Below are 54957 nucleotides of genomic sequence, written 5' to 3'. Positions count from 1 at the left end.
GTCACTGCGGCCCGTCACCTTGGCCATCCGGCGGAACGCGGGCCGCGCGGTGCCGGGCAGCAGCCGGGTGAGGTCGCGGGTGCGGTAACGGATCACCGGCAACGCCTCCTTGGTGAGTGAGGTGAAGACGAGTTCGCCGCTCTCGCCGCCCGGCAGCACTTCGTCGGTCAGCGGGTCGACGACCTCCGGGTAGAAGTGGTCCTCCCAGATGTGCAGACCGTCCTTGGTCTCCACGCACTCCTGCGCGACACCCGGCCCCATTACCTCGGAGAGTCCGTAGATGTCCACGGCGTGGAGGTCCATCCGCCGCTCGATCTCCGCGCGCATCTCCTCCGTCCAGGGTTCGGCGCCGAAGATTCCGATCCGCAGCGAGGTGCCGCGCGGGTCGACCCCCTGTCGCTCGAACTCGTCCAGCAGGGTGAGCAGGTAGGACGGGGTGACCATGATGACCTCGGGCCGGAGGTCCTGGATGAGCCGGACCTGGCGGGCCGTCATACCGCCGGAGGCCGGGACCACGGTGCAGCCGGCACGCTCGGCACCCGCGTGCGCGCCCAGTCCACCGGTGAACAGGCCGTAGCCGTACGCGATGTGGACCGTCTGGCCGGGCCGCCCGCCCGCCGCGCGGATCGAGCGGGCCACCACGTCCGCCCAGACGTCCAGGTCGTGCTCGGTGTAGCCGACCACGGTCGGCAGGCCGGTCGTCCCGCTCGAGGCGTGGATCCGGCGGACCTTCTCCTTCGGGACGGCGAACATGCCGAACGGGTACGTGTCGCGCAGGTCGGCCTTGGTGGTGAAGGGGAAGCGGGCGAGGTCGGCGAGGGCACGGCAGTCCTCGGGCGTGACGCCGGCCGCGTCGAACTTCCGCCGGTACAGTTCGACGTTGTCGTAGGCGTGGCGCAGCGTGGCCCGCAGGTGCTTGAGCTGGTGCGCCCGCAGCTCGTCGGCGGTCATCCGCTCACCGGCGTCCAGGAGTTCCGCCGACGGCGCCTCGCCGAGACGCGCCGGCGCCCGCACCGCTCCTCCCTGACCCGAGGGCGTACCCGGATCCGTCGCTCCGCCGCTCATCGTGCCTCCTTCAGAACTCACTACCGACCATTCGGTCGGCCCTGGCCGGAGCCAAGTAACCCAGTGCCCGAACCACCTGTCAAGGCTCGGCACGCCGGCGCCCCGGCAGGTCGGCGTCCATCGCCTCGCTCAGAACTTTGCCCCCGCCCCTGGGCGCCAACCTGTGCCGATCGGCAGGTTCTCGCTCCGGAAAAAGGCACCGGATCCCTGCCGATCGGCAGATGGCAGGGATCGGCCGAGCGGGAAAGCTGGTCGTCGTCACCACCCCCACCCCCACCCACGACCAGGTGAGCGGAGCAGGAGCACATGAACCGATCCGATGTCACACACCGCCTCGAACCGACCGGCGCCGGGCCGCGGCGCGGAGCCGTCCGTCGCCCCGCCGGCCGGACCTGTCTCCGCACCCCGCACGCACCACCGGCCCTGCTCCCGCCTCGGTTCCACTACCGCCGGCCACTGCCCGGCAAGACGCGGCCCCAGCTCGCCGACGGCTCGCGCCGGTGGTGGCTCGCGGCGGCCGCCCTCGTCCTGGTCCGCCTCGCCGTGCCGCCGGACCTCGGCGTCGGCGCGGTGCCGCCCGCCGCCCGGGTCTGGCCGATGCTGGTCACCGCCTTGGTCGGTGCGGGTGTGCTCGTCCGTCCCGCCGCGGCCCGCGACAGAGCCGTCGTGCGCTCCGCGACCGCCCTGAGGGCGAGTGCCGTCCCGGACCGAGTCGGTTGCCGTTCATCGGACACAGGAGCCCCGCCGTCCAGCGACCGGACACTGGAACGGGCACCGCCGATGCAAATCTCCGCCCGACGTGCGCGGGCCCCGGCCCGGGCGGCAGATGGTCGGACGCAGGAAGGCGTGGAGCCACCGACCGGTGATGCGGAGCGAGCATCCAGCCGTCCACGCACGCGTGATCAGCTGGCAGTACGGGTGAAACGCATCGAGCAGCGACGGTAGGCCCCGTCGTCGCTGAAGGCCCGCTCCGTCAGGCACCAGCCCGCCGCCTCGATCCGCCGAACATAGAGCGCAAGGTTCCGTTCGGGGTGGACCGGGTGGAGGCGAATGCTCCGATGATGCTCTGCGTCTCCCCGTTCCCGGCACCGAACGGCATGGCCGTCCAAGGGGCTGAGACCGCCGGACTCATGGTGGCTCAGGCTCATGCCGACGATCGTAGGGAGCACCGGAAGCTCACGCACCTGACTTTGTGCAGGCTCCGCTCGCAGCCACCACAACACGAGGAAGGCTGGGGCTCTGTGCGCTCCACCGTCACGGCCACACCACCAAGCGGCCGCGCCCGGATGTTGGACGGGAGGTATCAGGATCTCCGCTACCGCAAGCCCTTTCGACCGGGCCGCAGCGATCGGGGCCGCTTCGCAACCCCGTGGACGGCGCCGGAACCGACTTGCTGAAATGGGACACGACCACTACCGCAGTCGTACGAGTCACCGGGAGGCGGCGATGGCCGGGATCGAGTTGCACCTGTCAGTACGCGACCTCACCGACGCGGACCTTCCGTCCTGCAGTTGGGCCGGCTCCCCCAAGCACGTGCGCGAGTTGGTCCACCAGATCCGCCGTGCCGAAGCGGGCGAGGTCGACTACCTGGCTGTCTGCACGCCGGTCGGGATCCCGGTGGCGGTCGGCGGCATCGACTACACGGTCAGGCCCGGCGCCGGCACGCTCCGGCAGCTCGGCGTCCATCCGGCGCTCCAGTCCTGCGGGATCGGCACGCTGCTGGTCCACTCCGCCGAGCAGCGGATCAGCACCAGGGGCCTGACCCGCGCCGAGCTCGGCGTCGAGGAGAGCAACCCGCGCGCCCGCGCGCTCTACGAACGGCTGGGCTACCGCGCCTTCGGCCGCGAGCTCGACTCGTGGGACGTGGAGGCCGAGGACGGCTCACTCCGACGGTACGAAACGATGTGCACGCTGATGGGCAAGAACCTTACCTAGCAGTCGATTTCGCGCCGCATCACACGGTCCGCCAGCTCGAGCGCGACAGCTGAGGCAGAGCAACGCGCCCTACGACTCTCCTTCCGGGAGCCGCAGGAGGTCGCCCGATCCTGTGCGCGGCGATCGGGCCACGCCGAAAAGCCGCGGTTCGGCCGGTCGGCCATGTTCGTCCCGCTGCCCCGTCCGAACCAGAGCCTCCGTCCGCGCCTTCCGCGCGAGCTCCCGGCCACCGTTGAGCACGGTCGCTCGCAACGGACCGGACGAACCGACCTTGGTGTCCGACCAGGCCTGGACCACCACCGTCCCGCTCGGTGCGGTCGGCACCGAGTACGCGGGTACCGGCCCGAGCGACATGCGAAACGGCCGACCCTCCCGTCGACCGGGCCGCCTGCGCACCGACACAACATGCCGGCCCACCCCGCTCTCCCGCCCGCGCCGGAGCACCCCAGGGGGGTGTCCAGGCACTGGCACCATTCGACGATGGTGCTACTCTCACTAGCACCATGTTGCTGAAGCTGGAGACCGGGGACTCCCGGCCGTTGCACGAGCAGGTCGCGGGAGCGATCCGGCGGGCCGTCGGTGAGGGCGAGTGCGCACCCGGGGAGCGGTTGCCGCCGGCGCGCGATCTGGCGCGGGCGCTCGGGGTGAACGCGAACACGGTCCTGCGGGCGCTGCGCGCATTGCGGGACGAAGGAGTGCTGGAGTTCCGCCGGGGGCGCGGCATCACCGTCGCCCTCGGCGCCGACCGCCGTGCCGAACTGCTGGACGCGGCGCGTCGGCTGGTCGCGGACGCGGCGCACGCAGGCTTCAGCCGGGAGGAGCTCATCGAGATGATCAGGGGGCTGGAGTGACCGAGGTTTCGCAGGAGAAGGGGCCCGACGCCCGCAGGGACGCGGTGGCGCGGGCGATCGGATTGCTCGCGTCGGGGGCGCTCGTCCTCGGGGTGCTGGCACTGCTGCTCGGACTGCCGTGGATGGCGCACGGCCGGTTGCCGGAACCCGTGGCCACCCACTGGAACGGGACGCGTCCGGACGGTTCGATGTCGCTGGCGGCGGCGGCGGGCTTCCCGGCCGCGGTGTGGGTGGCCTCGGTCGCGGCGGCCGCCGTCGCGACGTGGCGCGGCGGGGAGCAGGCGAGGGGCTGGTCCGCGGCCGGCCTCGGCTTCGGGGGCGCGCTGCTGACGGGCGCGCAGGCCGCGATCGTCTCGGCCAACCTGGACCGCCCGACCTGGCAGGAGGCCCGTCCGCTGGGCGCCGAGGTGCTGCTGGTCCTGGTGGCAGCGGCCGCGGCCGGCGCACTGGCATGGTGGCTCGCCCGGCCGCAGGGGCCGGGGCCGCTCTCCGCGACCGTCCCCGACGGCCCGCGCCTGGACCTGCCGGACGGCCAGCGCGCCGTCTGGCTGTCCCGGGCGGTCAATCCCTGGCTGGGACTGCTGGCCGCGGTGACCGGGCTGGGCGCGGCCGGCGCGGCCCTGGCCGGGTTCGCCGGGCTGGGCGGGGTGGCCTGGGCCACGGCCGCGCCGCTGGCGGTCGCCGCGCTGGCGGGGCTCGGCTGTTCGTCGGTGCAGGCCCGGGTGACCGAGCGCGGCCTGGATGTGGCGTTCGGCCCGCTCGGCCGGCCGTCCCGACACTGGGATCCGGAGGAGATCGCCGCCGCCCGGGCCGAGACCCGCACCCCGGCCCAGGTGGGCGGCTGGGGCTACCGGCTGAACGGCCTGGGCACCACGGTCATGCTGCGCCGCGGCGAGTGCCTGGTGATCCGGCCCCGACAGGGCGCGGAGTTCGCGGTGAGCGTGGACGACGCCGAGCGGGGCGCCGCCCTGCTGAACACCCTGGCCGCGCGCCGGGGCGCGTGACCGGCCGAGGGGCACCCGGCCCAGGGCACAGATCCGGCCGAGGGCTCACGGCGCAGGGGCACACGGCCGGCCGGGTCACCAGCCCGGCACGGCCTGCGGAGGAACGTCAGCCGCGCCGCTTCGGGCGGCCGCGCCGAGCGGCCGCCGCGCCACCGGACGACGATCCGGAGCCGCCCCTCGCCCGCCCGCCGGCGGTGGCGCGGCCTCCGGCCGCCGGCTTGCCCGAGCCCTTGGGAGCACCGCCCTTGGCTGCACCGCCCTTGACCGCACCGCCCTTGCCGGTGCCACCCTTGGCACCGCCCGCGCGGCCCGGGGCGGACTTCGCCGCCGGGGCCTCGGCCGAGGCCGTGGCCGCCTGGCCCCGGCCGCGCGAGCTGTTGACCGTACGACCCCGGACGATGCCGATGAACTCCTCCACCAGGTCCGTGGTCTGCTCCTCCGGCCAGGACAGCGCGATCCGGGACTGCGGGGCATCCGCCATCGTCCGGTAGGTGAGGTCGCGCCGGTGGTGCAGCCGCGCCAGCGACTGCGGCACGAGCAGCACCCCGACCCCGGCCGCGACCAGTTCGACGGCGTCGGCCGTGGTCGCCGGTCGCTCGATGGCGGGCCGCCCGGGCAGCTGCTCCCATTCGAGGGTGTCGTCGAGCGGGTGGAAGACGACGTCGTCGGCGAGATCGGCGACGGTGACCTCCTCGGCCGCCGCCAGCCAGTGGTCCTTCGGGAACACCACCACCGTCGTCTCGGTGTACAGCGGGATCGCGCTCAGACCGGTCCGGTCGACCGGCAGCCGCAACAGCCCCGCGTCCGCGTCGCCCGCGCGCAGCGTCGGCTCACCGTCGGCGGCTTCGACCGCGACCAGGGCGAGCGGAACGTCCGGGAGCCGCTCCGACCAGACGCGCGCCCACTTGCCGGGGGTCACGCCCGGGACGTAGGCCAGCCGGAACGAGGGTGTCACCTGCATCTCTGTCACCCGACCAAGGCTACCGACCGTGACAGCGGGCGTCGGCCGCTCGCTTACCCTGGTGACCATGACATCGCTCAAGCAGAAGACCACGCAGACCATGAAGCCGGCGACGGCGGCGAAGAAGCTCGGGGTCTACCTCGGCGCCACCCCTGCCGACTTCCAGTCGGGCGTGATCTCCCGCGAGGAGCTCACCGCCCTGCAGACCGAGCCGCCGCAGTGGCTCCAGGACCTTCGCCGCAACGGCCCGCACCCGCGTTCCGTGGTGGCCACCCGGCTCGGTGTCTCGGCGTCCGGCCTGGCCCGCGGCGGCATCACCGAGGCGCTCACCACCGCGCAGATCGAGGAGCTCCGCGAGGAGAACCCGGAGTGGCTCCGGCGCGAGCGGACGATCCAGGAAGAGGTCCGCAAGGAGTCCGTGCGCGTCAAGGAGAAGCACGAGAAGGAGGAGAAGCAGCGCCAGCAGGCCGCTGCGGCGGCCGAGCGCGAGAAGCGCCGCTGACCTGCGGTTTTCCACTGCTCCACGCTGCTCCACCCTGCTCCTCCCCGGCCCCCGGCGCTCGCGCCGGGGGCCGTCGTCCGTCCGGCGACAGGGCACACGGACGCGGGCCGCGAACGACGACCGGCACAGTACCCCGAACGGCGTCCGGCCAGGTGTCCGGCAAGGCGCCCGGAACGCCGTCCGGCGGGGACCTCCGGCCCGTCGGCAACGGCACCGGCGCCGGCACCGGCGACGCGCACCGGCACCCGAGTCAAGGGCCCCGGATCCGGTCGAATCTCCACCCGAATGCCGCACACGCACTCGAAAGGGTTCGCACACGTTCGACCCTGTGGGCGCCGTCACCGGACCGGACGGGCCGGTCGGACATCCCGGCGGGCCCGCCCGACCGGCGGGGCGAGAGCCGGTCGGGTGGCGGCGCGGAGCCGGGCGGGTGACCCGCTCGACGTGTCGGCGGGGATCCGGCATGCCCGGCGTGCGTCGGTGGGAACGCGCCGCTTCCGAGCGGCGCACGCCCCTGCCCCCGGACCTGAGAGCCGCCGATGCCCCCCATTGCGCACCTGCGCCGCCTGCTCCCCACCGCCGTGTGCACCCTGGCCGCCGTCCTCGCCGCCCCCGCCGCGGCGCACGCCGCGCCACCGGGCTCGGGAGGCGGAGCGGGCATCGATCGGGGGACCGTGATCGACTGGGAGCGGGTCGCCGCCTGCGAAAGCAGTGGGGACTGGCACATCAACACCGGCAACGGCTACTTCGGCGGCCTCCAGTTCGACGAGCCGACCTGGGAGGAGACCGGCGGCCTCCGCTACGCCCCCCGCGCCGACCTGGCCAGCCGCGACGAGCAGATCGCCGTCGCGAACGCCCTCGCCGAACAGCGCGGGCTCACCCCGTGGCCGGTCTGCGGCGCCCGCGCCGACCGGGACCGTGAGCGCCCCCCGGTCGAGTCGGACACCGAAGCGGAGGCCGCGACCAGCCTCGGCACCAGCACCAGCACCAGCACCAGCACCAGCACCGGCACCCCCGCGGCCCCTCCCCCGGCGGACGGCCCCAGCACCTGGACGGTGCGCGACGACGACACCCTCGACAGCATCGCCGAGCAGCTCCGGATCCCCGGCGGCTGGCAGGCGCTGTACGAGCGGAACCGCGCGGCCCTCGGCGAGGACCCCGACCTCATCCAGCCGGGCCAGGAGCTGACCCTCCCCGACTGACCCGGGCCGCTGGTCCCGGCCTCGAATCCCGGACCCCGGACCCCGGATCCCGGACCTCAGGCCTCGGACCACTAACCCCCACCGTCCCCGACGCAGCCACCGGCCGGTGCCCCGTTCCCCGGAGCACCGGCCGCGGCCGTCCGCCTCAGCCGACCGTGGGCGGCCAGGGACCGTCCTCGGGTCGGGCCTCGGTGGTCGAGCCGTCCGGCCAGGGCGGCATGGTGACCGCGACGATGCGCAGCGGGCCCGGGCTGTCCGGATCGGCACGGAACTGGAACGCCGTTCCCAGGGGCACCGAGACGGACGTGCCCACCCGCAGCACGTCCACGGACTCCCGACCGGACTGCCGCCGCCAGATCCGGCCCCGGCCGGCGGTCACGTACCAGAGCTCCTGCACGGTGGCGTGCGAGACGGCATGCGTGACGGCGCCCGGCGAGAGTTCGAACACGGCCTGGCTGCCGAGGCCGTCCAGACTCAGCAACGGCCGGACGGTGGCACCGTCCGGGGCGACGACGACCGGGGCGTTCTCGGCCTCGGCGGTGCGGAACGGCTGCTCGTCCATACGATCCCGGCCCCTTTCGACCCGGGCGCCCCCACGCGCCCACTCGCCGATGGGACCACGCCGGGAACCGTCCCGCCAGACCGCCCCGCCGGCCGCCCGGGACCGGTGCCCGGTCACCCCGCTCCGGGAGGGCGCACCCACGGGGCCAGGCGATCACCCGGCACCGGATCCCCGGGCCAGTACCGGAGGACGGTTCCCCGGACGAGTTCGAGCCCGCCGGCGGCGATCAGCCCGGAAGCGGGTTCCGGGCCACCGGCGGCGGCCTCGAACGCGACCACCACGTCCGGTGTCTCCCCGGTCTGCCGGGAAAGGGCCCGCATCTCCTCCGGCGTCGGCTCGCGGAAGACCGGGTCCTGGAAGGCGGCCGGGCACGAGACGAGGAACGGGTCGCTGAAGACCAGCTCCAGACCGTGGTGGTACGACAGGTCGGAGCCCGCGCCCAGCCGCAACCGGCCGGCGTTCCATTCGACGACGTCCCAGTCCCACCACGGCCCTTCGGGAAGTTGGATCACGAACCCGCCCCCATCTCGATGATCAGGCAGGCTACCCCTGGGCCCGGGCAGCAAGCCGGGGATCCGGCCGCAGTCGTCCCCGGCGGGCCATCGGCAGTGGTCCTGCCCGGCCCCGACACTCCCCGGAATGACGCCCTCGTGCTACACCCCGACACACCCCCCGACCGGGACCGGGCGCCTGTGCCTGGCCGCTGCGCGGGCGGGGTCAGCGCGGGAAGGGCTGGCCGTCCGGCGTCCAGGGGCGGACGAAGGGGCGGTTGAGGTGGGCGGTGCCGAGCACCGCGCCGGTGCGGCGGGCCTCGCCGAGGAGTTGCTCCCGGCTGCGGCGGGCCGTGTCGGGATCGGCCTCGAAGAGGTAGCGCACGCCGGGGGTGGCCAGTTGGACGGCGTGGACCAGCACGTCCCCGGTGACCAGCAGCCGGTCACCGCCGCCGTCGACCAGGACCGACTGGTGCCCGGGCGTGTGCCCGGGTGTCGGCAGCAGGGTGATCGCGCCCCCTCCGGGCCGGGACCGGCCGGCGAGCACCGTGTGGCCGTCGACCTCGTGCAACTGTCCGGCGCGCAGCAGTGGTTCGACGACGTAGGTGCGCGCCGTCCGGGTCGGTCCGAGCGCCGCGACCTCCGCGTGCTGCACCACGTAGCGGGCGTTCGGGAACACCGGTACGCCGTCCGGGGTGACCGACCAGCCGTAGTGGTCCTCGTGGAGGTGGGTCATGACCACCGTCTCGACGTCCGCCGGGGCGATCCCGGCCCGGGCCAGGACGGCGGGCAGCCGACCGGGCACGGGTGCCCAGCCGGATGCCGGGCTGCCGACCGGGCCGATGCCGGTGTCCACCAGGGTGACCCGGCCGCCGGGGCGGCGGACGGCGTAGCAGCGGAAGTCCAGCTCCCAGGTGCCGCCCGGGCCGAAGGCGGCCGGGTCGAGGCGGCGGGCGCGTTCCCAGTCCTCCGCCGTCGCCTCCGGGAAGGCCGCCTGCGCGGTGCCGGGGAAGGGGCCGTGCGCGTCGAGCAGCGCCAGCACCTCGTACCGGCCGAAGCGCCGCACCACGACGGCACCGGCCGCACCGGCCGCACCGGCGGAGGCAGCAGAACCGGGGGAACCGCCGGGCCCGACGGGCTCGGCGGAGGCGGGCGTCGCCGCGACGAGCGGGCGCAGCACCGTCGCGCCCGCGACGGCCAGGGCGCCGCCCAGCAGGCGACGACGGCCGGGCAGGCCGGGCACGGCCTCGGTGCCGGAGCCGATTCCGGCCTCGGAACCGGGATCCTCGGGGACAGGGACGGCGGGAACGGTCCGATCGTTCAACGGGACTCCTCGGGCAGGACACGAACCGGCTGGGGGCCGAAGGACGATGCTGGGTCGGCGCCCCGACCCCCGTACGGGGCGCCGACCGGTTCCACTGTCCCGCCGTGCCCGCCGCGGCGGCTTGTCGTTTCTTGTGCAGTCCGTTCGCACCTGTGCAATCCGTCGGCGCCGGACAATCCGTTCGCGCCCGGTCGGACACCGTGCGAGCATCGCCGGATGATCGACGAGGACGAGGAACATGTGACGACCGCCGACCTGGTCGGCGCCCGGCTGACCCGGGTGACCACGGCCCGCCGGCACCGGCAGTCCGCCACCGCGTCGCAGCTGTCGCACCTGTGGCTCCACCTGGAGGACCTCGGGCCCGTACTCTTCCGTACCTCCGACAGCGGTCTGTCGTTCCGGGCGGACCCGACCGGGACCACCGACGCACCCGGCCCGACCAGGGCCGGCAACACGCCCGGCCCGACCGGGACCGCCAACACACTGGACCCGACCGGTGATCCGGCGGATCCGGCCGATCCGCCGCTGACGCGCTTCGTCGGACAGTCGATCCGGTCCGTGCACGCGATCGAGTACCGAGGCGACCAGGACGGCCGGCGCGGTCAGGACGACCAGGACCGCCAGGACGACCGGACCGCCTTCACCGCCGGGCTCGCGCTCGGCTTCGAGGGCGGACGCGTCCGGCTGCTCGGTCTGGACGGCGCCCTGCTGACCGTCGGCCCGGAGGAGCACCTGGGTGGCGTCGAGGACCGGCTGCACGAGGACACCGTGCTCGCTCGCGTGGTGCGGACCTGCAGCAGCCACCCGTCACAGTGGGACGCCTGGACCACCGGCGGCCGCTACCTGTACTTCCGGTACCGGCACGGCGAGGGCAGCGTCGAGCACTTCCCCGGCGGCCCGGACCCGGACACCTGGGACGAGGAGGGCTCCGGCCTGCTCGCCCGGTGGCAGGACGGGAGCCGTGGCGGCGCGATCGATCTGGCGGACTTCCTCGCCCCGGCCGGACTCCGGCTCGCGCCGAACTCCGAAGTGCTGGACGGCCGGTGACGGGCGGCGACAGCGGGCGGCCCCGCGAGTAGGGTGCGGGCATGGCGGTCGAACGTGCGTCCCTGTTGAGCGGGGACGACCTGTGTGTCTCCGACGTGTCGTGCCAGGACCCGCCGGACGGCTGGACGGAGTTGCGGCCGGCCCCGGTGTTCGGGTTGGTGATGCTGCGGCGCGGGATGTTCCGGGGGCGGATCGACGGGGTCGACCAGGTACTGGACCCGGCCTGCGTGTACGTCGAACGGATCGGCTGCGAGCAGCAGTTCGCGCATCCGTGCGGCGGCGACCTCTACACCGAGCTGGTGCTCTCCGAGCCGCGGACCGCCGAACTGCTGGGCGGCGATCCGGAGGTGCCGCAGGGGCTGGTGTTCACCACTCCGCGCATGGCGCTGGCGCACCGGATGCTGGTCGTCCGGGCGCGCGGCGGCGCGGACTCGTTCGAACTCGCCGAGCGCGCGGTCGCCTTGGCCGGCGAGGTGCTGACGGCACTGGCACCGGCGAGGGTGGCGAGCGGCCGGCCGGTCCGGGACGCGGCACGCCGTCGGCTGGTGGATGCCGCGCGGGCCGCGCTCGCGGCGGACCTCGGGCTCGGGCTGGAGGAGCTGGGCCGGGCGGTCGGCTGCTCGCCGCACCACCTGAGCCGGATCTTCCGGGCCGCCACCGGCGAGGGTCTCGCCAGCTACCGCAACCGGCTGCGGGTCACGCTGGCCCTGGAGCGGCTGACCGAGGGCGAGACCCGGCTCGCTCTGCTGGCACAGGAGTTGGGATTCAGCGACCAGGCGCATCTGACCCGGGTGGTGCACCGTGCGGCCGGAATGCCGCCCGGCCGGCTCCGGGCCCTGCTGGGTCCGCGCCCGGCCGGGTCCGGCGGGGCGGTCGCCACGGAGCGCGCGTAGGCTCAGCGGGTGCCCACGCCCCCGCCTTCCACCCGCACCCCCGCCGACCCCGCTTCCTCCACAGCACCCGCCGCACCCGCCGCACCGCCCGCGCCGCTGACCAGCCTGCACGACCGGGCGGCGCTCGCCGAGCGGTTCGGGCGGGACCCGGAGCTCCACCTCTTCGAACTCGGCGACCTGGACGAACCGTTCTGGTCCCACACCGCCTGGTACACGGCATCGGCGGACGGTCCGGTGGCGCTGCTGTACGCGGTCGGGGACGTCCCCACCCTGCTCGGCCTCGCCCGGCCCGCGCAGGCCGACGGCCTGGCCGGCCTGCTGGACGCGATGCGCCCCGTACTGCCGCGCCGACTGCTCGCCCACCTCACCGACGGCGGGGTGGACGCCCTCGCGCCCGACTACCGCGCCGAGCACCGTACGGCGATGCTGCGGATGGCACTGACCGAACCCGCCGCCCTCGCACCGCACCTGGGTGGGGCACCGGACGGGCCAGGACCGGTGGTCCGGCTCGGTGCGGCGGACCTCACCGAGCTGCGCGCGCTGTTCGCCGCCGGCTACCCGGGCAACTGGTTCGACGAGCGGATGCTGACCACCGGCCCTTACGTCGGGGTCCGGGACGCCGGTGGCCGGCTGCTCGCGACGGCCGGTGTGCACGTCCACTCGGCCGCCCGACGGGTGGCGGTGATCGGTAACGTCACCACCCACCCGGAGGCCCGGGGACGGGGGCTCGCGGCGGCCTGCACCGCGCGGCTCTGCGAGGTCCTGGCGGACAGCGTCGACCACATCGGTCTGAACGTCCGGGCCGACCACCCCATCGCCCTCGCCCTCTACCGGCGCCTGGGCTTCACCACCGTGACCGGTTACGAGGAGGCTGTACTCACGGCCAGTTGACGGCCTACCGCTGGACCAGGTCCAGCCGGAACGGACCGCCCGGACTCCCCGGCCGCCAGCCCTGCTCCCGCGCTTCGCGCACCGCGAGCGCCACGCTCGCGGGTGTGGCGACGGCGGTCGGCAGACCGAGCCAGTTGCCCGGATGCGCCCCCGGAAGCCGGACGACGAGCACCGAACCCGGCGCCCCGGCCTGCTCGACGGCGACCGTCAGCGGGGACTGGCCGAGCCCCTGGCCGTAGGTGGGACGACGCCTGACGGTCCACCGGTACACCACCCGGTCGACCGTGACGGTCCGGGCGCCCTTCCTCGGCAGCGTCATCGGCCCTCCCGCCCCTGTCGTCCGCCGATCTCCCTCCGTCCACTCTCGCAGATGCGGTCCGCAGACCGGCGGCCGGCCCGAAGTGACCAGGTCTGCTGACCACGACGGTTGGTGACAGAGCGGGCCGCTGCCAGAAACCGGACGCCCGACGAAGAACGAATACGTGTCGACGACACCGAGGATCCCGTCCTCGTCGAGTCGGAGCTCCGAGAACCGCTCCAGTCGTCGGGCACGATCAGCGGTGTCGGACACGGGGTGATCGGCGAACCGGAGCTCGCGTGCGGACTGCGCGAAGAAGTCGACGTCAGCTTCCCGTCCCGACCCACCGGCCCGCAGCCCGACGAACGGAGGAGCCTTCGCCGGGACCGGTCAGTTCGACGGTCCGCGCGCGTTCCCGGCCCGAGTGGAAGCCGGCCCCGCCCAGTAGTCGTCCGGCGCGGCCCCGACGGACAGCGACAGTGCCGGGCGGCCGGCCGAGGGCGCCCGCCTCGACCACGAGCAGGTCGATCTGCCGGTCGCCGTGCAGCCCGACCGGCCCGCGAGCGCCGGTCGGGCGCCAGTCGGGCGCCGGTCGGGCGTCCGGGGCGAGCAGCAGGTCGAACTCGCAGAACACCGCCTCGTCGGCGAGTTCGCGGAAGACCGGCGCGGGCAGCCCGGCGTCGAGATCGAGGACGGCGGCGACCCGGGCACGGACGGCGTCCGGGGCCGAGGCCGCAATCCGGCACTCCGCTCCCCGATCCCCGCCTCGGGACCGGGCCGACGTGTCCGGTCCCGACGTGTCCGGTCCCGGGGTGAGAGTACGCATGCCGTGATCACCCGGGCCACCCGCTCCACGGCCGCCCGGCCCCGCACCGGAAGTCGGCCGGTCCGACGTTCCGTCCAGGGCCGGGCCGGCGCCCGCGGCCGGCCCCGGTCAGTGGGTGACGGGCCAGGAGAGCGAGGCCGTCAGGGCGGCCCGGAGGGCCGGGTCGAGGACGGCGGGGGTGGGGTCGGTGGCGGTGGCGGTCAGGGTGTGGGTCCGGCCGCGCGGGCCGGGGAGCGGGACGGTGCGCAGGTCGACGGTGGTCCGGCCGCGCAGCTGCGGCAGGGTGCGGCCGTCCAGGGACCAGCTGAGGGTGGTGCCGGCCACCGGGAGGCCGACGGTGAGGCGGTCGGACCGGGTGAGCGGGGTGCCGGCCGGGGTGGGGCTGGTGAGCGGGACGGCGTGGCGGTAGAACCCGGCGATCATCGCCTCCCGTCCGGGCAGGTTGAACTCCCGGCCGAGCGAACGCATGATCGAGTTCTCGGTGGGCCGGTACAGCCCCTTGGGGTAGTAGCCGCCACCCTCGTAGCTGCCGACCACGCCCCCGTCGGGCGAGGTCCGGCCGATCCAGCGGTACCACTTGGCGCGGTCGTGGGTGAGCCGGTCGGCGGTGTACATGCTGATGTTGGGCTCGGCCGGTTCGCCCTCCTCGGCCGGGTAGGCGTCGGAGCCGTCGTAGAAGTACTCGTCGGCGAGCTTGCCGAGCGAGTGGCCGGTCTCGTGCACGGCGATCTGCCCGGCCTTCGGGTTGCCGCCCGCGACGGTGGCGATGCCGTCGTAGCCGAGCGGGGAGGCGACGTTGTAGCCGGCCCCGCCGTACTTGGCGGTGTTGGCGACGACGAGGACCAGGTCGGCCTGCGGGGCCTTGACGGCGTAGGTCTCGACGGCCTTGGTGTCGACGCACAGCAGCCGTTCGATGTCCTCGCACCAGAAGTAGGAGCCGAGCGCGGTGTTGCGGACGGTGGCGCGGTCCGGGTCGCCGGTGATGCCGGACTCGGCGGAGACGGTGGCGACGGCCCAGACGTTGAACAGGTTCCGGTAGGCGGCGTAGGGCTCGACGGCGCTGAGCTCCTGCCACTTGGCGGTGGCGTCGGCGCGGAACTTCTCCTGCTCGGCGGCGGTGTAGCCGTCGCCGATGACCACGACATCGACCTTGGCCGCGCTGTCGCCGCTGCGCAGGATCGGGGTGACCTCGCCGTCCCCGGCGGCGGGGGCGAGGCCGGGGCGGTCGCCGGTCAGGTACGGGGAGGCGGCCGGCACGGTGGCCCGTCCGATCGAGCCGTCCTCGGCGAAGACCTCGACCCGGTGCCGGGAGCCGTCCGCGGCCGCGGCCACCGACGGGCCCTCGACGGCGGCCGGACCCCCGACGACGACCGGGCCCTCGACGGCGGCCGGCCCCGCGGGGGCGACCGGACCGGCGACCGCCGCCGGGGCGGTGCCGAGGGCGGCGAGGGCCAGGGCACCGGTCAGGACGATCGAGCCGAACCTGCGACTGCGCACGGAAGTTGCTCCTCTTCGGGCTGGCGGGCCGGGGCCGACGGACTGCGCTGCCATGCTATGCACCTGACAACCCATTGGCACAGGCCCCGTACCTCCCCGGTTCCCCCTTCGCACCTCAGCCCACGTGGACGCGCGGCCGCAGCGTACGGTCCGGCTCCGCCTCCCGCAACACCTCGCGGGTCACCGGCGCGACCTCGCCCTGCCCGAACAGGAAGAACCGCAGGAACTGCGCGAACGGATTGCCCTCCGTCCACTCGAAGTAGATGTGCGGCTGCTGCCCGGTGCGGTCCCGGACCGTGAGCAGCAGCGCGGCCAACGCGTTGGGGACGCTGGAGCTCTCCAGCGTGAGCACCCGGTAGCGGTCGTGCAGCACCTCGCCGTGCACGGTGAGCACCGCCTCGAACTCCGAGGGGTCCTTGACCGTCACCTCGACGAAGACCAGGTCGTCCTCGACCGGGATGTCGTTGTCCGCGCGGATCTGGCGCTTCTTCTCCTGGTACTCGACGAGGTCGCGGCTGTTCGGCTCGTTGGCGATCAGGCGCAGCGGCCGGTGGGTGTAGTCGCGCACGAAGCGCTCGGCGGCCTCGTCGAAGACGATGTCGGTGACCCGGAGTTCGAAGGCGCGCTTGAGCCGGGAGAGCAGGGAGACGATCACGATGGCCGCGATGAAGCAGGCGCCGATCTTCACGCCGTCGGGGCGTTCGGCGATGTTGAGGGCCGTGGTGTAGAGGAAGACGGCCGCGATGATCGCGAAGCCGATGGTCCAGCCGGTCTGGCGGGCGGCGCGGGCGGCGATGGTGACGGCGATCGCGGCGGAGCTGATCAGCACCAGGACACCGGTGGCGTAGGCGCCGCCCTGGGCGTCCACGCTGGCGTCGAAGAGCCAGGTGACCAGGAAGGCGATCAGGGTGAGCACGATGACCATCGGCCGGACCGCCTTCGCCCAGTGCGGCGCCATGCCGTAGCGGGGCAGGTAGCGGGGCAGCAGGTTGAGCATGCCGGCCATGGCGGAGGCTCCGGCGAACCAGAGGATCGCGATGGTGGACAGGTCGTAGACGCTGCCGAAGGTGTTGCCGAGGTACTCGTGGGCCAGGTAGGCGAGCGCCCGCCCGTTGGCCTCCCCGCCCTTCTCGAAGGCTTCCTTCGGGATCAGCAGGGTGGTGATGAAACTGGTGGTGATCAGGAACACGCTCATGATCAGCGCGGCCGTGGTGAGCAGCTTGCGGGCGCCGCGGATCCGGCCGGTGGGCTTCTCCTCGGTGTCGTCCGGGTCGCCCTCGATGTGCGGCATGACGGCGACGCCGGTCTCGAAGCCGGAGAGGCCGAGGGCGAGTTTGGGGAAGGTCACCAGGGCGACGCCGATCATGGCGACGACGTTGCCGTGCTCCGCGGTGAGCGCGTCCGCCCAGTCGCTCACCACTCCCGGGGAGCTGAGCACGTGGTAGAAGCCGTTCACGACGACGACCACGTTGAGCCCGAGGTAGATCGCGACCAGGACGACGGCCAGCCCGATCGCCTCGCTGAAGCCCTTGAGGAAGACCCCGCCGAGCAGCGCGATCATCACCAGGGTGATGAGGACCTGCTTGCCGGTCAGGGCGCTGTGCAGATGCGGGTTCTCGACCAGGTGGGCGGTGGCGTCGGCGGCCGACAGGGTGATGGTGATCATGAAGTCCGTGGCCGCGAAGCCGAGCAGCGCGAGAACGAACAGTTTGCCCTGCCAGAACGACAGCAGGCGTTCCAGCATCGCGATCGAGCCCTCGCCGTGCGGGCTCTCCCGGGCCACCCGGCGGTAGACGGGCAGGGCGCCACAGAGGGTGACCACGACGAGGACGACGGTCGCCACCGGGGAGAGCAGACCGGCCGCCAGGGCGGCGATGCCGGGCTGGTAGCCCAGGGTGGAGAAGTAGTCGAGGCCGGTCAGGCACATCACCCGCCACCAGGGGCGGGCCTGTTCGGCGGGGGCCTGGGCGTGCGGGCCGGGGTGCTGCTTGGCCCGGTCGGACAGGCCCTCCAGCAGCCAGGCGCGGAAGCGCGATCCGCGTCCGACGGAGCCGTTCGTTGCCGAGGAAGCCACCTTGCACCCCTTGTCCACGTCCGCGGAACAGGTCCCCGAGCCGCCCGGCCGACGGCAGGGCGACAGGCTATGCGACCGGGTCGCTGACCTCGGGGAACGCCTCGGTGATGTCGCCTCATCGGATCAGCGCCCGGTGCCGGGAGCGCGGACGCGCCGGAGCCCCGGAACCGGGACGGTTCCGGGGCCCCCGGGCGGCCGGGCGCCGGCCGGGGCGCTCAGCGGAAGGTGCGGAGCCGGAGGCTGTTGCCGACCACGAACACCGAGGAGAAGGCCATCGTGGCGCCGGCGATCATGGGGTTGAGGAGTCCGGCGGCGGCGAGGGGTATGGCGGCGACGTTGTAGCCGAAGGCCCAGAAGAGGTTGCCCTTGATGGTGGCGAGGGTCCTGCGGGAGAGGCGGATGGCGTCGGCGGCGGAGCGCAGGTCGCCGCGGACCAGGGTGAGGTCGCTCGCCTCGATGGCGGCGTCGGTGCCGGTGCCCATGGCGAGGCCGAGGTCGGCCTGCGCGAGGGCGGCGGCGTCGTTGACACCGTCCCCGACCATCGCGACGACCCGGCCCTCGCTCTGCAGCCGCTCGACCACCGCCACCTTGTCCTCGGGCAGTACCTCGGCGTGGACGTCCTCGGCGGGGATGCCGACCTCGGCGGCGACGGTCTCGGCGACGGCGCGGTTGTCGCCGGTGAGCAGGACCGGGCGCAGGCCGAGGGCGCGCAGTGCGGCGACGGCCTCGGCGCTGGTGGGCTTCACGGCGTCGGCGACCTCCAGCACGGCGCGGGCGGCGCCGTCCCAGCCGACCGCGACGGCGGTCCGTCCGGCGGACTCGGCGGCCCGCTTGGCCTCCGCCAGCTCCGCCGGCAGGTGCTGCGCCCACTCGGCGAGCAGGGCCTCGCGTCCGGCGACCACCGCGTGGCCGTCCACGACCCCCTGGACGCCGAGGCCGGGGACGTTCTCGAAGTCCTGGACGGGGGGCAGGGTGGTGAGGCGTTCGGCGGCGGCGCCGGCGATCGCGGTGGCGACGGGGTGTTCGGAGGCGTGTTCCAGGGCGCCGGCCAGGCGCAGGACCTCGTCCTCGGTGGTGTCCCCGGTGGTGCGGACGGCGAGCAGGGTCATCCGGCCCGTGGTGACGGTGCCGGTCTTGTCGAGGACGACGGTGTCGACCCGGCGGGTGTTCTCCAGGACCTCGGGGCCCTTGATGAGGATGCCGAGCTGGGCGCCGCGGCCGGTGCCGACCATCAGGGCGGTCGGGGTGGCCAGACCGAGGGCGCACGGGCAGGCGATGATCAGCACCGCCACCGCGGCGGTGAAGGCGGCCGTCCAGCCCTCCCCGGTGGCGAGCCAGTAGCCGAGGGTGGCGAGGGCCAGAGTGATCACGATCGGGACGAAGACGGCGGAGATCCGGTCGGCGAGCCGCTGGGCGGCGGCCTTGCCGTTCTGGGCGTCCTCGACCAGCCGGGCCATCCGGGCGAGCCGGGTGTCCGCGCCGACCCGGGCGGCCTCCACCACGAGCCGGCCGCCGGCGTTCACGGTGGCGCCGGTGACGGTGTCGCCGACGGCGACCTCGACCGGTACGGACTCGCCGGTCAGCATCGAGGCGTCGACGGCGGAGGCGCCCTCGACCACCACCCCGTCGGTGGCGATCTTCTCTCCGGGGCGGACCACGAACCGGTCGCCGACGGCCAGCCCGCCGATCGGGACGCGCACCTCGGTGCCGTCGCGCAGCACGGCGACGTCCTTGGCGCCGAGGTCGAGCAGGGCGTGCAGCGCGGCCCCGGCACGCCGCTTGGAGCGGGCCTCGAACCAGCGGCCGGCCAGGATGAAGGCGGTGACCCCGGCGGCGGCCTCCAGGTAGATGCTGGACGAGCCGTCGCCCCGGGCGACGGTGAACTCGAAGCCGTGCCGCATGCCGGGCATGCCCGCGTGGCCGAGGAACAGCGCCCACAGGGACCAGAGGAACGCGGCACCGGTGCCGAGCGAGACCAGGGTGTCCATGGTCGCGGCGCCGTGCTTGAGGTTGGTCCAGGCGGCCCGGTGGAACGGCCAGGCGGCGTAGGTGACGACGGGCGCGGCGAGGGTGAGCGAGAGCCACTGCCAGTTGTCGAACTGGAGGGCGGGGACCATCGCCATGGCGACGACCGGGACGGCCAGCACGACCGCGGTGATCAGCCGCTGCCGCAGCGGGGCGAGGTCGTCGGCAGGCTCTCCGGCGGGGTCGCCGCCCGGGACGGCCGGGCCTGCGGCGGGGGCGGCGGCGTCCGTCCGGGGCGGGGCGGCGGTGTAGCCGGTGGCCTCGACGGTGGCGACGAGGTCGGCCACGCTCACGTCCGGCCCGAACACGACCCTGGCCTTCTCGGTGGCGTAGTTGACGGTGGCCTCGACCCCGTCCATCCGGTTGAGCTTCTTCTCGATCCGGGCGGCGCACGAGGCGCAGGTCATGCCGCCGATCCGGAGTTCCACCTCGGTGGAGGCGGGTGCCTGGGTGGTCATCTGAGCTCCTCGTGCTCGTTGTCGATCGGATCCGGGCCCGGGGCCGATACCCCCCAGGGGTTCGGGACCCCGGACCCGCCGGGATTTCAGGACTGCCGGGCGGGAACGCGGTCGGCGTCGACCTCGGCGTCGGCGTCGGCCTCGGCCTCGGCAACAGGGGCATCGCCCTCGGCGGCGGCCACGACGACATCGGGGGTCTCGGCGCCGGTCGAGCAGGTGCCTTCGGTGGAGCAGCAGGACATGGGATTCCTCCGTCGGTGTCGGCGGCAGTTCCAGATACCCCCCATGGGTATCTCTGCGCGATGAGCTCATTTATACCCCTGGGGGGTATCGAAGGCAAGCACTGGTCCCGCCGCGCAGACGCGACAGGGCCCCGTACCGGAGTCGCTCCCCCGGTACGGGGCCCTGTCACCCGCGCGGTCGCGGCCGCGCGGCCGATCAACCGGTCAGCCGGTCAGCCGAAGTAGCCCAGCGCACCCACCGCGCACAGGCCGCCGGCACCCATGAACACCGGCATCAGCACCTTGAGCTCCACCCAGCTGCCGGCCCGGAAGCGCATCCCCTTCGGCGGGCCGATCGGGTACCAGCGCTTGCGGCCGATCGGGATCGGCCACAGCACCGGGCAGCCGGAGACGGTGAGCGCGTCACCCAGGCAGTGCACCAGCGCGCCGAGGGTGATCGGCAGGCCGATCCACAGGTACTCCTGCCCGGGCTGGTCGAACAGCCAGAGCGAGCCGTTGCCCGGCTTGTCCAGGACGTCCGTCAGCATCCAGGCGCCCGCCGCGCCGAGCAGCCAGACCAGGACGTCGCTGGAGACCCGGGCCTGGCGCCACAGCAGTCCCTCGATGGCCAGCACCATGTGCACGAAGAGCACCCCGAGCACGCCCCACCGTCCGCCGTAGACGGCGACGGCCGACGCGCCCGCGCCGCACAGCGCCGCCCACACCCAGGTGTGGGTCAGCGTGCGGTGGCCGCCGGTGCGACGGGGGTCCTTCTTGCTGCGGGTCGCCTTGTAGACGGCGTAGGAGAGATGGTCGATCACCTCGCAGAGGACCCGCGAGACCGGGCCGAACGCCCTGGATATGGTGGCCGCCTTGTGGTCGAGGTCCGGTGCCAGTGCGGCGCCCGCGCAGATCAGCGTCCCCGCCAGCAGTACCGGCCAGGGCATCGGTTCGCCCATCCCCGCCGCGATCGCTCCCGCGCCCAGCCACGCCGCCGCGCCGGACAGCGAATGTGCCGGTCCCATCATGTTGTCGGCTCCAACCCTCGTCCCGTACCGCCCGTCGCGAGGGCTTCGCGAGGGCCTGACGGGGCGGCAGCATATCCGCTCAAGATCGGAAAGGTCCGGAGCCACTCCTTCACCCGAACAGCGGAAGTAGTTCACCGCTTCGAATCACGCCGCCGAGCACCGACAGTGACGATCCCTCACCTGTCGGAGTGACGGCGCGGCCCGGGCGGGTCGCGGCGGCCGGAACCGCGAGTGGCCCAGGAAACCCGCGCCGGAGCGGCCCTTCCGAGCGGTCCGGCCCGCCCCTACGCTCGGCCGCGTGACCACTTCAGCCACCCATGCCGACACCGGTGCCCCGACCAGCACCGTGGACTTCTACTTCGACCCGATCTGCCCGTTCGCCTGGATCACCTCCCGCTGGATCCTGGAGGTGGAGAAGCACCGGGACCTCGACCTGACGTTCCGGGTGATGAGCCTGTCCGTGCTCAACGAGGGCCGCGAGGGCCTGCCCGAACGCTACGAGCGACTGCTCAGCACCGGCTGGGGCCCGGTCCGGGTCTGCGTCGCCGCCGCCGAGCAGCACGGCGTCGGGGTGCTGCGCGACCTCTACACCGCGCTCGGCACCCGGCTCCACGTCGAGGACCGGGAGGTCGACGACGAGCTCCTCCGCGAGGCGCTGGCCGAGGCCGGCCTGCCGGAGGAGCTCGCCGGGGCCGCGCACGGCACCGAGTGGGACGAGGCGCTGCGCCGCAGCCACCACGCGGGCATGGACCCGGTCGGCGAGGAGGTCGGCACTCCGACCCTCCACGTCGACGGCACGGCGTTCTTCGGACCGGTGCTGAACGCGATCCCGCGCGGGGAGGAGGCCGTCCAGGTCTTCGACGGCGTCCGGCTGCTCGCCGGGCACAAGGCGTTCTTCGAGCTCAAGCGCACCCGGACGGGGTCGCTCGACTTCGGCTGAGGATCCGGGGACGAGGGCAGGACGGGACGGGACGTCGACGGGGACGGGGACGGGGACGGGACGAGCGCCCCGCCCCCGTCCCCGCCCCTCCCAACCCGTCCCGCCCTACCCGTTCGGCCCAGCTCCGATCGTGGTGTCGGCCCGCAGTTCGCAGACTCGGACGCGGGGGACCGAAGAACGGGGCGGGTCCAACCGGAAGAGGCATCCTCATGAACAACGGGCTTCGCCGCACGCTCGCGGCCGCCGCAGTGGTTTCCCTCGGTCTCGCGCTGTCCTCGTGCGGCAGCGCCAAGGAGTCCTCCGGAGGCGGCTCCTCCGGCTCCGCGAGCGGTTCCGCCGGCGGCGGGAGCACGGTCGGCGCGGTCCGGATCGGGCTGCTGCTGCCCGAGACCAAGACCACCCGCTACGAGCAGTTCGACCGGCCCCTGATCGAGCAGAAGATCAAGGAGCTGGCGCCGCAGGCCCAGATCGACTACTACAACGCGAACGAGAACGCCACGACCCAGCAGACCCAGGTCGACACCGCGCTCACCAAGGGCGACAAGGTGCTGATCCTGGACGCCGTGGACGCGAAGTCGATCCAGTCCTCGGTCCAGAAGGCGCACGACGCCGGCGTCAAGGTGATCGCCTACGACCGCCTGGCGCAGGGACCGGTCGACGCCTACGTCTCCTTCGACAACAAGAAGGTCGGCCAGCTCCAGGGCGAGGCCCTGGTCGCCGCCGTCGGCGACAAGGCCGGATCCGGGTCGATCATCATGATCAACGGCTCCCCCACCGACCCCAACGCGGCCGACTTCAAGGCCGGCGCGCACAGCGCGATCGACGGCAAGCTGAAGATCGGCAAGGAGTACGACACCCCCAACTGGGACCCGAACAACGCCAACCAGGAGGCGTCCGCCGCGATCATCGCGATCGGCGGGCCCAATGTGGTCGGTGTCTACTCGGCCAACGACGGCATGGCCGCCGGTATCGCCACCGCCCTCAAGGCGGCCGGCCTCAGCGTGCCGCTCACCGGCCAGGACGCCCAGCTGGACGGCGTGCAGCGGATCCTGGTGGGCACCCAGACGATGTCGATCTACAAGCCGTTCAAGCCGGAGACCGACATCGCGGCGCAGATGGCGGTCACCTTCGCCCAGGGCAAGCCGCTGGACCCGGCGCTGGTGCCGGTCACCGTCACCAACGGCAGCGGCAACCAGGTCCCGGCCAACCTGATCACCCCGGTCGTGCTGACCAAGGACAACATCAAGACCACCGTGGTGGCCGACGGCCTCTACACCGTGGACCAGATCTGCACCCCGGACTACGCGGACGCCTGCAAGGCCGCGGGCCTCCAGTAACCGTGCCCGCCAACCCGGTCGAGGGAGTTGGTCACCGTGACGGGTGAGACCGTCCTGGCCCTGCGCGGGGTCTCCAAGCGGTTCGGCGCCGTCCAGGCGCTCACCGGCATCGAGCTGGAGGTCCGCGCCGGCGAAGTGCTCGCCCTGGTCGGCGACAACGGCGCCGGCAAGTCCACCCTGGTCAAGTCCATCGCCGGGGTGCACCAGCCGGACGAGGGCACGATCGAGTGGCAGGGCCGCCCGGTCAGCGTCCACCGGCCGCAGGACGCACAGCAGCTGGGCATCGCCACGGTGTACCAGGACCTGGCGCTCTGCGACAACCTCGATGTCGTCGGCAACCTCTTCCTCGGCCGGGAGATCCGGCGCTTCGCGATCCTCGACGAGGTCGCGATGGAGAAGCGGTCCCGCTCCCTGCTGGACACCCTCTCCATCCGCATCCCCAGCGTGCGGATCCCGGTCGCCTCGCTGTCCGGCGGTCAGCGCCAGGTGGTGGCGATCGCCCGCGCGCTGGTCGGTTCGCCGAAGGTCGTGATGCTGGACGAGCCGACCGCCGCCCTCGGCGTGGAGCAGACCGCCCAGGTGCTCGACCTGGTCGAGCGGCTCCGCGACCAGGGCCTCGGCGTCATCCTGATCAGCCACAACATGGCCGACGTGATGGCCGTCGCGGACACCGTCGCGGTGCTGCGGCTCGGCCGCAACAACGGCGTCTTCGACAAGCACCGGACCAGCCAGGAAGAGATCATCTCGGCCATCACCGGCGCCACGGACAACGCGGTGACCCGCCGGGAGGCCCGCGGCACGGAGGGCTCCCCATGACCGAGCAGACCCCCGGCGGCGACGAGCACCGCCACGCACCGCTCCCCGAGGACAGCATGCCCAAGGGGGGTGTCAACGCCGCCGTACCCGTCGCCGCCGAGGCCACCCCGGCGGTCGACCCGCGGCTGATCGTGCGGCAGGAGGGCGTCAAGGGCTACCTGGGCGAGTTCCGCCGCCGCGTCACCAGCGGCGAACTGGGCTCGCTCCCGGTGGTGCTGGCGCTGATCGTGATCTGGGCCGTCTTCGGGAGCCTGAACAGCTCCTTCCTGTCCGCCCAGAACCTCTCCAACCTCTCGCAGCAGATCGTCGGCACCGGCATGATCGCGATCGGCGTGGTGTTCGTGCTGCTGCTCGGCGAGATCGACCTCTCGGTCGGCTCGGTCAGCGGCCTGTGCGCGGCGATCTTCGCGGTGCTGAACGTGACCCACGGCGTCAACCAGTGGGTCGCCCTGCTCTCCGCCCTCGCGGGGGGCGCGGTGGTCGGCCTGATCCAGGGCGTGTTCTTCGCCAAGGTCGGCGTACCGGCCTTCGTCGTCACCCTGGCCGGCAACCTCGGCTGGAACGGTCTGATGCTCCAGGTCCTGGGCGCCAGCGGCACCGTCAACCTGTCCGGCAAGGACATCGTCTCCCGGCTCTACAGCACCATCTACGGCGACCAGGCCGCGGCGTACGGGGCGGCCGCCGTCGGCGTGCTGCTCTTCCTGGGTGCCTCGGTGCTGGACGCCCGGCGGCGCCAGGCCGCCGGGGTGCCGTCCCGCCCCGTGCTGGACATCGCGCTGCGCACGGCGGCGATCACGGTGATCGCCTTCCTGGCCGCCTACACGCTCAACCAGTACAAGGGCCTGCCGCTGGCCCTGCTGATCTTCCTGGTCTTCATCGTGGTGCTGGACTTCGTGCTGCGGCGCACCACCTACGGCCGGCAGGTGTTCGCGCTCGGCGGCAACATCGAGGGCGCCCGGCGGGCCGGTATCAACGTGTCCTGGATCCGGATCAGCGTGTTCACCATCTGCTCCACCATGGCGGCCGTCGGCGGCCTGTTCCTGGCCGCGCAGATCCAGTCGGCCAGCCAGACCTCGGGCGGCGGCAACCTGCTGATGAACGCCATCGCGGCCGGTGTCATCGGCGGCACCAGCCTGTTCGGCGGACGCGGCTCGACCTGGTCGGCGCTGCTCGGTGCGCTGGTGATCGGCTCGATCCAGTCCGGCATGAACATCCAGGGACTGAGCAACGCCATCCAGTTCATGATCACCGGCGCGGTGCTGCTGGCGGCCGTGGTCGTGGACTCCCTCGCCCGCCGCACCCAGCGGGCGGCCGGACGCGCCTGACCGACGGGAGCGGGAGCGGGCCGGGCCTCATGCATGAGGCCCGGCCCGCTCCCCTGTCCCAGCCCGGGCGCGGGCCCGTGTCCGTGTCCGTGTCCGGGTCCGGGTCCGGGTCAGCCCAGCTGCTGGCCGTAGACGTGGTCGACGTCGAGCACCATCAGGACCCTCCGGTCGGCCACCATCGCGGCCCGGTACTCGTCCCAGTCCGGGTGCTCGCCGGCCGCCTGCCGGTAGTAGTCGACCAGGGCCTCCACCTCGGGGCCCTTCGGATCGCTGCCGGGCCCGACCAGGGTGACGGTGCCCTCCGCGGTCGCCCAGGCCCGGCCGTCGGCCCGGGTCACCTCGAGGGCGGCGCGCGGGTCGCGGCGCAGATTGGCCGTCTTGGCCCGGCCCTCGGTGATCGAGACGTACAGCCGCTCGGCGGCCCGGTCGTAGAACGGCATGACCGGCGACAACTGGGGCCGCCCGTCGGACTTGATCGTGGCCAGCACACCGAGGCGGGCGGCGTCGAGCAGGGCGCGGGGATCGAAGGTCGTCATGGGGCCATCATCGGCCTTCACACCGGTGTGAAGGTCAAGCGGCGCACCCGGATCAGCGTTCCAGGTGGGCCAGGACGGCGAGGACCCGGCGGTTGTCGTCGGCCGAGGACTCGATCCGCAGTTTGGCGAAGATGCTCGCGGTGTGCTTGGCCACCGCGCTCTCGCTGATGTGCAGGGTACGCGTGATCGCCGCGTTGGACCGGCCCTCGGCCATCAGCCGCAGCACCTCGTGCTCACGCGGCGTCAGTTCGGCGGTGCTGCCCCGGGCGTCCCCGCGCGCCAGCAGCTTCGCGATCACCTGCGGGTCCATCACCGTGCCGCCGCCCGCGACCGTCCGCACCGCGTCCACGAACTGCTCGGTGCGGGTGACCCGGTCCTTGAGCAGGTAGCCGATCGCGCCCCGGCCGTCCGCCAGCAACTCCCGCGCGTAGAGCCGGTCCACGTACTGGGAGAGGACCAGCACCGGCAGGGCCGGCCGGGCACGGCGCGCCTCCAGCGCCGCCCGCAGCCCCTCGTCGGTGAAGGAGGGAGGCAGCCGGACGTCGACCACCGCGACGTCCGGCTCCCGCTCGTGCAGCGCGCGCCGCAGGTCGGGACCGTTGTCGACGGCCGCGACCACCTCGAACCCGTGCTCCTCGAGAGTCCGGATCAGCCCGTCCCGGAGCAGGAAGAGGTCTTCGGCGAGGACGACGCGCACGGTATCTCCAGGGTCACGGTGGTCGGGCCGCCCGGCGGGCTGTGCAGGGCGAGGGTTCCGTCGACGGTACTCAGCCGGCGCACCACGCCGCGCAGTCCGCTGCCCCGGCCGGGGTCCGCCCCGCCCCGGCCGTCGTCCGTGACGACGGCGGTCAGGGTCCCGTCCGCGTGCGCCAGCCGGATCGTCACCTCCCGGCCGCCGCCGTGCTTGGACGCGTTGGCGAGCAGCTCCGCGACCGCGAAGTAGGCCGCCGCCTCGACCGGCGCCGGGAAGCGCCCCGGCAGGTCGACGGTGACGTGCACGTCCAGGAAGCAGTCCAGCGCGAGGGAGCGGACGGCGTCGCCGAGGCCGCGGTCGGTGAGGATCGGGGGGTGGATGCCGTGCACCAGCTCCCGGAGGTCCTGGAGCGCCCGGGTCGAACTCGCCCGGACCTCGCGCAGCAGGTCGCGGGCGCCGTCCGGGTCGGAGTCCAGCAGCCGGGTCGCCGCGTCCAGGGTCATGCCGAGGGAGACCAGCCGGGCCTGCGCGCCGTCGTGCAGATCGCGTTCGATCCGCCGCAGTTCGGCCGCCTGCGCGTCCAGCGCCTCGGCCCTGGTGTCGGCGAGGTGCTCGACCCGGCGGACCAGTTCGGTGCTGTAGGGCGCGGCGAGGGTGTACCGGCTCCACCGGGCGTGCAGCCCGAGCGCCGCGGGCGCCAGCCGCAGCCCGCCCGCCACGAACAGCAGGCCGAGCACGGCGGCGGCGAGCATCGAGGCGGTCGAGTCGACGGGCACGAAGGCGTACCAGTTGCTCGGCCCGAGCAGGCGCCAGACGAAGGGCTGGACGAGCGCGCCGAACAGTCCGAACCCGGCCAGGGTCGGCGGCACGGACACCAGGAACGCCCCCACCCACGGCTCCAGCCAGGCCCAGCGGACATCGCGCCAGAAGCCCTCGTCACCGAGGATCCGGTGGGCCCGCCGCCGACCGTCGGTGGACGTCGGGCCGTCGCCCTCCGGCAGCGGGTCGGGCGGACTGATCCGGGTCCCCGTCCACTCGACCGTCCAGGCGCGGTACCGGTCCGACCACCGCCGCAGCAGCGCCGCCGCGCCCGGCAGCAGCGGCTGCCCCGGACCGACCGGGACCAGCAGCAGCACGAGAACCACGAGGACGGCGACCCCGGTCACGGCGAAGGCCGCGAGGGCGGTGAGCTGGCAGCGGAGCAACGCCCGCACCCCGCCCGCGACTTCTCCCGCCACTCGCCCCCGCACCGCCGCGCCCACCCGTCGTTCCGTCACCTCAGCGCGCCCCGTGCCGCACCGCCGGGATCCTATCCGGCGCCGTCCGCCGACGGACGCCCGGCCGGGCTGCCCGCCGGGCCCGCAGCACCCACGGCACGGCCGCCAGCAGGCAGGCGCCGCCGAGCAGAAGCATCGGCAGCACCGTGCCGTCCTCCTCGTCCATCGTCAGCAGCATCCCGAGGTTGACCAGGGTGTGGAAGCCGCCCGCGAGCAGCAGCCGGTGGGCCCGCACCCCCTCCAGGGCGAGCCCGAGCACCACCGACATCGCGACCGTGGCCAGCAGGAACCCGGCCGCGTACGCAGGCCGTTGGGCGAACACCTGGACGTGCCAGCAGCCCCAGAGCACCCCCACCGCGACGGGGGCGGCGAGCGGACCGAAGCGGGTCCGCAGCAGCGGCTGCAGGTAGCACCGCCAGCCGATCTCCTCGCCGCAGGCGCCGACCAGCTGGGCGAGCACGACCAGCGTGAACGGGTGGGCCAGGGAGCGGGGGTCGGTCAGCCGGGCGTCGCCGTCGCCGAGCAGCGCGTAGGCCGTGGCGGCGAGGGCGATGATCAGGGGCCCGGTGGGCAGGAGGAGGCCGACGCGGTTGCGGCCGGGGCCCGCCCACGCGGTGTCGCGCCGCGCGCGGACGGTACCGGCGAGCCGGGTGCGAACGCGCTCCGGCCACAGCAGGGCCACCGCCAGCACGCCTGCGGCGGGCCCGAACTGGGTCAGCTGCACCACTTCGTCCGGGATGCCGGTGGCCGGCTGGAGCGCGCCCAGCGCCCCGGCGCCGAGGAAGGCGACGGCGAGGAAGACTCCCGCCTCGGCCTTCCACGGGGGTTTCCCGCCCTGTCGTCCGGTCCTCATGTCGTCCGCCTCCGGTCCGCTCGTCCGCGTGTTTCCGTCGACGACGACTCTTCCGGGGCGCGGGCGGCCGGACATTGCGTCCAGGTGCCCGGCGGGGGTGTACCCAGGTACACCCCCGGTGGGTCAGGACTTCGTCTGCTGCTGGGGCGGTTCCGGCTCCTCGTCCAGGTCCGGCCACTGGAACACCACGGGCAGGTCGCCGAACAAGGGCGCCGTGGGCGGCTCGGAACCGGTGACGTCGCGGAGCGTCTCGGACCGTCCGGAGCCGACGTCTTCGGCGGACACCAGGATCTCGCCGTCGGCGTCGAGGTCGACGGTGACCTCGATCTGCGACCACTCGGACAGTCCGGACAGCCGGAGACTCGCGAGCAGGGTGTTCCGGGCCGCGGTCTCGTACATGCCCTGGTAGACGTTGATGTTCACCCCCGATTGATCGCCCGCGGCCGTGCTGAAGATCTTGGACGTCCTCGCCGGGAGGTTGGTGCCCGGGCTCACCAGCACCTCCGTCCGTCCGCCCTCGATCTCGATACCGATGGCCCGGGGAACGGCGTCCACCCCGAGCATGTCCCGCACCACACCGGTGATCACCCCCGCCTGGAGCATCGCCCCGGTCGCCGCCAGGGTGTCTGCCGTGACTCCGACGTTGACCTGCGCCCGGGTACTGATCCCGCGTACCGCTTCGACCAACGCCGGGATCCGGGCTGCGGCGCCGACCAGCAGAACGTGCTCGATGTCCGTGCGGTCCGCCAGCCACGAATACGTGAACGCCCGCTCGACCAGAGCCTCGCAGGAGGCCAGCAGAGCGACGGTGAGCCGATCGAACCGCTCGCGGGTGACCAGGACCTCCAGATCGGCCGGCCCGTCGGAGGTGACCGCGAAGTGCGGGAGGCGGACGGTCGTCGCGCCCGCCGAAGCAAGTTCCTCCACCGCGTTCGCCGCCGCCTCACGCAGCCGCCGACGAGCGGTCCGGTCCCCGCCGAGACGGATGCCGTGGCGCTGCTCGAACTGCTTCAGCAGGTCGTCGGCGAGACGAGCCACCCAGTGTTCGATGCCGAACCGCTCGTCGGACGCCACCGAGTCCACAGCCGTCATGCCCTCACCGACCGCGATCACGGCCGCCTCCGAGGACCTCCCTTCCAGCCCCACCACGAGCACGGCCGACTCCCGCCCGCCCAACTGCCGGTCGAAGGCGAGGCCGGCGGCCAACGAGGTGGAGACGATGCGCAGCAGTTCGATGTCCACGGCCCGGCAGGCCCGGCGGATCCGGCGCCGCTCCGCCTCCGTGGTGGCGGCCGGAACGACGATCACCGCTCGGACGACCCGCTCGCGGAGCCGCTCCTCGGCGTCCCCCTTGAGCTTGGTGAGCAAGGCGGTGCAGACGCGGTCGGCGGTGACCGGGGAACCACCGGCCAGGAACACGCCGTCCGCGCCGATCCGGTCCGCCTCGGACAGCCGGAACGTGCCGTCCAGGTTGACCAGTTCCTGCCGCACGGCCGGGGCGCCCACCAGCACCCGGTCACCGTTCCCACCGGTGAACGCGACCACGGACGGGGTCCGCCGCTCGCCCTCGGCGTTGGGGACGATTTCGATCCGGTCACCGTCGAGGGCCGCCACCATGCAGGACGTGGGGCCGAGTTCGATGCCGACCGTCCGGAAGCCGGTCAGTGGGGGCTGCTCGGGCGGCGGGGGGACCGCGGCCACGATCGACGCCCGGCGGGCCGCCCAGAACGCACGGCTGTGCTGGGCGGCCTCGGCGAGTTCGTCCTTGGGGCCGAACAGTCGGCTCAGCACCTGGGCGACGGCGGCGTAGCCGTCCGCGGCCTCCTCGTACCCGCCGACGTGCCCGGCGCGCTCCTCCTCGTCGAGCAGCAGCCGGCCCTCCCGCAGCGCCGGGTGCCCGGCGTGGCCGGACCGGTCGGCCCGCCAGGAGCCGGTGTCCGGGCGGTACCCGCGGTTGCGGGCGATCACCAGGCGGGCGGCCGTGTTGGTGGCCGTCCTGGTGGGCCGGGGACGCCCGGCCGCGGTGAGTTCGTGGAGCAGGTGCTGATAGACGTTGTCGAGCGTCAACTCCGGTCCGAGCCGTGACGATCCGTCCTGGAGGAGTCCGATCAGCTCCTTGGTGAACGCGGTGAACCGCTCCCCCACCGGCGCCAGCGAGGTGCTGTCGTGCTCGGAGGAGGCCAGTACGAAAGCGCCCTCGATCGCGGTCTGGGTGCGCAGTCTTTCCTGGCCGCCCGCCATGTGGGCGGTGGTGGCCATCCCGGACCAGCAGGCGTCGATGATGACGACCCGGTTGCGGGCCCGGGCGCCGAGCACCACCTTGCGCAGCGTCCGGTACGGCAGCGCGCTGATCGACGGTTCCTCGGGGTCGGTCTCGGTGACCGCGAGGTAGTAGTCGGTGTCCTCAACGATCCCGTGGCCCGCGTAGTAGACGAGCAGCAGGTCCTCGGCCTCCAGGACCGACGGCCGCAGGGCGCGGACGACGTCGGCCGCCGTCCGGGGGTCGGGCACCAGGGTGCACTGGGCCTCGTCGAGCCAGCCCTGCTGCGGGTCGGTGAGCGCGGCGGCCAGGTCGGTGAGGTTGTTCCGGACGGCGGGCAGCGGCGGCAGGTCGTCGTGCCGGTAGGCGGCCGAGCCGATCAGGACGATCCGCGAGCCCGGTCCGTCAGGCAGCGCCATGGCCGGTCGCCCGGTCGCGTGGCTGCTCCTGCTCGTGCTCCTGCTGCCCGTTGACGAAGGCTTCGAAGCGGTCGATCAGTTCGCCCGCGTCCTTGACGTTGTCGAGTTCGAGCTCGTACGTCTCGTGCTCGGTCCTGCTCACCCTGATCACCAGGTGGCTGCGCTGCCCTCGCAGCCAGTCCGCCACCACCCGCACCAGCACCGTCCCGGCGCCCCCGGAGGCGAGGGCCACGGTCACCAGCTGGACCACCCCGGCGTTCATCTCCCCCGCCGCCGGGGCGCTGCCGCGCAGCGCCACCCGGCCCCGCAACTCGTCCTCGGCCCGCAGCCGTTGCGCCAACGAGCGCGCCGCCGCCGGCACCGCAGCCCCCGAAGCGCCGTCCACCAGCGCCAGACCGATCTCCACGATTCCCGGTTCCCCTTCCCGTCCCCCACCCGACTCCGGTGTCGGCCAACCTATTCCGGATCACGCTCCCCCGTCTCCCGGATCGCGGGATTCCGACGGACGACGGTGCTCCGACGGACGACGGTGCTCCGACGGACGACGGTGCTCCGACGGACGACGGTGCTCCGACGGACGACGGTGCTCCGACGGACGGCGATGCTCCGGCGCCGGGACGGGAAACCTCGTTGCGGACGGGTCGCGAGGGCGGTTAGGGTCCGGCGTCTTGTCGCTTCGGGCACGTCCGAACCCGGTTCATGGAGAAGATTTGTCGATTCGCATCACTGCCATGACCGATCCCGATCACGGCACCCACAGCCGGCGGCTGGTGTGGCTGGCGGTGGACGGGGAGGGGAATCCGGTCGGGACGGCCTCGCTGCGGCTGTTCACCGACCCGGGGCAGGCACACCTGGCCGAACTGGCCGTGCGGGTGCACCCGGTGGAGCGGCGTCAGGGGGTCGGGGCGCGGCTGGTGGACACCGCGGTGGCGGCGGCCGCCGCCGACGGACGGCGGGCCGTGGTGGCGGCGGTCGACGACGGGACGCCGGGCGAGGAGTTCCTCTCCGCGCAGGGGTTCCGGAAGGCGCTGACCCTGCGGCACGCCAGGCTCGACCTGACCGGGTCGGCCGAGGTGGCGACGTCCGGGGGGACGGAGCGGGCCTACCGACTGGTGGCCTGGGACGGTGCCGTCCCCGACGAGCTCGCCGTCCCGTACGCCGCCGCCCGCCGCGCGATGGACGACATGCCGATGGGTGAGGTCGACCACGGCACGGTGAGCTGGGACGTCGACCGGCTCCGGGCGGTCGCCCGGGTGGTGGAGCTGCGCGGCGAACACCTGCACACGGTGGCGGCGGTGGCCGTGTCCGACGGTTCGATGGTCGGCTTCACCGAACTGGTGGTCCCGGCCGACGGCACCGGCGACGGCCGGCACTACGGCACCGCCGTCCTGCCCGCGCACCGCGGGCACGGCCTCGCCCGGCGGATGAAGGCCGAGGCGATCGCCCTGACCCGCCGCCGGCACCCGGCCCTCGGCGGCCTGCTGACCGACACCGCCGAGGACAACACCTCGATGCGGAGGGTCAACGAGGCGCTCGGGTACCGGCCGACGCACGAGACCCACCAGTACCAGCGGATGCTGTGACCGGCCCGTCCGGCCCGTCCGAACGGGCCGGACCGTCCGAACGGGCCGGACCGTCAGAGGTCGAGGAGTTCGACGGTGACGGTGGCGGTGTCACCGGCGTCGAGGTCCTCGGCCTTGCGGACGGCGCGCTTGACCGGGAGCACGTAGGCGCCGTCGGAGGCCGGGAAGATCGACGTCTGCCAGCTGCTGGCGCCGATCGTGACCCGCACCCGCAGCGAGCCGAAGCCGCGCCTCGGCCCGGCGGCGGTGAGGTCGTGGATCTCCTCGGAGGCCTCGACGGGCAGCCTGACGAAGGTCCAGTTGTCGGAGCGCCGGGCTTCCCAGATCCAGAGCTCGGCCTCGAATTCGAACTTCATGGGGTCAGCTTCCCACGCGTCACATCGGCAGCGAGTGCAACCGGAGTTCCCCTGCGGCCCACTCGGCACCGTCGTGCAGCGGGAACCACATCGTGCGCAGCGGCATCGTCGCCGGGCCGGTGGGCTGTTCGACCTCGACCGGGCCCGCCAGTGGCCGCCAACCGAGGCGGGCGTAGAGCCCGGCCTTGTCCGGGCGGCAGAACAGGACGGCGAAGCGCGGCCCGAGGGTGCGGGCGTGGGCGAGGGCGCCGTCCACCACCTTCCGGGCGAGGCCGTGCCCGCGCCGGTCGCCGGCGACGGCCACACCGCCGAGTCCGACGATCTCGGTCGGGCTCCCGTCGATCGACACCGGCAGGACCACCAGTCCGGCGTGGGCGACCAGCCGGCCGTCCGGCTCGGCGCGGATGCCGAAGTGGAGGTCCTTGGGCCGCCAGACCATCCCGTGCTCGGCGACCTGGAACGGGTCCGGCCCGTCGCCGAGGATCTCGGTGTGGCTGTACTGCTCCAGCGGGACGACCTCGGTGAATATGCTGATCTGATCATCATTCATTACCGCATCATGCCAAGGCCCGCCGACCGCGGGAGGGCCTGCTGTCCCGAGGAGGAAGCGTGGACACTCCCGCGAACGAGCCCGGATCCGCCCACGCGCTCGGACCGCTGGTCCGGGTGGACGGCCGGTGGCTGCTGGGCGACCACCGGGACCGGAACCACCTGGAACTCACCGCCGAGGGCATCGTCCCGTACGCCGACGGGCACCCCGGCGCGGTCGTCGGGTGGGGCCGGTTCATGAGTCTGGGGCTCGCGGTCACGCCCCACCGGTGGACGGGCTCGCGGCGGACCGCGCTGCTCACGCTCGGCCAGATGGCGCCGCTCGGACTGACCGGCCCGCATCTGACCGCGACCTTGCGGCACCCCTACGAGTACTGGACCGGCCGCTTCGGCCACCACCGGGGTCAGCGGTACGCGCCGCACGAACTGGCCGCCGCGGAGGCGCTGTTCGCCGTCGTGGTCGGGACGGGGGAGGCCGCGCTGCTCGGCGACCGCGCCTGGCTGGACAAGGCGGTGGCGCTGATCCGCCCGCTGCGGCGACCGGCCGAGACCCGGGCGGCCCTCGCCAAGCTGGTGGAGGGCACCCGGGCCGACCGGGGGTTGCGGGAACTCTGACGGTACGTGGCGCGCGTCAGCGGACCACGTCGAAGACCTGCTTCTGCAGGCCGTTGGCGTAGGCGGCGTACTCGACCAGCTTCAGCTTCTGGGTGTCCTTGTCGGTGTCGCTGAAGAGCCGCTTGCCCGCGCCGAGCAGCAGCGGGAAGACCAGCAGGTGGTAGCGGTCGATCAGGCCGGCGTCGGAGAGCGCCCGGTTGAGCGAGGCGCTGCCGTGGACGATGATCGGGCCGCCCTCGGTCTCCTTCAGGGCGGCGACCTCGTCGAGCGAGCGCAGGATGGTGGTCTCGCCCCAGTTCGGCACCAGGTCGTCCTCGGCGAGGGTGGTGGAGACCACGTACTTCGGCAGGGTCCGGTAGCGGGCGAAGTCCGCCATGTCCGGCCAGACGGGGCTGAACGCCTCGTAGCTGACCCGGCCCAGCAGCATCGCGGTGGCCTCCTCCTGCTCCCGGCCCTTGATCTCGAAGGCCTCGGGGAGGAACTCGATGTCCTTGAAGGTCCAGCCCGCGTTGCGGTAGCCGGACTCCCCGCCCGGGGCCTCGACGACACCGTCGAGGGAGACGAAGGCAGTGCTGATCAGCGTGCGCATGGTGATTCCTCGGGTTGCTGGTGCGGGTGAGCGGGTGAACGGGTGAACGGGTGAGCGGTGTCGCCGAGGGCGCTGTCCGGGCGGTCAGGCGAGGAGGCCGGTCAGCCACTGCTGCCAGGAGGCCTCGGCGCCGTCGGTGTCCGGTCCGAAGAGGTGGTGGAACATCAGCACCAGGCCGGCGCTGTGGTGGAAGCCGTACAGGCCGTCGCCGGTGCGGATCGCGAAGCGCTCGTCGTCCGCCCACACCACCTCGCCGTCCAGTGGCGGCAGTCCCGCCGGACGGGCCGAGACCCGGGTGCCGGTGGTGGGTGCGGAGGGCAGCGCGAGCGCGCTCGCCAGCACACCTCGGAGCTCCGCCGCCGGTCGGCCGGGAACCGCCGCGACACCGAAGACGGGCGCTCCGGTACGACCCCGGAAGTGGGTGAGGTACTCGACCAGCGTGTGGAGGTGGAACGGCCAGCCGCGCCGCAGCGCGTCGTACTCGTCCTCCCAGTCGTCGCCCAGCAGACCGCTGTGGACGACGCGCAGCACGGTGGCGGAGCCCTCCCGGCCCTCGACGAGGTACTCGAAGGCCATGAAGCGGCCGTTCTCGGCGGTGGCGGTCCGGGTGGCCAGGCGCTTGCCGGGCTCGTAGGCGGTGATCAGGGCTTCCTCGCGCTGACCACCGATCTCCATCGCGGCGGTACCGCCCTCGCGCGGGTCCAGCTCGTTGCGGCCCATGAACCAGGAGTCGATGCCCGGTCCGGTGGCGATCGCCTCCCAGACCTCGTCCGGGCTCGCCGGCAGCACCGTCTCCAGCTCGATCTCGAACGGGTGGGTCATCGTACGTTCTCCTGTCCAGGGCCGGGATCGGGGGCGGTCTCGGTGTCGGTTTCGGTGTCGGTGTCGGGGACGGGGGCGGCGGCGGCGGGGATCTGGTGCAGGCCGACCACCACCCGGTGGCTGCGCCCGCCGGGGGCGGACTCGTCGTGGTACCGGGCGACCAGGGTGGCGACCGCCTCGGCGAGTCCGTCGGCGAAGGCCGTGCGGTCGGCCGCCGAGGCGAACCGCACCTCCGCGTCGATGCCGAAACTGGCGACCCGCCGCTGCGCCCGGGCGGCGCCGGTCAGCAGCGTGCCGACCTCCTGCACCAACCGGGAGCCGAGGGCCAGCAGCCAGCGGGCCGAGAGCTGGTCCGGCGAGCGGGTCGGGTCCGGACTCACGGCGGCCAGCACGGCGGGCGAGATCACGTAGGAGGCGGCGGTGGCCCGGTACACCCGTTCGGTGACGTTGCCCTTGCGCCGTTCCTCGGCGAGTTCGACCAGGCCGTGCCGCTCCAGCTCCTTCAGGTGGTAGTTGACCTTCTGCCGCGCCAGCCCCAGGCGGGCGGCCAGCGCGGCGGCCGAGCCCGGCTCGGCGAGAGCGGCGAGGATGCGCCGCCGGATCGGGTCCAGCGAGGCCTCGGCCGCTGCGGGTTCTTCGATCACGGCGACGTCCAACATGCTTCAAGGATCACTCCGACAAGAAAAATTGTCAAGGAAAGATTTCTTGTCGGTGAGGCGGACGGGAACGGGAGCGGAAACGGGAGCGGCAGCGGGAACGGCAACGGCCGGCGGCAGGGGAGATGCCGCCGGCCGTTGGGTCCGGGGTGGGTCCGTGACGCCGTGGCGCCGGGATTCAGGAGGCGGGCGGGGTCCAGTCGGCGGGCAGGCCGGACTGGGCGAGCACCTCGGCCAGGCTGTAGTGGTCCTGGTCCGAGACGATCCGGCCGTGGCCGTCGAGGTCGAGCAAGGTCGTCATCGGCACCGCGAAGGCCTCGGGCGCGCCCTTGAGGTGACCTGCGTACACGGCCTCGACGGTGATCCGGCCGCCGTCGCGGTGCGTGGCGCGCACGGTGACGTGGACACCGTCGATCAGCCGGTCGGCGCGGGCCTTCCAGCCCGCGATCTCCTCCCGGCCGTGGAAGGTGACGCCCACGCCCAGGTCGGTGTAGACGCCGCGGGCGGTGAACAGCGCGCCGAGCGCCCGGGGGTCGGTGCCGTTCCAGGCGCGGGCCCAGTCGGCGACGATCCTCGGCGGACACGGCGCGGTGACGGCGTTGACGGCGTTGACGGTCGAGGCGACCGGGGCCGTCGAGGCGGTGGCGGTGACCGCGGTGGCGCCGGAGAGCGCCGCGGCGGCGATCAGCGGGATCGCGGCGCGCGTGACGTGGGACATCGTGGATTCCTCTGGGAGTGACGGTTCGGGGAGGAGCTGTTCGGGGCGGGGACGGTCAGCCACGGTCGGCGCCGGTGTCGGCGATCCAGGAGCCGTGCAGGCCGGCGGCCACCCGGTGGGGCAGGTGGACGGTGGCGACGGTGTCGAGACCGGCCGCGTCGAGGACCAGCAACTGCGAGGCGTCCTGCTTGAGGTCGGAGACCACGGTGAGCAGGTAGCCCTCGTCCTCGCCGGTGGATCCGGCGGCGGGCACGAACAGGGCCTCGCTCGGCATCCGGGCGTCGCCGACCCGGCGGATCCGGCGGGCGCCGCTGACCCGGTCGTACTTGACGATGCCGTAGCTGCCGAAGCCCTGCCGGTCGGGGAAGGCCACCGCATACTGGTAGCGGTTCTCGGCCCCCAGGTACGCCTCGTTGAGGCTCGGGAACTCCACCGGCAGGTCGTCGACGATCCGCTCGTCCACACTGCCGCTCGCCAGGTCCACCACCCAGCGCCGGGTGTAGGAGTGGGAGACGGGCTCGGAACCGCGCCCGGGCGCGCCGATCCACCAGTTCCAGGAGAGCCGGAAGCCCTCGCGGTCCACCGTCGGGCCCTCCAGGACGATACGGCCCCGCTCGTCCTCGTAGGCGTTCGAGACGTGCAGCATGTTGCCCGGCTCGATGGAGAACCAGCGGATCCGCGTGGCGCCGTCCGTACCCCGCGGCATGACACCGATGCGGGAGGGGTGCTCGTCGTCCCAGCCGTAGGGGATACCGGAGTGGTCGGTGGGGTCGAAGGTGACGTTGCCCTCGACGAAGACCACGTGGTTGCGGGTGATCGCGAAATCGTGCTTCAGCGCACCGGTCGCGTCCGGGACCTCGGCGCTGTGGACGATCGCTCCGGAGGCGTCGGCGACGTAGTAGGTGAGAAACGGCGGGAGGGGCGAGGAGGCGAAGAAGTGCAGCTCTCCGGTGACCGGGTCCTCCTTGGGATGGGCGGTCATCGCGGTCCGCAGCCTGCCCCCGAAGTCGTAGGCGCCGACCGTGTCCAGCTCCCGGGTCAGCTCGAACGGCAGATTGGCCTCGCACAGGGCGAGCAGCCGGCCGGCGTGCTCGATGACGTGGGTGCCGGCGGCGGAGGCGGTCAGATCGGGGCCGCGCTCGGTCATGTACGGGGCGCCGTCCAGGGCCGGGGTCTTCACCCAGCGGTTGCGGTACCACTCGGCGCGGCCCTCGCGCAGCTGGATGCCGTGCACCATGCCGCTGCCCTTGAACCAGTGGGTGGGGGTGACGCCCGGCTTGGGGTTGTGGCCGTTGCGCAGCAGACGGCCGCTCAGCTCGGGCGGCAGGGTGCCCTCGACGGTCAGCTCGGTGGCGGTGACCTCGTCGACGACCGGGTCGAAGTGGCCGGTCAGGTACGGGGGCTTATTGGGAGTGCTCATGACATGTTCCTTTCGGTGGAAACGAGGAGAAGGGTGGTTCGTGGTGCACCGTCGGACGGCAGGCGTCAGACGGCGGGTTCCGCGCGGACGGCACCCGGCGCGGCCGCGGCCTTGCGGCGGCCGGTGCAGCGGGCCAGCAGGACCGCGAGCACCGCGGTCGCCGCCAGGACGGCGGCGGAGACCGCGAAGGCGGCGCGGTATCCGGCGGTCTGCGCCTCCAGGTGGGGCCCGTGGGCCGCGCCGGTCACGGAGCCGGCCAGGGTGGTCAGGACGGCGAGCCCGATCGCGCCGCCGACCTGCCGGGTGGTGTTCACCAGACCGCCGGCCAGGCCGGCCTGCCGCGCCGGGACGCCGTCCACGGCGAGCGCGGTGAGCTGGACGAACGCGATGCCGAGGCCGAGTCCGACCAGCAGGCTCGGGCCGAGGATGTCCGTGACGTAGCCGCCGTCGGCGTCGATCCCGGACAGCCACAGCAGGCCGAGCGCCTCGGTCAGCAGGGCGGCCGTCGTGGTCGCGGTGGAACCGACCCGCCGGGCCAGTCGCGGCGCCAGCGCAGCGCCGAGCATATTGGCGGCGGCGAGCGGGAGTTGGCCCGCCCCGGTGGCCAGTGGCCCCGAGCCGAGGACCTGCTGCTGGTAGAGCGGGAGGAAGAAGAACAGGGCGATCCAGACCGATCCCAGCAGCGCCATCAGCACGTTCCCGACGGCCACCCGTCCGGTGCCGAGCAGTCCGGGCGGGATCAGCGCATCCGGGCGGCGGCGCTCGATCGCGACGAAGGCGGCGAGGAGGGCGACGGCCGCGGCCAGAGCGCCGAGCACGCCGCCGTCGCCCCAGCCGGCGCCGCGTGCGGTGGTCAGGCCCCAGACCAGGCAGGTCAGGGCGAGGGTGACGGTCACGGTGCCGGGCAGGTCGAACCCTGCGGCGGCTCCCGGGGCCCGCCGCCCGGGCCGCACCGGCGTGCCGTCGGCGGCGGGGTCGGCCCCGGAGGGGGTCTTCCGGAGCGACGCCCGGACGGGCTCCGGCGGCACCAGGACCAGCACCGCCGCGAGCACCAGCGCCGAGCCCAGCGCCACCGAGTGGAAGATCCAGGGCCAGCCCCACGCCTGGGTGAGCACCCCGCCCAGCAGGACGCCGCCCGCCCCGCCCGCGCCGGAGACCGCGCCCCACACGCCCAGCGCCCTGCCGCGCCCCTGCCCGCCGGGGAACTGCGTCATCGCCAGGGCCAGCGCCGCCGGGGCGATCGCCGCCGCCGCGAGGCCCTGGACGGCCCGGGCGGCGATCAGCGGCGCCGGGGCGGTGGCCAGGCCCGCCGCCAGCGAGGCCACCGCGAACAGCGCGACCCCGGCGGTCAGCACCCGGCGGCGGCCGAGCAGATCGGCCGCCCGCCCGCCGGCCGGGAGCAGCGCCCCGAACGCCAGGCCGTAGGCGTTGACCACCCAGGTGACGGCACCGTCGGAGACGCCGGTCCCGGCCCGGATCTGCGGGAGTGCCACATTGACGATCGAGGTGGCGAGCATGACGGTGAACTGGGCCCCGGCGAGGGCCGCGAGGGCCGCTCCCGGGGAGCCGGGGCGGCCCGCCGCCGGTGCTTCCGGCGGCGGTACCGGTACCGGTGCATTCGGCGGCGGTGCCGGTTCGGGTGCCGGTTCGGGTGCCGGTGCCGATGCCGATGCCGGTTCGGGTGTCGGTGCAACGTTCATGGCCACAGATTCGGGCCGACGGCTGTCCACCTGCCAGGCCCGACGGGGTCCGGACACTGTCCACCACTGTCCGCGGCTGTCCACTCGGAGCAGGGAGGGGAACCGCCGTGACCACCACGACCGCCTCGCCGACGGACGGCCCTAGGCGGAGGACGGCCCGTCGGCGAGGCGGTTGTGGTGGTCGATCAGGGACATGTGCGTCTCGGCCCAGTGGCGCAGGGCGGAGAGCGGGCCCTCGAGGGAGAGGCCGAGGTCGGTGAGGCGGTAGTGGACGGCGGGTGGGACGGTGGGTTCCACCCGGCGGGCGACCAGGCCGTCGCGAACGAGGCTCTGCAGGGTGACGGACAGCATCTTCTGGGAGATGCCGGGGATCCGGCGCCGCAGTTCCGCGAAGCGGAGTTCGTCCGGGGCCTCCTCGGCCAGCACCTTGACCGCCATCGACGTCCACTTGGTGCCGAGGCGGTCGAGCAGTCGGCGGGTCGGGCAGAGCGGATTCAGCAGATCGCCCCGTTCGCCTGACTGTCGGCCGGGGCCACCGGGCTGTCGGCCCCGTTCGCCGGACTGTCGGCCGGGCTCGCCGGGCGTCGATGTGGCCACTCGGGGCTCACCACCTGAAGGAGAAGTGCCGTCTTGGAGGCACCACGGTAGTTCCCTAGCGTGAGGTGGTCACCATTCCTCACCACGCCTTTGGAGCCTCACCGTGCCCGAGCTGCGGCGCCTCCCCGTCAACGGTGTCGAACTGAACGTCGCCCTCGCCGGATCAGGCCCGGCCGTCCTGCTGCTGCACGGGTTCCCGCACACCTGGGAGCTGTGGACGGACGTCATGGCCGGTCTGTCCGACCACTACCGCGTCATCGCCCCGGACCTGCGCGGGTTGGGCGCGAGCGGCGGGACCGCCACCGGGTACGACGCCGGCGGCGGGACCGCCACCGGGTACGACGCGGCCACCCTGGCCGAGGACGCCGCGGCGCTCCTCACCGCGCTCGGCGTGTCCTCGGCCGCGGTGGTGGGCATCGACGCGGGTGCCGCGCCGGCCTTCCTCCTCGCCATGCGCCGCCCCGGCCCGGTCCGGCGCCTGGTCCTCGTGGAAGCCGTTCTGGGCGGGCTGCCCGGGGCGGAGGACTTCCTGGCCGACGGGCCGCCGTGGTGGTTCGGCTTCCACGCCGCCGCGCCCGGCCTGGCCGAGACCGTGCTGGAGGGCCACGAGGCCGCCTACGTCGACTGGTTCCTGAATGCCGGCACGCTCGGCGACGGGGTGCGCCCCGCCCTCCGGGACGCCTTCGTCCGCGCGTACACCGGGCGCCCGGCGTTGGGCCGCGCGTTCTCGTACTACCGGGCACTGCCCGAGAGCGCGGCGCAGATCGGGCGGGCGGTCGCCTCGGCCCGTCTGACGGTGCCGACGATGGCGGTGGGCGCCCGGCCGGTCGGCGCGGCCCTGGAACGCCAGCTCCGCCCGGTCACCGACGATCTCACCGGACACCTCGTCGAGGACTGCGGCCACATCGTCCCGCTGCACCGGCCTGACGCCCTGCTCGCGCTGCTGCGTCCGTTCCTGGCGGGCACGACGGGTGACGACCGTGCGGCGTCCGTCCCCGGCGGGCGCGGCGCGTGACGACCGCGCGGCGTCCGTTCCTGCGGGGCGCACCGGGTGACGACCGCGCGGCGTCCGTCCCTGGCGGGCGCGGCGCGTGACGACCGTGCGGCCGGTGGGACCGGTGACGCGGGAGGGGACGCCGAGGACCCCCGCGCCCGGGGGCACGGGGGTCGGTGGCCGCACCCGCACCCCGCTCAGCGCGAGCCGTGCAGCTCCTGCTGCCACAGCGCCTCGCACAGCAGGTCGAGCCCCTGCCGCAGATGCCGCCGGTACGTCCCGTACGGCAGGCCCAGCCGGCGGGCCGCGCCCTCCTGGGTCGGCGCGCCGGAGAAGTAGCCGGCCGTCAGGGCCTCGCGGGCACGGGCGCCGCGCGGGTCCTGGGCGAGGTCCTCCACGGCCTGCCGCAGCAGGCCCCGCAACTCCTCGACCGGCTCCTCCAGGTCGGCCGCGAGCCGGGTGCGCAGCAGGGCGCAGGCGGCGAACGCGCCCGGGTCGCGCCAGTGCGCGAACGCCTCCCGGACCGCCTGGTCGAAGGCCGTCCTGGAGACCCCGGACGGCCCGGCCCGGACCGGCACGGGCGTCGACGTCATGAGGTGGCGCAGCCAGGTCTCGACCGGCACCTGCCGCCAGTCGACGCCGAACACGCCGTAGCTGTGCGCGCCGACGCGGGGCCGGGCACCGGTGTCGGTGAGGCTGCCCCTGACCCGGGCGGCCCAGGTGTCGGCGTCGCGCCAGACCGCGAAGCCGTAGGCGCGGGCCCGGGCGCGGGCGGACTCGGCCTGGGCCCGGGAGGAGCTGAGGTCGATCACCCGCGAGGGCACCTGGTAGCGCTCGGGGTAGACGGTGAAGCGGCTGACGCCGATGTGCTCGCCGGGCCGTACCGGCGCGGTGGCCTCGGTGTACGCCCAGGCGGCGGCCACCACCGGGTCGGTGGCGAGGTCCTCGGGGTCGGCGGGCGCGGAGAGGGCGAGCCGGGCCGTGAACGCCACCACCCGGCCCGTGCTCACCAGCCGGTAGACGCTGAACGCCTCGGGCTGGCGCCGTGCCCAGTAGCGGACCAGTCCGGCGGACTCCGGCCCCTCGGTCTCGGTGGCCATCCGGAGCACCGTGTCGAGGTCGTCGGGGTGCAGCGGCCGGTCGTGCACCTCGTCCTCGCGCGACCAGGTGCGCAGCCGGGCCACCAGCTCGCCGTCCCGGAACAGGTGGAGGAGCTCGTCGGTGACGGTCCAGACCTGTTCCTCGGGGGCCTCGCGCAGCAGCCGCAGGTACTCCTCGGCCAGCCGTCGGCGCACCTCGGCGAAGGCGTTGGGGGCCCGCCAGCGCAGGTCGGCGGCGAGGGTCTCGCGGGCGGCGTCGTGCGGGTACAGGCCGCGGTGGCCGGACTCCATGAACGGCAGGCTCCGGAGCCAGCCGAAGAGCCGGTGGGCGTCCTCGTCGGGCAGGACGGCGGCGAGCAGTTCCTCGGAGGTCGAGTAGGCCTGCGCCGCCACTTCCAGGGCCCGCCGGTGGGCGGCCGTCGGCACCTCGCCGACCAGGCCGGACAGCAGGGTGCGCAGAACGTCGGCGGAGGGCGCCCAGACACCCTCGCGGCTCCAGTCGTCCTCGCCGGCGGCGGCCGCGAGGGAGAGCGCCAGCGGGTTGCCGCCGGCGAACCGCAGGACGCGTTCGCGCAGTTGGGGCGGCACCCGGGCGGCGCCCAGCAGGCTGCGGGCCTGCGTCTCGGAGAAGGGGCCGAGTTCGAGCACCCGGAGCAGCCCGGACCAGGCGGGGTCGGCGGTCCACTGGGGCTGCGGGGCGAGGCGCCCGGCCAGTACCACCAGGGTGTCGTCGGCGGCGCGGGGCAGGAAGCGCTGCCACAACCACCCCTCCAGCCACTGGCAGTGCTCGAAGGAATCGACGAACAGGACCGTGCCGGGGACGTCGAGGAACGGCGCGGCGGCGCGTTCGAAGTCGGCCGGGTCGCGGCCGACGAAGCGGCCGTCCAGCTCCAGCAGCAGCCGGCCGGTCGACCTGGCGTGGTCGGCGAGGCGGCGCAGCAGGGTCGACTTGCCGATGCCGCCCGGGCCGAGCAGGTAGAACGCGAACGGCGCCCGCGGGTCGCCGGCCAGTGCCCGGGCGAAGCCGTCGAACTCCTCCTCGCGGCCGACGAAGGCCTGGGTCCGCGCGCTGCTCAGTCTCTGCTTGACGGAGGCCATATGACGGCTCCCCTCCCCTCGTGCCGGCGCCGGGTCGCGGCGGCCGCCGTCGTGACGGCCGCCGTCGTGACGGCCGCCGTCGTGACGGCCGCTGTCGTGACGGCCGCTTTCGTGACGGCCGCTTTCGTGACGGGGCGCGCCGGCGTGACGCGGCCCCGCGCCCCGTCCGCGTGGTCCGATCCGCGCGGGCTCACCTGATCGATCCCAGGTCGCGGTCGTCCTCGTCCCCGGTGAGGAGCAGCGTGGTCTCCTCGACCCGCTCGAACCGCCCGTCGGCGGCGAGTTCGGCGAACAGGTACACCTCGATGCGGGAGGTGCGGCCGTCGTTCCTGGTGACGGTGACGGTGTGGCGGTCGGCGTAGCGGGTGCCGTCGCGGAGTTCGTCGTGCACCTCGACCCGGCCCTCGCGCACCAGGGAGCGCAGCTTGGCGATGTGCTCGACGAAGCCCGCCCGGTCGCTCCACACCCCGTTGGTGCGCTGCCGGTAGTCGGGGGTGAAGTGCCGGGACACCGCTTCGTCGAGCGGGAGGTCCGGGTCCGGGGCGAACAGCAGGTCGTCGAGCGCCCGGCCGATGTCGGTGGTGGTCATGGCGGTCGTCCTCCAGGAGGGTCGGGAGCGGGATCAGTGGTGGTTCGGGAGGGCCGCCGGGCCGCGGACGGGGGTGAAGTCCAGGGACAGCGCGACGGGGCCCCGGGTGTAGAGGCCGCTCTCCCGGTAGCCGGAGCCGGGGGTGGGACGGACCTCGTCCAGCAGCGGCAGCAGCAGCGCGGCCACCGTCTCGATCTCCGCGCGGGCGAAGGCCGCGCCGACGCACTGGTGCAGGCCGGTGCCGAAGGCCAGGTGCTGGGCGGCGGCGGTGAACGAGCGGGCGGCACCGAGATCGGGGCGGTGCAGGTCGAAGCGGTCCGGGTCGGTGAAGGCCTCGGGGTCGCGGTTGGCGGCGCCGATCATGCAGAAGACGGTGGCACCGGCCGGGACGACGGTGCCGGCGAACCCGGTGTCCCGCTCGGCCTGCCTGGGCACCAGCTGGACGGGCGGGGTGAACCGCAGGGTCTCGGCGATGGCGGCGGGAAGCAGCGACGGGTCCCGGCGTACGTCCGCGAGCTGCTCCGGGTGGTCGATCAGGTGCTTGAGGAGGAGGCCGAGGGTCTTGTCTGCGGGCTCGACGGCGGCCACCAGGACGTTCACGATCAGCGCGACCACCTCGCGGGTGCTCATCGCCACGCCGTCGAACTCGGCCACGCAGAGCGCGGATATCAGGTCCGCGCCGGGGTGGCGGCGGCGCCGTTCGACGATCGGGGTGAGGTGGGCCTCCAGCTCCCCGGCGAGTTCCAGGCAGACCCGGCGGCGTTCCTCGGTGAGGGTGACGGCGGTGACGAACTCGCCGACCCCGGCCACCCATCCGGCGACCCGCCGCCAGTCCTCCCGGTCCAGGCCGAGGACGTCCAGCGCGGCCCGGACGGCGAAGGGCTTGCCGAAGTCGTTGACGAGGTCCATCCGGCCCCGGGCGAGCAGGGGCTCGAGGAGTTCGACGGCGTTGGCGCGGAAGGTGCGCACCTGCTCCTGGAGCGCCGGGCCGGTGAACGCCCGCACGACGATCCGCCGCTTCGCGGTGTGCTCCGCCCCCGTCATCTGCGCCAGCACCGGGCCGCGCATCACCGGCTCGGCACGGACCTGCAGCGTCTCGGTGGTGAACGCCTCGTGGTCGGTCAGCACCCGGCGGACGTCGCGGTGGCGGGAGAGGAACCAGGCGTCGACGGCCGGCTCGTGGTGCACCGGCGCGTGCTCGCGCAGCCGGCCGAAGTGCCGCTCGGGCGCGGCGGCGAACTCCTCGGACAGGATGCTGAAGCGGGTCTCGGCCATGGGGCGGGGCGGGCCTCTCGGGGGCGGGCGCCCGGGGGCGCGGGGACGACGAGGTGCTCGGGCGGCGCGGGGCGCCGGTGGCGCGGGGCTAGGGGGACGCGAACTCGAGTCGTTCGATGCCCTGATGACGAGTGCTCGGGTGACGTGCGCTCGGGTGACGGGTGCTCGGTCGACGTGAACGGTCGGCACGGGGAAGCGGCGACGCTCCGGGCCGACGGCGTGCGCGGGGCCGAGGGCCGTGCGCGGGGCCGACGGCGGGGCGCTCAGGCCGGGGTCAGGGGGAACGAGGATCTCCGGCGGCCGGGCCGGCCGGAGGCGGCGGGAGGACGCGGACGACGGCCCGGGGCTCCGCACGGCGCGACCCGGCACCGGAGCGCCGGGCTCCGTGTCGCGGCCGTTCCGGCAACTCGCTCTCGGGGCAACGTGGTCGGTTCCTGTCTCGGGGCGGTCCCGGGGCGGCCCCGCGGCGGCCCCGGGCTGTCAGGGACGGCCCCGGGGCGGTCCGTCGGGTCCGCCGCGGGGACGGCAGCCCGTGGCCGGCCCTCCCCCGGGCGTTGACGTGGGCACTATAACCCGAAGCCCGGGCGGCGCGACCTGCGGGTTTCGGCGCCAAGGATGGTTCGTGCCGGGCCCGTTCCCGGGGTGCGGGAGGCCTGTTCCGCCGCCCGGAACGGACAGGTCCGGACATCTTCGGACAGTCGTGGGCGGCAGTGGGCGGCGGTGGACAGCCGGGCACGGCAGCGCTGCCACCCGCACCGACCGCGGTCCGGAAGGTTCCCGCGGCGGGCCGGACCACTCGCACGAGTGAACTACTGGGGCACGGGAATGTGCCTGTGAAGCCCGGGTGTTGGCGAGGTCAAGGATCGTACGAACGGGGAGAGACAGCATGGCCGGAGCAGTGATCGTGGGAGCGGGGCCGGGGATCGGACAGGCGGTGGCGCTGCGGTTCGCGCGGGAGGGCCTGCCGGTCGGCCTGGTCGCGCGGAGCGGGGCGACGGCCGAGGCGGTGGCCGGGGCCGTGCGGCGGACGGGCGGCAAGGTCGCGGTGCGCACCGCCGACAGCACGGACGAGGTGGCGCTGAGGTCCGCGCTCGACGGGCTGGCGGAGGAGCTGGGGCAGCCCGACGTCCTGGTCTACAACGCGGCGCTGATCCGGCCGGACGCCGTCGGGGAGTCCTCCGCCCGTGACCAGTTGGACGCCTGGGCGGTCAATGTGGTGGGCGCGCTGACCGCCGCCGCGCATGTCGCGCCGGGGATGGCGGAGCGCGGGCGGGGCACCGTGCTTCTGACGGGCGGCATGCCCGAGCCCGTACCGGAGTACGTCAGCCTGTCCCTCGGCAAGGCGGGCGTGCGCACGCTCGTCACGCTGCTCGACCGGACGTACGGCGCGGCGGGCGTGCACGCCGCCAGTGTGACGGTGGCCGGCGCGGTCGCCCCCGGCACCGCCTTCGACCCGGACGACATCGCGGAGCACTACTGGCGGCTGCACACCCAGCCGCGCGGGGCCTGGGAGCAGGAGGTGGTCCACGGGGGCTGACACCGGATCACGAGGTCTCCGGCCGCAAGGCATCGCGCAGGCGCAGCAGTTCGCGGTGGCGGGCTCGCGCGCGCTGCAGCGCGAGCCCGGCGGCGGCGACGAGGACGAGGCCGGTCACGGCCGTGACCAGTACCTCCACCGGGGTGCCTCGGAGCACGGCCAGCACCGTCCCCGCTCCGGCGGTCGCCGCGGCCGCCGCCAGCGCGAGCCGGCCGGCCAGCACCCGGTCCCGGGCGTACAGCGGCCGCTTCCTGGTCAGCGTCCAGGTGGCGAAGGCCGCCCAGGCGAGGCCGAGGGCGATCAGTCCGGCGAACGCGATCCGGGTGCGGACCGGCAACGGCTGCGGCTCGGTGGCCCACAGCACCGCGACCAGGGCCGCCGCGCCGCCGCCCGCCAGGCCCACGGCCAGGTTCCGCACCCGGGCGGCCAGGGAGACCTCGGCCGCGAGCGCGCGTGCCAGGCCCTCCGGCACACCGGCCCGTCCGGTGGCGGTGTTCCGCTCGCTCATGCTCCGTACCCCTTCTCGACGAGGGCGCTCCGCAGCATGCGGCGGGCCCGGTGCAGTCTGCTCTTGACGGTGCCGGTGGGGACGCCGAGGACGTCGGCGCACACGGCCAGCGGAAGGTCCTCCAGGTGGAAGAGGATGAGTACCTCACGCTCCTGCGGCGGGAGGTCGACGAGTCCTGCCTCCACCTGCATGGTGGTGAGGACGTCGTCGAGCAGCTGGTCGGCACCGGCACCGGTCCCGGCCCTGAGCTCCGCTTCGGCATCCGCCGCGGCACCGGGGCCGGTGGCCCCAGCGCCGGTCCCGTCCCCGGTCCAGGTGGCCCACGGCCGTGCGGCGGTCTCCAGCGCCTGGTACTCCTGCCGGAGGTGATTGGTGAGCGTGCGCCGGGCGATGGTGAACAGCCACGGCGCGAACCGCTCCGGCTGCCGGAGCCCGGGCAACCCGCGCACCACGGCGACCCATGTCTCCTGAGCGAGGTCGTCGGCGAGGTGCGGGGAACCGCCGGACACACCCCGCAGGTAGCGCCGGAGCGGCGCGTGCCAGACGTCGACCAGCTCGCCGAACGCGTCCCGTTCGCCCAGCTGGCAGCGCACCACCAACAGCGCGTCGCGCCGCCGGTCGCCGCCGCCTGCTCCACCGGCATCTCCTCCGGCGTCTTCGCCGCCCATCGCGCCTCCCTCTCCTTCTTCCCGGTCCGTCCGCCTCACCAGGACAGTCGGCGATTCCGGCGGAAAGGTTCGCGGAAGCGCGGGCGGGCGCGGCGGGCGGGCGCGGCGGGCGAAGGCGGCGGGCGGAGGCGGCGTCACGGGCCGGGGTGGCACAGCGCGCGAACGCCCGGCGGAATGCTTCCGGCCGGGCGCAACGCGTCTGCAGGTACCGGGCGGCCGCCCGCGCGGGCGCAGAGGAGGAAGGCGCAGCGGTGGAGACCCGGCGGTGGTGGGCCGGCGGCTCAGCCCACCGGGACCATGCCCAGCAGCTCGGCCAGCCGTCGGACCGTGGCGGGCGACTCGCGGTGCAGTCCGGCGAGGTCGAGGCCCTCGTCGCCCAGGACCATCAGCAGCGCCCGGTCCCCGATCGCCAGCACCACGACGTAGCCGCCGTCGCAGCGGGTGACCACCTCCCGCAACCCGCCCACGCCGACCTCGGCGGCGGTGCGGCGGCCGAGACCGAGCATCGCCGCCGACAGGGCCGCGGCCGACTCGGGGTGGACGGCGGCCGTGTCGGCGGCCACCAGCAGGCCGTCGGCGGTGGAGACGACACTCTCCGAGATGCCCATGACCCGCTCACGAAGGGACTTCAACTCGTCGACCAGCACGGCGGTCGGCGTCTGGCTGCTCATGGTGCGCTCTTCTCGGTCGTCACTGTCATCGCTGTCATCGCTGTCGTCACTGCCGTCGTGCTCGTCACTGTCGTCACTGCCGTCGTGCTCGTCGCGGTCGTCACTGCCGTCGCGGTCGTCACTGCCGTCGTGCGCGTCGCGGTCGTCATGGGCGGCCGGGTCATTGCGGAGCGCCCGGCGAGCCCGCTCCGCCCGGGGTCCGTGCGCCGGGGACGCGGCGCGGCAGGGGCCGTCCGGTGTCGGCCGGGAGCGGTTCGCCCGGCGCTGTCCGGGGGGCGACGCTCGGCGCCATCGGGACGGTGTCGGCCGGTTCCCGGTGGAGCAGCTGCCGGGCGTCCATCCGGACGAGGTCGAGCAGCACCGCGAACACGCCCCGCCCCAGTGCGAAGCCGATGTCGCGCGCGGTGCGGCGGCCGGTCGCGGCGGCCAGGATCTCCCGGTGGCGGGCGGGCATCCGGACGACAACCCCTGCCGGCACTGCGGTGGGCCGGATCCGGGTGCGGGCCAGTTCGCCGGGCGGGCCCCAGGCACGGGTCAGCAGCGCCGTCCGGCGGGCGGTCTCCTCGAAGAGCCTCTTCGGCTCGATCCCGGGCCGCAGCGCGAGCCCGGCGGGCGGGGCGGCTGCGACGGTCTCCCAGGCCCCGGGCGGGCTCAGCACCAGCGCGAAGGCACCGTCGAAGACGGCGGAGGCGCAGACCGCTTCGAGTTCGGCGGCGCCGATCGAGCCCTGCGCGACCAGGGCCGCGCCGAGGTCGCCGGCGCCGACGGAGGAGGCGGTCGTCTCCGCCGCCGCCCAGTCCGCCTGGCCGATGCGCCCCGACTTCAGCAACAGCGTCTCGGCGGTCGGGGCGCCGGGGGTCTCGATCGCCGTGATCAGACCGTGCTCCAGGTGGATGGTGCCGCCGGGTGCGCTGGAGACGACGACCGAGCCGGTGAAGTCCTGGTCCCGCAGTGCCAGCAGGTGCGCGGGCACATTGCGGACGGCCGGACGCCGGCCGGAGTGGGCGCGGTCGTGGGCGTGGGCACGGTCGTGAGCGTGTGCGTGGAGGTCCGGACTCATGACACAAAGCCCCGTGCGCCGTCCGCGGTCTGGCGCAGCGCCAGTGCCAGGTTGACCCGCGTCCGGTCCAGCACGGTGGCCAGCAGCAGCGGATCGCCCTGACGGGGCAGCACCTGGACCACCTCGTGGTGCCGGGTGCTGGTGACGACGACGCTCTCCAGCTCCCCGTCGGCCCCGGCCTCGCACAGCCGGTCGCCGATCAGGGCGGCCAGCTCCGCCAGTTCGGCCCCGGGGCCGAACAGCCGTTGGTCGCCGACCGCCCCGTAGGTGAGGCCGGTGGCGGCGTCGACGAGCGCGGCGCCGAGCACGCCGGTGGAGCCGAGCACACCGGAGAGGGAGGCTTCGAGTGCGCGCACCGGTACCCCTTCGTGTTCTGAACTGTTGGCAGCGTACTTTATTCCATCATTTCCGCGACGGGGCCGATGCGGGGGACTTCTTGCTACTTTGTTCCCGCACACGGGAGTTCTGCCCCGCAGTTACGCAAAGGACGAACAGCGCATGAACATTGACGACGCACTCAAGGACGCGATGGCCATCGAGGGCGCGATCGGCGTCGCCGTGGCCGATCACGAGAGCGGTATGTCACTCGGTTTCCTCGGCGGGGGGCCGGAGCTCGACCTGGAGGTCGCGGCGGCCGTCAACACCGAGGTCGTGCGGGCCAAAGTGCGGGCGCTGGCCGCGCTGTCGATCGACGACGTCATCGAGGACATCCTGATCACCCTGGGCGGCCAGTACCACCTGATCCGCCCGCTCACGAGCAGCCACGGCTCGCTCTTCCTCTACCTGGCACTGGACCGCTCGCGCGCCAACCTCGCGCTCGCCCGGCACAGCCTCAAGCGCATAGAGACCTCGCTCCAGGTCTGAGCGGTCACCCGGTCCGCTCCCCGATCCGCTCCCCGGTCCGGCGTCGTTCCGCCGTTCCGGAATTCCGCGCCGGACGAACGCGAAGCGTGATGAACCGGCCACGGCGCCACGGCCGTAGGAATTGGTCCGCGAATAGCCGCAGGTACACCTCAATCATCGAATTTCGTAATCCTTCGGTGACTGGGCGTCATTCTCGCGGCATCCGGTCGCGCCGGCCGGCGGAGTGGAAAGTCGGCACCGTCGACGTTCCACTCCGAGCGGCGGACGGACGGCCAGGAATTCGCCGGGCAATTGATCGGCTTCGCGGAGTGACCGGGCGGCGCAGCTCCCCGGACCGGCACATCTCGCCGCCGTGTCCCGCCCGCACCGCCGAACGTCCACAACTCCGTCACAACGACGCCGAGTTGCTCCCCGGCGACCGGCGGCTCCGGCAGCATCCCTACTGGGCACCGGGGCGGTGCCGGGGCGCGATCGTGGGGGCGGCGATGGAGACGTGGATGAGGGATCCGGGGGCGCCCGGCGGCAACCGGCGGGCGCGGGCCTCCCTGCCGACGGGCGCCCTCCTGGTCCAGGGGTTCCTCGTGCTGGCGGGGCTGGCCGTCACCGTGCTCGGCTTCGGACTGTTCCTCGACGTCCACGACGAGATGCACGGCTACCGGACCGCCCCGGTCTGCGACGCGGCCGCCGAGCCGGGGCCGGACTGCAACCGCTACGAGACCGGCAGGGTGACGGCGCGGAAGGACAACGGCGACCACTGGCTCACCGTGGCGCGCGAAACCGCATCCGCGGGCATGTACAGCGTCGACCAGGACTTCTACGACGACGTGCAGATCGGTACGAGCGTGCGGGTGACGGTCTTCCGCGCACGAGCGGTCGAGATCTCCTACCGCGGGCACCGCGCCGACACCTTCCGGGACCCCCACCTGCCCGCCCTGGAGGTGGCCGCCCTGGTCACGGTGGGGTCGGCCCTGACGGTGAACGGCCTGGCCCGGTCGCGCAACCGTGACGCCGGCCTGGGCTCCGGACCCGGCATCGGCCTGCTCTCCTTCATCGGCGCCTCCGTGCTGCTGCAGGGGCCGCTGCCGTTCGTGGCCACCCTGGGCATCCCGCTCGCCGGTTGGATCGCACTGATCGCCACCGCAGCCACGTTCGTCTGAGCCCCGCTGTCACCCGGCAGCCGCTCAGGCCCCGGACAGCAGCCGGACCTCGGCACCGTCCGACCGCGCACCCGGCTTGCTCCACCAGTGGTCGTACCGGCGGTAGACGTGCGGTTCGCGGTCGGCGAGCAGTGCCGTCAGCGAGCGCGCCTCGGCGGCGAGCTGCTCCCACGCCGAGTCCGGCAGCGGGTGGAACGCCGTCGCCTCGACCCCGCCCTCGACCGTGCGCCACACCCCGGCCACCCGGCCGTCCACGAGCAGGGTCGGCAGCACATCGCCGTTGCGCTTGACCACCAGGGCGCGGTACTCGGGCGGGACGATCCGGCTCCGGTCGGCATGGGCCAGCAGGACGCTGTCCCACATCGCCATCAGCCGGGGCGGCACCGGCAGGTCCGCGTCCGGAACCGACGCACCCGGGAGGTCGAACAGCTCCGCACCGTCCGGCCCCTCCAGGCGCTCGACCCCGCCCTCGGCCGCCAGCACCCGCAGCGCCTCCCTGGCCCGGCCGCGCTGCACCAGCGCGAACTGCGCCACGTCCGCCACCGAGGCCGGACCGAAGCCGGCCAGGTAACGCCGCACGAGCGTCCGCAACGAGGCCGCGTACACCTCCGGATCTCCGAGCACCGGCCGGACCGGCGGGGCGACGTAGGAGAGCCGGTGGCCGAACGACCAGTGCCCCTCCCCCGGTGCGCGCAGCAGCGGCGCCACCTGGCGCAGCCCCCACCAGGCCGGCGGCGCCGCTTCGGCCCCGAGCCGCTCGGCGAGCCAGGTCTCGAACTCCGGGGCGGCGCGCGGCCGGTCGCCGAAGTCGAGCACGTCCGCGACCAGCGCGTCCCCCTCGGCGGCGGTCAGACCGGAGGCCGTGAACCGGTCGTCGCCCAGCCGGGAGCCCCGGACCGACGGATGGACGGCCTCCCGGAACGGCGCGAAGTCGTCGGCGTGCACGGCGTGCAGAGTGATCCGCATCAGCGTGGACCGCACGATCCCCAGCTCCGCGAAGGCCCGGTCGAGCTCGGCCGGGTCGAAGCCGGCCACCCGGTTCCACAGTGCGAGGTAGGGCGAGGCCGGCTGCTGCGCCTGCAGCGCGACCACCCGCCGCACCGCCTCGGCGACGCCGATCTCCTCCCGCCGCACCAGCAGTTGCCGTTCGAGGGTGGCCCGGTTGAGCTGCCCCGCGGTGATCGTCACGTCCGTACCCCTCTCGTCGTCCGCCCGCCCGGTACGCCGTCGGCGATTGTCGGACTCGGAGCCTAGCCCCCGGGTCCGACAATCCCGCCGTCGCCGAACCCCGGGCGCTCCTCCGGGCCGGGACGAATCGACGCCACGATTCGTCGGCGAATCCCGTGGAGCGGAAACCCGGAATGCGGCACCACCACCCGGCAGGGCGCCGACATGCCCGGACCGCACCGCCGCCCACCAGGGCTTCCGCGCTCGGCGCGGCCCGTCACAGGGGGGGATCTGTCGCTCCGTGACGCTCCGGTGACCGAAGTCCGGAATTGGCCGGGACAACTCAAACGTTCCTGCCGGACATGGCTTGACGATAAGTCATCGCACCACGGATACTCCGTTTGCCCTCGATGATCAACGCCTGCGGCGGGTGGGCTCTCCACCGGATCGCGGGGCATTCCGACCGCTCGTCCGAAACGGGGTTGTCCATGAAGATCCGCAACAAGGTCGCCGCCGGGGTGCTCTCCATAGCCGCCCTCGGCTTCGCCGTCGCCACCGCCGCGCCCGCCTCCGCCTCCAGCGGCGGGTGCGCCTCGTACGACGCCTGCCTGTTCTACAGCCCCAACTTCCAGGGCGCCTACTTCGGCGACGGCGACGGCAGCAGCCGCGGCTACGAGACCTACCAGGTCAACTCCACCTACACCTTCGGCGGCGGCGGCGCCGGCAACGGCCAGTACGTCCGGAACAACGCGGCTTCGGTCTTCAACTACAACCAGAACTACAGCGTGACGATCTACTACAGCCCCGGCGGCTACGGCGTCAGCCAGTACATCAAGCGCGGCACCGGCGCCAACCTGATCCCGCAGCTGCGGAACAACAACGCCTCGCAGTGCTTCGACTACTTCGAGGCCTGCCGCTGACCTCGGGTCGGCCCGCGATTCCCCTGGCGGTGGGGGGGCGCCCCCCCCCCCCCGCCGCCCCCCCCCCCCCCCCCCCCCCCCCAAAAAAAAAAAAAAAAAAAAAAGCCCCCCCCCCGGCACGGGGGGCGGAAA

General features: G+C 73.9%; 56 protein-coding genes (1 of these 56 cut by a window edge). 19 read left to right on the top strand and 37 right to left on the bottom strand.

The window, feature by feature from the left end; genetic code table 11:
- Positions 1-1065 carry the 5' portion of a phenylacetate--CoA ligase PaaK gene (paaK, locus tag ACIPYS_RS23965; RefSeq protein WP_400749282.1) on the bottom strand. The gene continues 333 nt to the left of window position 1, outside the view, so only the first 1065 of its 1398 coding nucleotides appear in the window; its start codon is at positions 1063-1065; its stop codon lies off the left edge, out of view.
- Between the two features lie 902 nt (positions 1066-1967).
- Complete coding sequence (locus ACIPYS_RS23960) at positions 1968-2213, bottom strand: hypothetical protein (protein WP_400749279.1); 246 nt, start codon at positions 2211-2213, stop codon at positions 1968-1970.
- A gap of 298 nt (positions 2214-2511) precedes the next feature.
- Between ACIPYS_RS23960 and ACIPYS_RS23955 the strand changes: the two genes are divergently transcribed.
- The 3 genes from ACIPYS_RS23955 (at position 2512) to ACIPYS_RS23945 (ending at position 4855) form a co-directional block, all read left to right on the top strand.
- Complete coding sequence (locus tag ACIPYS_RS23955) at positions 2512-3000, top strand: GNAT family N-acetyltransferase (protein WP_400749503.1); 489 nt, start codon at positions 2512-2514, stop codon at positions 2998-3000.
- A 503-nt stretch (positions 3001-3503) separates the two neighbouring features.
- A complete protein-coding gene (locus ACIPYS_RS23950; protein ID WP_400749276.1) occupies positions 3504-3851 on the top strand; it encodes a GntR family transcriptional regulator in 348 nt (115 codons plus the stop codon).
- Positions 3848-4855 carry a DUF1648 domain-containing protein gene (locus ACIPYS_RS23945; RefSeq protein WP_400749273.1) on the top strand — a complete coding sequence of 336 codons (1008 nt, stop codon included), beginning with the start codon at positions 3848-3850 and terminating at the stop codon, positions 4853-4855. Before ACIPYS_RS23950 ends, ACIPYS_RS23945 begins: the two co-directional genes overlap by 4 nt.
- Before the next feature lie 106 nt (positions 4856-4961).
- Here the strand turns inward: ACIPYS_RS23945 and ACIPYS_RS23940 are convergent, their stop codons facing one another.
- A complete protein-coding gene (locus tag ACIPYS_RS23940) occupies positions 4962-5825 on the bottom strand; it encodes a LysR family substrate-binding domain-containing protein (RefSeq protein ID WP_400749270.1) in 864 nt (287 codons plus the stop codon).
- A gap of 58 nt (positions 5826-5883) precedes the next feature.
- On the opposite strand from ACIPYS_RS23940, the gene ACIPYS_RS23935 reads away from it, so the two are divergent.
- Together ACIPYS_RS23935 and ACIPYS_RS23930 are read left to right on the top strand one after the other, a co-directional pair.
- A complete protein-coding gene (locus ACIPYS_RS23935) occupies positions 5884-6318 on the top strand; it encodes a DUF5997 family protein (RefSeq protein WP_093863067.1) in 435 nt (144 codons plus the stop codon).
- A gap of 539 nt (positions 6319-6857) precedes the next feature.
- Positions 6858-7520, top strand: coding sequence for a transglycosylase family protein (locus tag ACIPYS_RS23930; protein WP_400749266.1), 663 nt, complete (start codon positions 6858-6860; stop codon positions 7518-7520).
- Between the two features lie 145 nt (positions 7521-7665).
- Here the strand turns inward: ACIPYS_RS23930 and ACIPYS_RS23925 are convergent, their stop codons facing one another.
- The 3 genes from ACIPYS_RS23925 to ACIPYS_RS23915 form a co-directional block, all read right to left on the bottom strand.
- Positions 7666-8082, bottom strand: a complete 417-nt coding sequence (locus tag ACIPYS_RS23925) for a cupin domain-containing protein (RefSeq protein ID WP_400749263.1) — start codon at positions 8080-8082, stop codon at positions 7666-7668.
- Between the two features lie 113 nt (positions 8083-8195).
- Entirely contained in the window at positions 8196-8594 is a 399-nt protein-coding gene (locus tag ACIPYS_RS23920) for a hypothetical protein (protein ID WP_400749260.1), read from the bottom strand.
- A gap of 205 nt (positions 8595-8799) precedes the next feature.
- The gene (locus ACIPYS_RS23915; protein ID WP_400749257.1) at positions 8800-9897 is read right to left on the bottom strand and encodes an MBL fold metallo-hydrolase; all 1098 of its coding nucleotides are present in this window, start codon (positions 9895-9897) and stop codon (positions 8800-8802) included.
- Positions 9898-10113: 216 nt separating this feature from the next.
- Here ACIPYS_RS23915 and ACIPYS_RS23910 point away from each other — a divergent pair, with 216 nt between their 5' ends.
- From ACIPYS_RS23910 to ACIPYS_RS23900, 3 genes are read left to right on the top strand one after another with little or no spacing between them, the layout of a single operon-like run.
- Positions 10114-10944, top strand: coding sequence for a hypothetical protein (locus tag ACIPYS_RS23910; protein WP_400749254.1), 831 nt, complete (start codon positions 10114-10116; stop codon positions 10942-10944).
- A gap of 41 nt (positions 10945-10985) precedes the next feature.
- Positions 10986-11837 (top strand): AraC family transcriptional regulator, encoded by an 852-nt coding sequence (locus tag ACIPYS_RS23905; RefSeq protein ID WP_093863063.1) that lies wholly within the window; start codon positions 10986-10988, stop codon positions 11835-11837.
- Positions 11838-11846: 9 nt separating this feature from the next.
- Positions 11847-12728: a GNAT family N-acetyltransferase gene (locus ACIPYS_RS23900; protein WP_400749251.1), complete on the top strand. Its 882-nt coding sequence runs from the start codon at positions 11847-11849 to the stop codon at positions 12726-12728.
- 4 nt (positions 12729-12732) lie between these two features.
- On the opposite strand, the gene ACIPYS_RS23895 is transcribed toward ACIPYS_RS23900, so the two are convergent.
- The 7 genes from ACIPYS_RS23895 to ACIPYS_RS23865 form a co-directional block, all read right to left on the bottom strand.
- Positions 12733-13047 carry a hypothetical protein gene (locus tag ACIPYS_RS23895; protein ID WP_400749248.1) on the bottom strand — a complete coding sequence of 105 codons (315 nt, stop codon included), beginning with the start codon at positions 13045-13047 and terminating at the stop codon, positions 12733-12735.
- 304 nt (positions 13048-13351) lie between these two features.
- Positions 13352-13852 carry a hypothetical protein gene (locus ACIPYS_RS23890; RefSeq protein WP_400749245.1) on the bottom strand — a complete coding sequence of 167 codons (501 nt, stop codon included), beginning with the start codon at positions 13850-13852 and terminating at the stop codon, positions 13352-13354.
- Between the two features lie 108 nt (positions 13853-13960).
- The gene (locus ACIPYS_RS23885; protein WP_400749242.1) at positions 13961-15349 is read right to left on the bottom strand and encodes a M64 family metallopeptidase; all 1389 of its coding nucleotides are present in this window, start codon (positions 15347-15349) and stop codon (positions 13961-13963) included.
- Positions 15350-15464: 115 nt separating this feature from the next.
- Complete coding sequence (locus ACIPYS_RS23880) at positions 15465-17423, bottom strand: amino acid transporter (protein ID WP_093865274.1); 1959 nt, start codon at positions 17421-17423, stop codon at positions 15465-15467.
- A gap of 215 nt (positions 17424-17638) precedes the next feature.
- A complete protein-coding gene (locus ACIPYS_RS23875) occupies positions 17639-19906 on the bottom strand; it encodes a heavy metal translocating P-type ATPase (protein ID WP_400749238.1) in 2268 nt (755 codons plus the stop codon).
- An 86-nt stretch (positions 19907-19992) separates the two neighbouring features.
- Positions 19993-20148 (bottom strand): hypothetical protein, encoded by a 156-nt coding sequence (locus tag ACIPYS_RS23870; RefSeq protein ID WP_400749235.1) that lies wholly within the window; start codon positions 20146-20148, stop codon positions 19993-19995.
- 212 nt (positions 20149-20360) lie between these two features.
- Positions 20361-21155 (bottom strand): metal-dependent hydrolase, encoded by a 795-nt coding sequence (locus ACIPYS_RS23865; protein WP_093863058.1) that lies wholly within the window; start codon positions 21153-21155, stop codon positions 20361-20363.
- A gap of 298 nt (positions 21156-21453) precedes the next feature.
- Here ACIPYS_RS23865 and ACIPYS_RS23860 point away from each other — a divergent pair, with 298 nt between their 5' ends.
- The 4 genes from ACIPYS_RS23860 to ACIPYS_RS23845 all read left to right on the top strand — a co-directional run bounded on the left by ACIPYS_RS23860 (position 21454) and on the right by ACIPYS_RS23845 (position 25573).
- Positions 21454-22095: a DsbA family protein gene (locus ACIPYS_RS23860; RefSeq protein WP_400749231.1), complete on the top strand. Its 642-nt coding sequence runs from the start codon at positions 21454-21456 to the stop codon at positions 22093-22095.
- A gap of 209 nt (positions 22096-22304) precedes the next feature.
- A complete protein-coding gene (locus ACIPYS_RS23855; RefSeq protein WP_400749228.1) occupies positions 22305-23432 on the top strand; it encodes a sugar ABC transporter substrate-binding protein in 1128 nt (375 codons plus the stop codon).
- Positions 23433-23468: 36 nt separating this feature from the next.
- Positions 23469-24248 carry an ATP-binding cassette domain-containing protein gene (locus ACIPYS_RS23850; RefSeq protein WP_400749225.1) on the top strand — a complete coding sequence of 260 codons (780 nt, stop codon included), beginning with the start codon at positions 23469-23471 and terminating at the stop codon, positions 24246-24248.
- 56 nt (positions 24249-24304) lie between these two features.
- Positions 24305-25573, top strand: a complete 1269-nt coding sequence (locus ACIPYS_RS23845) for a sugar ABC transporter permease (protein ID WP_093865273.1) — start codon at positions 24305-24307, stop codon at positions 25571-25573.
- A gap of 110 nt (positions 25574-25683) precedes the next feature.
- Here ACIPYS_RS23845 and ACIPYS_RS23840 read toward each other — a convergent pair whose 3' ends face one another.
- From ACIPYS_RS23840 to ACIPYS_RS23815, 6 genes are all read right to left on the bottom strand, one after another.
- Positions 25684-26109, bottom strand: a complete 426-nt coding sequence (locus ACIPYS_RS23840; RefSeq protein ID WP_093863054.1) for a PPOX class F420-dependent oxidoreductase — start codon at positions 26107-26109, stop codon at positions 25684-25686.
- Between the two features lie 52 nt (positions 26110-26161).
- Positions 26162-26806, bottom strand: coding sequence for a response regulator transcription factor (locus ACIPYS_RS23835; RefSeq protein WP_093863053.1), 645 nt, complete (start codon positions 26804-26806; stop codon positions 26162-26164).
- Positions 26758-28041 (bottom strand): histidine kinase, encoded by a 1284-nt coding sequence (locus tag ACIPYS_RS23830; protein WP_400749220.1) that lies wholly within the window; start codon positions 28039-28041, stop codon positions 26758-26760. The genes ACIPYS_RS23835 and ACIPYS_RS23830 overlap by 49 nt, the downstream gene beginning before the upstream one ends.
- A gap of 40 nt (positions 28042-28081) precedes the next feature.
- Positions 28082-28933, bottom strand: coding sequence for a CPBP family intramembrane glutamic endopeptidase (locus ACIPYS_RS23825; protein WP_400749217.1), 852 nt, complete (start codon positions 28931-28933; stop codon positions 28082-28084).
- Positions 28934-29056: 123 nt separating this feature from the next.
- Positions 29057-31612, bottom strand: coding sequence for an Hsp70 family protein (locus ACIPYS_RS23820; RefSeq protein WP_400749214.1), 2556 nt, complete (start codon positions 31610-31612; stop codon positions 29057-29059).
- On the bottom strand, positions 31599-32018 hold the full coding sequence (locus ACIPYS_RS23815) for a hypothetical protein (protein ID WP_093863049.1): 420 nt from the start codon (positions 32016-32018) through the stop codon (positions 31599-31601). Before ACIPYS_RS23815 ends, ACIPYS_RS23820 begins: the two co-directional genes overlap by 14 nt.
- A 325-nt stretch (positions 32019-32343) precedes the next feature.
- Between ACIPYS_RS23815 and ACIPYS_RS23810 the strand changes: the two genes are divergently transcribed.
- A complete protein-coding gene (locus ACIPYS_RS23810) occupies positions 32344-33195 on the top strand; it encodes a GNAT family N-acetyltransferase (RefSeq protein ID WP_400749209.1) in 852 nt (283 codons plus the stop codon).
- Positions 33196-33248: 53 nt separating this feature from the next.
- Here the strand turns inward: ACIPYS_RS23810 and ACIPYS_RS23805 are convergent, their stop codons facing one another.
- Both ACIPYS_RS23805 and ACIPYS_RS23800 read right to left on the bottom strand, forming a co-directional pair.
- Complete coding sequence (locus ACIPYS_RS23805) at positions 33249-33551, bottom strand: DUF1905 domain-containing protein (RefSeq protein WP_093863047.1); 303 nt, start codon at positions 33549-33551, stop codon at positions 33249-33251.
- A 19-nt stretch (positions 33552-33570) separates the two neighbouring features.
- Positions 33571-34101 carry a GNAT family N-acetyltransferase gene (locus ACIPYS_RS23800; RefSeq protein ID WP_093863046.1) on the bottom strand — a complete coding sequence of 177 codons (531 nt, stop codon included), beginning with the start codon at positions 34099-34101 and terminating at the stop codon, positions 33571-33573.
- Between the two features lie 59 nt (positions 34102-34160).
- Here ACIPYS_RS23800 and ACIPYS_RS23795 point away from each other — a divergent pair, with 59 nt between their 5' ends.
- Complete coding sequence (locus ACIPYS_RS23795; RefSeq protein ID WP_400749204.1) at positions 34161-34715, top strand: hypothetical protein; 555 nt, start codon at positions 34161-34163, stop codon at positions 34713-34715.
- Between the two features lie 16 nt (positions 34716-34731).
- Here ACIPYS_RS23795 and ACIPYS_RS23790 read toward each other — a convergent pair whose 3' ends face one another.
- The 7 genes from ACIPYS_RS23790 to ACIPYS_RS23760 form a co-directional block, all read right to left on the bottom strand.
- Entirely contained in the window at positions 34732-35304 is a 573-nt protein-coding gene (locus tag ACIPYS_RS23790; RefSeq protein WP_093863044.1) for a dihydrofolate reductase family protein, read from the bottom strand.
- A gap of 84 nt (positions 35305-35388) precedes the next feature.
- The gene (locus ACIPYS_RS23785; protein WP_400749201.1) at positions 35389-36126 is read right to left on the bottom strand and encodes an SRPBCC domain-containing protein; all 738 of its coding nucleotides are present in this window, start codon (positions 36124-36126) and stop codon (positions 35389-35391) included.
- Positions 36123-36785, bottom strand: coding sequence for an ArsR/SmtB family transcription factor (locus ACIPYS_RS23780; RefSeq protein ID WP_400749198.1), 663 nt, complete (start codon positions 36783-36785; stop codon positions 36123-36125). The genes ACIPYS_RS23785 and ACIPYS_RS23780 overlap by 4 nt, the downstream gene beginning before the upstream one ends.
- A gap of 175 nt (positions 36786-36960) precedes the next feature.
- Positions 36961-37500 (bottom strand): nuclear transport factor 2 family protein, encoded by a 540-nt coding sequence (locus ACIPYS_RS23775; RefSeq protein WP_400749195.1) that lies wholly within the window; start codon positions 37498-37500, stop codon positions 36961-36963.
- 55 nt (positions 37501-37555) lie between these two features.
- Complete coding sequence (locus ACIPYS_RS23770; protein ID WP_400749193.1) at positions 37556-38920, bottom strand: carotenoid oxygenase family protein; 1365 nt, start codon at positions 38918-38920, stop codon at positions 37556-37558.
- Between the two features lie 65 nt (positions 38921-38985).
- Positions 38986-40620, bottom strand: a complete 1635-nt coding sequence (locus ACIPYS_RS23765; protein WP_400749190.1) for an MFS transporter — start codon at positions 40618-40620, stop codon at positions 38986-38988.
- A gap of 141 nt (positions 40621-40761) precedes the next feature.
- On the bottom strand, positions 40762-41121 hold the full coding sequence (locus ACIPYS_RS23760) for a winged helix-turn-helix transcriptional regulator (protein WP_400749499.1): 360 nt from the start codon (positions 41119-41121) through the stop codon (positions 40762-40764).
- 199 nt (positions 41122-41320) lie between these two features.
- Between ACIPYS_RS23760 and ACIPYS_RS23755 the strand changes: the two genes are divergently transcribed.
- Entirely contained in the window at positions 41321-42232 is a 912-nt protein-coding gene (locus tag ACIPYS_RS23755; protein ID WP_400749187.1) for an alpha/beta fold hydrolase, read from the top strand.
- Positions 42233-42408: 176 nt separating this feature from the next.
- Here ACIPYS_RS23755 and ACIPYS_RS23750 read toward each other — a convergent pair whose 3' ends face one another.
- From ACIPYS_RS23750 to ACIPYS_RS23740, 3 genes are all read right to left on the bottom strand, one after another.
- Entirely contained in the window at positions 42409-44409 is a 2001-nt protein-coding gene (locus ACIPYS_RS23750; RefSeq protein WP_400749184.1) for an ATP-binding protein, read from the bottom strand.
- A 190-nt stretch (positions 44410-44599) separates the two neighbouring features.
- Positions 44600-44998 (bottom strand): nuclear transport factor 2 family protein, encoded by a 399-nt coding sequence (locus ACIPYS_RS23745; protein WP_400749181.1) that lies wholly within the window; start codon positions 44996-44998, stop codon positions 44600-44602.
- Positions 44999-45031: 33 nt separating this feature from the next.
- Positions 45032-46273: a cytochrome P450 gene (locus ACIPYS_RS23740; RefSeq protein WP_400749178.1), complete on the bottom strand. Its 1242-nt coding sequence runs from the start codon at positions 46271-46273 to the stop codon at positions 45032-45034.
- Positions 46274-47159: 886 nt separating this feature from the next.
- Between ACIPYS_RS23740 and ACIPYS_RS23735 the strand changes: the two genes are divergently transcribed.
- The gene (locus ACIPYS_RS23735; RefSeq protein ID WP_093863032.1) at positions 47160-47810 is read left to right on the top strand and encodes an SDR family NAD(P)-dependent oxidoreductase; all 651 of its coding nucleotides are present in this window, start codon (positions 47160-47162) and stop codon (positions 47808-47810) included.
- Positions 47811-47817: 7 nt separating this feature from the next.
- Here the strand turns inward: ACIPYS_RS23735 and ACIPYS_RS23730 are convergent, their stop codons facing one another.
- The 5 genes from ACIPYS_RS23730 to ACIPYS_RS23710 form a co-directional block, all read right to left on the bottom strand.
- Complete coding sequence (locus ACIPYS_RS23730) at positions 47818-48318, bottom strand: transmembrane transport protein (protein ID WP_400749174.1); 501 nt, start codon at positions 48316-48318, stop codon at positions 47818-47820.
- Positions 48315-48986 (bottom strand): RNA polymerase sigma factor, encoded by a 672-nt coding sequence (locus ACIPYS_RS23725; RefSeq protein WP_400749171.1) that lies wholly within the window; start codon positions 48984-48986, stop codon positions 48315-48317. The genes ACIPYS_RS23730 and ACIPYS_RS23725 overlap by 4 nt, the downstream gene beginning before the upstream one ends.
- Before the next feature lie 281 nt (positions 48987-49267).
- The gene (locus ACIPYS_RS23720; protein WP_400749168.1) at positions 49268-49657 is read right to left on the bottom strand and encodes a roadblock/LC7 domain-containing protein; all 390 of its coding nucleotides are present in this window, start codon (positions 49655-49657) and stop codon (positions 49268-49270) included.
- Positions 49658-49817: 160 nt separating this feature from the next.
- A complete protein-coding gene (locus ACIPYS_RS23715) occupies positions 49818-50717 on the bottom strand; it encodes a hypothetical protein (RefSeq protein WP_400749165.1) in 900 nt (299 codons plus the stop codon).
- The gene (locus ACIPYS_RS23710) at positions 50714-51073 is read right to left on the bottom strand and encodes a hypothetical protein (protein ID WP_093863028.1); all 360 of its coding nucleotides are present in this window, start codon (positions 51071-51073) and stop codon (positions 50714-50716) included. Before ACIPYS_RS23710 ends, ACIPYS_RS23715 begins: the two co-directional genes overlap by 4 nt.
- Positions 51074-51215: 142 nt before the next feature.
- Here ACIPYS_RS23710 and ACIPYS_RS23705 point away from each other — a divergent pair, with 142 nt between their 5' ends.
- Positions 51216-51581 carry a hypothetical protein gene (locus tag ACIPYS_RS23705; protein WP_380607236.1) on the top strand — a complete coding sequence of 122 codons (366 nt, stop codon included), beginning with the start codon at positions 51216-51218 and terminating at the stop codon, positions 51579-51581.
- 497 nt (positions 51582-52078) lie between these two features.
- A complete protein-coding gene (locus ACIPYS_RS23700; RefSeq protein ID WP_400749161.1) occupies positions 52079-52738 on the top strand; it encodes a hypothetical protein in 660 nt (219 codons plus the stop codon).
- Between the two features lie 24 nt (positions 52739-52762).
- Here ACIPYS_RS23700 and ACIPYS_RS23695 read toward each other — a convergent pair whose 3' ends face one another.
- Entirely contained in the window at positions 52763-53926 is a 1164-nt protein-coding gene (locus ACIPYS_RS23695) for a winged helix DNA-binding domain-containing protein (protein WP_400749158.1), read from the bottom strand.
- 467 nt (positions 53927-54393) lie between these two features.
- On the opposite strand from ACIPYS_RS23695, the gene ACIPYS_RS23690 reads away from it, so the two are divergent.
- Positions 54394-54825 (top strand): hypothetical protein, encoded by a 432-nt coding sequence (locus tag ACIPYS_RS23690; RefSeq protein ID WP_093863025.1) that lies wholly within the window; start codon positions 54394-54396, stop codon positions 54823-54825.
- Positions 54826-54957: the final 132 nt, after the last annotated feature.

The sequence above is a fragment of the Kitasatospora sp. NPDC089913 genome, assembly GCF_044748625.1.
Classification (GTDB): Bacteria; Actinomycetota; Actinomycetes; order Streptomycetales; family Streptomycetaceae; genus Kitasatospora.
The sequence above is the reverse complement of the archived record's forward strand: the minus strand, read 5'-3'. Positions and strand labels throughout refer to the sequence as shown.

Excerpts from the sequence above, each read along its gene's own strand:
- ACIPYS_RS23960 (WP_400749279.1), bottom strand. The coding sequence starts at position 2,213 with ATGAGCCTGAGCCACCATGAGTCCGGCGGTCTCAGCCCCTTGGACGGC.
- ACIPYS_RS23955 (WP_400749503.1), top strand. The coding sequence starts at position 2,512 with ATGGCCGGGATCGAGTTGCACCTGTCAGTACGCGACCTCACCGACGCG.
- ACIPYS_RS23950 (WP_400749276.1), top strand. The coding sequence starts at position 3,504 with ATGTTGCTGAAGCTGGAGACCGGGGACTCCCGGCCGTTGCACGAGCAG.
- ACIPYS_RS23935 (WP_093863067.1), top strand. The coding sequence starts at position 5,884 with ATGACATCGCTCAAGCAGAAGACCACGCAGACCATGAAGCCGGCGACG.
- ACIPYS_RS23930 (WP_400749266.1), top strand. The coding sequence starts at position 6,858 with ATGCCCCCCATTGCGCACCTGCGCCGCCTGCTCCCCACCGCCGTGTGC.
- ACIPYS_RS23925 (WP_400749263.1), bottom strand. The coding sequence starts at position 8,082 with ATGGACGAGCAGCCGTTCCGCACCGCCGAGGCCGAGAACGCCCCGGTC.
- ACIPYS_RS23910 (WP_400749254.1), top strand. The coding sequence starts at position 10,114 with ATGATCGACGAGGACGAGGAACATGTGACGACCGCCGACCTGGTCGGC.
- ACIPYS_RS23905 (WP_093863063.1), top strand. The coding sequence starts at position 10,986 with ATGGCGGTCGAACGTGCGTCCCTGTTGAGCGGGGACGACCTGTGTGTC.
- ACIPYS_RS23895 (WP_400749248.1), bottom strand. The coding sequence starts at position 13,047 with ATGACGCTGCCGAGGAAGGGCGCCCGGACCGTCACGGTCGACCGGGTG.
- ACIPYS_RS23890 (WP_400749245.1), bottom strand. The coding sequence starts at position 13,852 with ATGCGTACTCTCACCCCGGGACCGGACACGTCGGGACCGGACACGTCG.
- ACIPYS_RS23875 (WP_400749238.1), bottom strand. The coding sequence starts at position 19,906 with ATGACCACCCAGGCACCCGCCTCCACCGAGGTGGAACTCCGGATCGGC.
- ACIPYS_RS23870 (WP_400749235.1), bottom strand. The coding sequence starts at position 20,148 with ATGTCCTGCTGCTCCACCGAAGGCACCTGCTCGACCGGCGCCGAGACC.
- ACIPYS_RS23865 (WP_093863058.1), bottom strand. The coding sequence starts at position 21,155 with ATGATGGGACCGGCACATTCGCTGTCCGGCGCGGCGGCGTGGCTGGGC.
- ACIPYS_RS23855 (WP_400749228.1), top strand. The coding sequence starts at position 22,305 with ATGAACAACGGGCTTCGCCGCACGCTCGCGGCCGCCGCAGTGGTTTCC.
- ACIPYS_RS23845 (WP_093865273.1), top strand. The coding sequence starts at position 24,305 with ATGCCCAAGGGGGGTGTCAACGCCGCCGTACCCGTCGCCGCCGAGGCC.
- ACIPYS_RS23840 (WP_093863054.1), bottom strand. The coding sequence starts at position 26,109 with ATGACGACCTTCGATCCCCGCGCCCTGCTCGACGCCGCCCGCCTCGGT.
- ACIPYS_RS23825 (WP_400749217.1), bottom strand. The coding sequence starts at position 28,933 with ATGAGGACCGGACGACAGGGCGGGAAACCCCCGTGGAAGGCCGAGGCG.
- ACIPYS_RS23820 (WP_400749214.1), bottom strand. The coding sequence starts at position 31,612 with ATGGCGCTGCCTGACGGACCGGGCTCGCGGATCGTCCTGATCGGCTCG.
- ACIPYS_RS23810 (WP_400749209.1), top strand. The coding sequence starts at position 32,344 with ATGACCGATCCCGATCACGGCACCCACAGCCGGCGGCTGGTGTGGCTG.
- ACIPYS_RS23805 (WP_093863047.1), bottom strand. The coding sequence starts at position 33,551 with ATGAAGTTCGAATTCGAGGCCGAGCTCTGGATCTGGGAAGCCCGGCGC.
- ACIPYS_RS23800 (WP_093863046.1), bottom strand. The coding sequence starts at position 34,101 with ATGAATGATGATCAGATCAGCATATTCACCGAGGTCGTCCCGCTGGAG.
- ACIPYS_RS23790 (WP_093863044.1), bottom strand. The coding sequence starts at position 35,304 with ATGCGCACGCTGATCAGCACTGCCTTCGTCTCCCTCGACGGTGTCGTC.
- ACIPYS_RS23785 (WP_400749201.1), bottom strand. The coding sequence starts at position 36,126 with ATGACCCACCCGTTCGAGATCGAGCTGGAGACGGTGCTGCCGGCGAGC.
- ACIPYS_RS23780 (WP_400749198.1), bottom strand. The coding sequence starts at position 36,785 with ATGTTGGACGTCGCCGTGATCGAAGAACCCGCAGCGGCCGAGGCCTCG.
- ACIPYS_RS23775 (WP_400749195.1), bottom strand. The coding sequence starts at position 37,500 with ATGTCCCACGTCACGCGCGCCGCGATCCCGCTGATCGCCGCCGCGGCG.
- ACIPYS_RS23770 (WP_400749193.1), bottom strand. The coding sequence starts at position 38,920 with ATGAGCACTCCCAATAAGCCCCCGTACCTGACCGGCCACTTCGACCCG.
- ACIPYS_RS23765 (WP_400749190.1), bottom strand. The coding sequence starts at position 40,620 with ATGAACGTTGCACCGACACCCGAACCGGCATCGGCATCGGCACCGGCA.
- ACIPYS_RS23750 (WP_400749184.1), bottom strand. The coding sequence starts at position 44,409 with ATGGCCTCCGTCAAGCAGAGACTGAGCAGCGCGCGGACCCAGGCCTTC.
- ACIPYS_RS23745 (WP_400749181.1), bottom strand. The coding sequence starts at position 44,998 with ATGACCACCACCGACATCGGCCGGGCGCTCGACGACCTGCTGTTCGCC.
- ACIPYS_RS23740 (WP_400749178.1), bottom strand. The coding sequence starts at position 46,273 with ATGGCCGAGACCCGCTTCAGCATCCTGTCCGAGGAGTTCGCCGCCGCG.
- ACIPYS_RS23735 (WP_093863032.1), top strand. The coding sequence starts at position 47,160 with ATGGCCGGAGCAGTGATCGTGGGAGCGGGGCCGGGGATCGGACAGGCG.
- ACIPYS_RS23730 (WP_400749174.1), bottom strand. The coding sequence starts at position 48,318 with ATGAGCGAGCGGAACACCGCCACCGGACGGGCCGGTGTGCCGGAGGGC.
- ACIPYS_RS23725 (WP_400749171.1), bottom strand. The coding sequence starts at position 48,986 with ATGGGCGGCGAAGACGCCGGAGGAGATGCCGGTGGAGCAGGCGGCGGC.
- ACIPYS_RS23720 (WP_400749168.1), bottom strand. The coding sequence starts at position 49,657 with ATGAGCAGCCAGACGCCGACCGCCGTGCTGGTCGACGAGTTGAAGTCC.
- ACIPYS_RS23715 (WP_400749165.1), bottom strand. The coding sequence starts at position 50,717 with ATGAGTCCGGACCTCCACGCACACGCTCACGACCGTGCCCACGCCCAC.
- ACIPYS_RS23705 (WP_380607236.1), top strand. The coding sequence starts at position 51,216 with ATGAACATTGACGACGCACTCAAGGACGCGATGGCCATCGAGGGCGCG.
- ACIPYS_RS23700 (WP_400749161.1), top strand. The coding sequence starts at position 52,079 with ATGAGGGATCCGGGGGCGCCCGGCGGCAACCGGCGGGCGCGGGCCTCC.
- ACIPYS_RS23690 (WP_093863025.1), top strand. The coding sequence starts at position 54,394 with ATGAAGATCCGCAACAAGGTCGCCGCCGGGGTGCTCTCCATAGCCGCC.